Source organism: Aquitalea sp. (assembly GCF_030150775.1).
GTDB lineage: Bacteria > Pseudomonadota > Gammaproteobacteria > Burkholderiales > Chromobacteriaceae > Aquitalea > Aquitalea denitrificans.
This window is the reverse complement of record NZ_JASLFG010000027.1, coordinates 1-42,725: the sequence shown is the minus strand read 5'-3', so window position 1 is coordinate 42,725 and position 42,725 is coordinate 1. Positions and strand designations below refer to the sequence as shown.

General features: G+C 58.0%; 55 protein-coding genes and 2 tRNA genes. 15 read left to right on the top strand and 42 right to left on the bottom strand.

Annotated features, from left to right (window positions below):
• The 4 genes from QVF59_RS09165 to QVF59_RS09150 form a co-directional block, all read right to left on the bottom strand.
• Positions 1 to 393 (bottom strand): NAD(P)-binding domain-containing protein (locus QVF59_RS09165; protein WP_287879110.1); only part of this gene is annotated, 393 nt, incomplete at its 3' end.
• A gap of 189 nt (positions 394 to 582) precedes the next feature.
• Entirely contained in the window at positions 583 to 1,398 is an 816-nt protein-coding gene (locus tag QVF59_RS09160) for a polyamine aminopropyltransferase (RefSeq protein ID WP_287879109.1), read from the bottom strand.
• Entirely contained in the window at positions 1,373 to 2,356 is a 984-nt protein-coding gene (gene ttcA / locus QVF59_RS09155) for a tRNA 2-thiocytidine(32) synthetase TtcA (protein WP_287879107.1), read from the bottom strand. Before ttcA ends, QVF59_RS09160 begins: the two co-directional genes overlap by 26 nt.
• An 89-nt stretch (positions 2,357 to 2,445) precedes the next feature.
• Positions 2,446 to 3,219 carry a pteridine reductase gene (locus QVF59_RS09150; protein ID WP_240902532.1) on the bottom strand — a complete coding sequence of 258 codons (774 nt, stop codon included), beginning with the start codon at positions 3,217 to 3,219 and terminating at the stop codon, positions 2,446 to 2,448.
• Between the two features lie 134 nt (positions 3,220 to 3,353).
• Between QVF59_RS09150 and QVF59_RS09145 the strand changes: the two genes are divergently transcribed.
• The 6 genes from QVF59_RS09145 (at position 3,354) to QVF59_RS09120 (ending at position 9,006) form a co-directional block, all read left to right on the top strand.
• Positions 3,354 to 4,505: a class I SAM-dependent methyltransferase gene (locus QVF59_RS09145; RefSeq protein ID WP_287879106.1), complete on the top strand. Its 1,152-nt coding sequence runs from the start codon at positions 3,354 to 3,356 to the stop codon at positions 4,503 to 4,505.
• 95 nt (positions 4,506 to 4,600) lie between these two features.
• A tRNA-Met gene (locus QVF59_RS09140) sits at positions 4,601 to 4,677 on the top strand.
• A 32-nt stretch (positions 4,678 to 4,709) separates the two neighbouring features.
• A tRNA-Met gene (locus tag QVF59_RS09135) sits at positions 4,710 to 4,786 on the top strand.
• A 403-nt stretch (positions 4,787 to 5,189) separates the two neighbouring features.
• On the top strand, positions 5,190 to 6,800 hold the full coding sequence (locus tag QVF59_RS09130) for a methyl-accepting chemotaxis protein (protein WP_287879104.1): 1,611 nt from the start codon (positions 5,190 to 5,192) through the stop codon (positions 6,798 to 6,800).
• Between the two features lie 139 nt (positions 6,801 to 6,939).
• A complete protein-coding gene (locus QVF59_RS09125) occupies positions 6,940 to 8,217 on the top strand; it encodes an HD-GYP domain-containing protein (protein WP_287879103.1) in 1,278 nt (425 codons plus the stop codon).
• An 87-nt stretch (positions 8,218 to 8,304) separates the two neighbouring features.
• A complete protein-coding gene (locus QVF59_RS09120) occupies positions 8,305 to 9,006 on the top strand; it encodes a S4 domain-containing protein (RefSeq protein ID WP_287879102.1) in 702 nt (233 codons plus the stop codon).
• Here QVF59_RS09120 and QVF59_RS09115 read toward each other — a convergent pair.
• The 8 genes from QVF59_RS09115 to rbsK form a co-directional block, all read right to left on the bottom strand.
• Positions 9,003 to 9,662, bottom strand: a complete 660-nt coding sequence (locus QVF59_RS09115) for a HugZ family pyridoxamine 5'-phosphate oxidase (RefSeq protein WP_287879100.1) — start codon at positions 9,660 to 9,662, stop codon at positions 9,003 to 9,005. The two genes, QVF59_RS09120 and QVF59_RS09115, sit on opposite strands and share 4 nt — an antisense overlap.
• A gap of 102 nt (positions 9,663 to 9,764) precedes the next feature.
• Positions 9,765 to 12,707: a bifunctional diguanylate cyclase/phosphodiesterase gene (locus QVF59_RS09110; protein ID WP_287879097.1), complete on the bottom strand. Its 2,943-nt coding sequence runs from the start codon at positions 12,705 to 12,707 to the stop codon at positions 9,765 to 9,767.
• Between the two features lie 186 nt (positions 12,708 to 12,893).
• The gene (locus QVF59_RS09105; RefSeq protein WP_287879094.1) at positions 12,894 to 13,898 is read right to left on the bottom strand and encodes a substrate-binding domain-containing protein; all 1,005 of its coding nucleotides are present in this window, start codon (positions 13,896 to 13,898) and stop codon (positions 12,894 to 12,896) included.
• A 318-nt stretch (positions 13,899 to 14,216) separates the two neighbouring features.
• Positions 14,217 to 15,158, bottom strand: a complete 942-nt coding sequence (gene rbsB, locus QVF59_RS09100) for a ribose ABC transporter substrate-binding protein RbsB (protein ID WP_159879862.1) — start codon at positions 15,156 to 15,158, stop codon at positions 14,217 to 14,219.
• Positions 15,159 to 15,233: 75 nt separating this feature from the next.
• Entirely contained in the window at positions 15,234 to 16,172 is a 939-nt protein-coding gene (locus tag QVF59_RS09095) for an ABC transporter permease (protein ID WP_159879864.1), read from the bottom strand.
• Between the two features lie 21 nt (positions 16,173 to 16,193).
• Positions 16,194 to 17,684 (bottom strand): sugar ABC transporter ATP-binding protein, encoded by a 1,491-nt coding sequence (locus QVF59_RS09090; RefSeq protein WP_287879090.1) that lies wholly within the window; start codon positions 17,682 to 17,684, stop codon positions 16,194 to 16,196.
• A gap of 10 nt (positions 17,685 to 17,694) precedes the next feature.
• The gene (gene rbsD, locus QVF59_RS09085) at positions 17,695 to 18,093 is read right to left on the bottom strand and encodes a D-ribose pyranase (protein ID WP_287879087.1); all 399 of its coding nucleotides are present in this window, start codon (positions 18,091 to 18,093) and stop codon (positions 17,695 to 17,697) included.
• A complete protein-coding gene (gene rbsK / locus QVF59_RS09080; protein ID WP_287879086.1) occupies positions 18,090 to 18,977 on the bottom strand; it encodes a ribokinase in 888 nt (295 codons plus the stop codon). The genes rbsD and rbsK overlap by 4 nt, the downstream gene beginning before the upstream one ends.
• Positions 18,978 to 19,464: 487 nt before the next feature.
• Between rbsK and QVF59_RS09075 the strand changes: the two genes are divergently transcribed.
• The 8 genes from QVF59_RS09075 to lnt are packed head-to-tail and all read left to right on the top strand — an operon-like array spanning position 19,465 to position 25,658.
• Positions 19,465 to 19,785, top strand: a complete 321-nt coding sequence (locus QVF59_RS09075; RefSeq protein WP_159879872.1) for a hypothetical protein — start codon at positions 19,465 to 19,467, stop codon at positions 19,783 to 19,785.
• Between the two features lie 39 nt (positions 19,786 to 19,824).
• A complete protein-coding gene (gene miaB, locus QVF59_RS09070; RefSeq protein WP_287879083.1) occupies positions 19,825 to 21,159 on the top strand; it encodes a tRNA (N6-isopentenyl adenosine(37)-C2)-methylthiotransferase MiaB in 1,335 nt (444 codons plus the stop codon).
• Positions 21,160 to 21,180: 21 nt separating this feature from the next.
• A complete protein-coding gene (locus tag QVF59_RS09065) occupies positions 21,181 to 21,477 on the top strand; it encodes a YciI family protein (protein WP_287879082.1) in 297 nt (98 codons plus the stop codon).
• Positions 21,474 to 21,815 (top strand): hypothetical protein, encoded by a 342-nt coding sequence (locus QVF59_RS09060; protein ID WP_287879080.1) that lies wholly within the window; start codon positions 21,474 to 21,476, stop codon positions 21,813 to 21,815. Before QVF59_RS09065 ends, QVF59_RS09060 begins: the two co-directional genes overlap by 4 nt.
• Before the next feature lie 15 nt (positions 21,816 to 21,830).
• Positions 21,831 to 22,793: a PhoH family protein gene (locus QVF59_RS09055; protein WP_287879079.1), complete on the top strand. Its 963-nt coding sequence runs from the start codon at positions 21,831 to 21,833 to the stop codon at positions 22,791 to 22,793.
• A complete protein-coding gene (gene ybeY, locus QVF59_RS09050) occupies positions 22,771 to 23,277 on the top strand; it encodes an rRNA maturation RNase YbeY (protein WP_287879077.1) in 507 nt (168 codons plus the stop codon). The genes QVF59_RS09055 and ybeY overlap by 23 nt, the downstream gene beginning before the upstream one ends.
• Positions 23,278 to 23,281: 4 nt before the next feature.
• On the top strand, positions 23,282 to 24,136 hold the full coding sequence (locus tag QVF59_RS09045; RefSeq protein WP_159879893.1) for a CorC family transporter: 855 nt from the start codon (positions 23,282 to 23,284) through the stop codon (positions 24,134 to 24,136).
• A 1-nt stretch (position 24,137) separates the two neighbouring features.
• Positions 24,138 to 25,658 carry an apolipoprotein N-acyltransferase gene (gene lnt / locus QVF59_RS09040; RefSeq protein ID WP_287879075.1) on the top strand — a complete coding sequence of 507 codons (1,521 nt, stop codon included), beginning with the start codon at positions 24,138 to 24,140 and terminating at the stop codon, positions 25,656 to 25,658.
• A gap of 55 nt (positions 25,659 to 25,713) precedes the next feature.
• On the opposite strand, the gene QVF59_RS09035 is transcribed toward lnt, so the two are convergent.
• A complete protein-coding gene (locus QVF59_RS09035) occupies positions 25,714 to 27,354 on the bottom strand; it encodes a methyl-accepting chemotaxis protein (RefSeq protein WP_287879073.1) in 1,641 nt (546 codons plus the stop codon).
• 360 nt (positions 27,355 to 27,714) lie between these two features.
• On the opposite strand from QVF59_RS09035, the gene QVF59_RS09030 reads away from it, so the two are divergent.
• Positions 27,715 to 28,512, top strand: coding sequence for an MOSC domain-containing protein (locus QVF59_RS09030; protein WP_287879071.1), 798 nt, complete (start codon positions 27,715 to 27,717; stop codon positions 28,510 to 28,512).
• A gap of 88 nt (positions 28,513 to 28,600) precedes the next feature.
• Here the strand turns inward: QVF59_RS09030 and rplQ are convergent, their stop codons facing one another.
• The 29 genes from rplQ to QVF59_RS08885 all read right to left on the bottom strand — a co-directional run.
• The gene (gene rplQ, locus QVF59_RS09025; protein ID WP_045846886.1) at positions 28,601 to 28,996 is read right to left on the bottom strand and encodes a 50S ribosomal protein L17; all 396 of its coding nucleotides are present in this window, start codon (positions 28,994 to 28,996) and stop codon (positions 28,601 to 28,603) included.
• A 24-nt stretch (positions 28,997 to 29,020) separates the two neighbouring features.
• Positions 29,021 to 30,004, bottom strand: coding sequence for a DNA-directed RNA polymerase subunit alpha (locus QVF59_RS09020; protein ID WP_159879901.1), 984 nt, complete (start codon positions 30,002 to 30,004; stop codon positions 29,021 to 29,023).
• Positions 30,005 to 30,027: 23 nt separating this feature from the next.
• The gene (rpsD, locus tag QVF59_RS09015) at positions 30,028 to 30,648 is read right to left on the bottom strand and encodes a 30S ribosomal protein S4 (RefSeq protein ID WP_287879069.1); all 621 of its coding nucleotides are present in this window, start codon (positions 30,646 to 30,648) and stop codon (positions 30,028 to 30,030) included.
• An 18-nt stretch (positions 30,649 to 30,666) separates the two neighbouring features.
• The gene (gene rpsK, locus QVF59_RS09010) at positions 30,667 to 31,062 is read right to left on the bottom strand and encodes a 30S ribosomal protein S11 (protein ID WP_008955659.1); all 396 of its coding nucleotides are present in this window, start codon (positions 31,060 to 31,062) and stop codon (positions 30,667 to 30,669) included.
• A gap of 16 nt (positions 31,063 to 31,078) precedes the next feature.
• Complete coding sequence (gene rpsM / locus QVF59_RS09005) at positions 31,079 to 31,441, bottom strand: 30S ribosomal protein S13 (protein WP_089083689.1); 363 nt, start codon at positions 31,439 to 31,441, stop codon at positions 31,079 to 31,081.
• A gap of 70 nt (positions 31,442 to 31,511) precedes the next feature.
• Complete coding sequence (gene rpmJ, locus QVF59_RS09000) at positions 31,512 to 31,625, bottom strand: 50S ribosomal protein L36 (RefSeq protein WP_011137711.1); 114 nt, start codon at positions 31,623 to 31,625, stop codon at positions 31,512 to 31,514.
• Positions 31,626 to 31,895: 270 nt separating this feature from the next.
• Complete coding sequence (gene secY / locus QVF59_RS08995) at positions 31,896 to 33,215, bottom strand: preprotein translocase subunit SecY (protein ID WP_159879903.1); 1,320 nt, start codon at positions 33,213 to 33,215, stop codon at positions 31,896 to 31,898.
• 11 nt (positions 33,216 to 33,226) lie between these two features.
• The gene (gene rplO / locus QVF59_RS08990; protein WP_159879905.1) at positions 33,227 to 33,658 is read right to left on the bottom strand and encodes a 50S ribosomal protein L15; all 432 of its coding nucleotides are present in this window, start codon (positions 33,656 to 33,658) and stop codon (positions 33,227 to 33,229) included.
• A gap of 3 nt (positions 33,659 to 33,661) precedes the next feature.
• Positions 33,662 to 33,847: a 50S ribosomal protein L30 gene (gene rpmD, locus QVF59_RS08985; protein WP_059284787.1), complete on the bottom strand. Its 186-nt coding sequence runs from the start codon at positions 33,845 to 33,847 to the stop codon at positions 33,662 to 33,664.
• Positions 33,840 to 34,358 carry a 30S ribosomal protein S5 gene (gene rpsE / locus QVF59_RS08980; protein ID WP_159879908.1) on the bottom strand — a complete coding sequence of 173 codons (519 nt, stop codon included), beginning with the start codon at positions 34,356 to 34,358 and terminating at the stop codon, positions 33,840 to 33,842. The genes rpmD and rpsE overlap by 8 nt, the downstream gene beginning before the upstream one ends.
• 13 nt (positions 34,359 to 34,371) lie before the next feature.
• Positions 34,372 to 34,725, bottom strand: a complete 354-nt coding sequence (rplR, locus tag QVF59_RS08975) for a 50S ribosomal protein L18 (RefSeq protein WP_045846878.1) — start codon at positions 34,723 to 34,725, stop codon at positions 34,372 to 34,374.
• 13 nt (positions 34,726 to 34,738) lie between these two features.
• A complete protein-coding gene (rplF, locus tag QVF59_RS08970) occupies positions 34,739 to 35,272 on the bottom strand; it encodes a 50S ribosomal protein L6 (RefSeq protein ID WP_045846877.1) in 534 nt (177 codons plus the stop codon).
• A 9-nt stretch (positions 35,273 to 35,281) separates the two neighbouring features.
• Complete coding sequence (rpsH, locus tag QVF59_RS08965) at positions 35,282 to 35,677, bottom strand: 30S ribosomal protein S8 (protein ID WP_045846876.1); 396 nt, start codon at positions 35,675 to 35,677, stop codon at positions 35,282 to 35,284.
• A 14-nt stretch (positions 35,678 to 35,691) separates the two neighbouring features.
• The gene (gene rpsN / locus QVF59_RS08960; protein ID WP_045846875.1) at positions 35,692 to 35,997 is read right to left on the bottom strand and encodes a 30S ribosomal protein S14; all 306 of its coding nucleotides are present in this window, start codon (positions 35,995 to 35,997) and stop codon (positions 35,692 to 35,694) included.
• Positions 35,998 to 36,001: 4 nt separating this feature from the next.
• On the bottom strand, positions 36,002 to 36,541 hold the full coding sequence (gene rplE / locus QVF59_RS08955; RefSeq protein ID WP_045846874.1) for a 50S ribosomal protein L5: 540 nt from the start codon (positions 36,539 to 36,541) through the stop codon (positions 36,002 to 36,004).
• Positions 36,542 to 36,553: 12 nt separating this feature from the next.
• A complete protein-coding gene (rplX, locus tag QVF59_RS08950; RefSeq protein ID WP_045846873.1) occupies positions 36,554 to 36,868 on the bottom strand; it encodes a 50S ribosomal protein L24 in 315 nt (104 codons plus the stop codon).
• Between the two features lie 9 nt (positions 36,869 to 36,877).
• A complete protein-coding gene (gene rplN / locus QVF59_RS08945) occupies positions 36,878 to 37,246 on the bottom strand; it encodes a 50S ribosomal protein L14 (RefSeq protein ID WP_043579386.1) in 369 nt (122 codons plus the stop codon).
• Positions 37,247 to 37,451: 205 nt separating this feature from the next.
• Positions 37,452 to 37,715: a 30S ribosomal protein S17 gene (gene rpsQ, locus QVF59_RS08940; RefSeq protein WP_045846872.1), complete on the bottom strand. Its 264-nt coding sequence runs from the start codon at positions 37,713 to 37,715 to the stop codon at positions 37,452 to 37,454.
• A 1-nt stretch (position 37,716) separates the two neighbouring features.
• Positions 37,717 to 37,905, bottom strand: a complete 189-nt coding sequence (gene rpmC / locus QVF59_RS08935; protein ID WP_021478360.1) for a 50S ribosomal protein L29 — start codon at positions 37,903 to 37,905, stop codon at positions 37,717 to 37,719.
• Positions 37,905 to 38,321 carry a 50S ribosomal protein L16 gene (rplP, locus tag QVF59_RS08930; protein WP_045846871.1) on the bottom strand — a complete coding sequence of 139 codons (417 nt, stop codon included), beginning with the start codon at positions 38,319 to 38,321 and terminating at the stop codon, positions 37,905 to 37,907. Before rplP ends, rpmC begins: the two co-directional genes overlap by 1 nt.
• Positions 38,305 to 39,006, bottom strand: a complete 702-nt coding sequence (gene rpsC, locus QVF59_RS08925; RefSeq protein WP_045846870.1) for a 30S ribosomal protein S3 — start codon at positions 39,004 to 39,006, stop codon at positions 38,305 to 38,307. The genes rplP and rpsC overlap by 17 nt, the downstream gene beginning before the upstream one ends.
• 10 nt (positions 39,007 to 39,016) lie before the next feature.
• Positions 39,017 to 39,346: a 50S ribosomal protein L22 gene (gene rplV, locus QVF59_RS08920; protein ID WP_045846869.1), complete on the bottom strand. Its 330-nt coding sequence runs from the start codon at positions 39,344 to 39,346 to the stop codon at positions 39,017 to 39,019.
• A gap of 9 nt (positions 39,347 to 39,355) precedes the next feature.
• A complete protein-coding gene (rpsS, locus tag QVF59_RS08915; protein ID WP_024301222.1) occupies positions 39,356 to 39,634 on the bottom strand; it encodes a 30S ribosomal protein S19 in 279 nt (92 codons plus the stop codon).
• A 6-nt stretch (positions 39,635 to 39,640) separates the two neighbouring features.
• A complete protein-coding gene (gene rplB, locus QVF59_RS08910) occupies positions 39,641 to 40,474 on the bottom strand; it encodes a 50S ribosomal protein L2 (protein ID WP_045846868.1) in 834 nt (277 codons plus the stop codon).
• An 11-nt stretch (positions 40,475 to 40,485) separates the two neighbouring features.
• Entirely contained in the window at positions 40,486 to 40,800 is a 315-nt protein-coding gene (gene rplW / locus QVF59_RS08905; protein ID WP_197077176.1) for a 50S ribosomal protein L23, read from the bottom strand.
• Positions 40,791 to 41,411 carry a 50S ribosomal protein L4 gene (gene rplD, locus QVF59_RS08900; RefSeq protein WP_089083687.1) on the bottom strand — a complete coding sequence of 207 codons (621 nt, stop codon included), beginning with the start codon at positions 41,409 to 41,411 and terminating at the stop codon, positions 40,791 to 40,793. The genes rplW and rplD overlap by 10 nt, the downstream gene beginning before the upstream one ends.
• Positions 41,411 to 42,055: a 50S ribosomal protein L3 gene (gene rplC / locus QVF59_RS08895; RefSeq protein ID WP_287878991.1), complete on the bottom strand. Its 645-nt coding sequence runs from the start codon at positions 42,053 to 42,055 to the stop codon at positions 41,411 to 41,413. Before rplC ends, rplD begins: the two co-directional genes overlap by 1 nt.
• Positions 42,056 to 42,199: 144 nt before the next feature.
• Complete coding sequence (gene rpsJ, locus QVF59_RS08890; RefSeq protein WP_017507377.1) at positions 42,200 to 42,511, bottom strand: 30S ribosomal protein S10; 312 nt, start codon at positions 42,509 to 42,511, stop codon at positions 42,200 to 42,202.
• A gap of 15 nt (positions 42,512 to 42,526) precedes the next feature.
• A partial coding sequence (locus QVF59_RS08885; RefSeq protein WP_502866803.1) for an EF-Tu C-terminal domain-related protein occupies positions 42,527 to 42,725 on the bottom strand: 199 nt, incomplete at its 5' end.

Genomic DNA, 42,725 nt, shown 5'->3' with positions numbered 1-42,725 from the left:
ATAAGGCACCAGGCTGTCCATGGTGTCCAGCACGAAGCTCAGGTCCGGTTCGCGGTATTTGTTCAGCGGGGTCGGCACACACAGAATCAGGGTGTCGGCTTCCGGCGCGCGGGCGAAATCGGTGGTGGCTTCAAAGCCGCGTTCCAGCGCGGTGGCAATGCTGTCGGCGCTGATATGCTCGATATAGCTTTTACCAGCAGTCAGGGCATCGACCTTGCTCTGGTCGATGTCAAAGCCCAGTACCTTGTAGCCCACTTCGGCAAAACGCAGCATCAGCGGCAGGCCGACATAGCCCAGGCCGACAATGCCGATAACGGCGGATTTGTCCGCGATACGGTTAAGCAATTGCTGCTTGATCACAATGATAGTCCCAACAAAGTAAAAACCTGCCATGGCTGCATCCGGGCAGCCATGCACTGAATTCGGTAAGGTCTGGCAGTGTGCCGCACCTGGCTGGCGGGCTTGCTGATCTGGCTCAAACCGCACTTGTGCAATACCAAGCGCCGCATTATACGCCTGCTTGGCAAGCCGCTGGCGTTACCAAACGTGACAACACAGCCGACTGCGCCAAGTACCGCCGGCTCAGATCAGCAGATGCCCGGCACTGCCCTGATTGTTCTGTTTCAGCCGATTGACGAATTCGCCAAACTCCAGCCCGAAGCGGCACTCCAGCCGGTCGGCACGCTCTTTCAGCGCCTCCCACTGGGTCAGCGTGGGGCTCTGGCGGAAAGCCATCACCGCCACATTGCCATGACTGGCCGAGGGCAGTTCCAGCACCCGGCCTTCAAACACTGCCAGCAGGCGCTCGACAAAGCTGTGATAACGCTTGTCACCGCTCCACCAGTTGGTGACAAACACGCCATTGGGGCTGAGCGCACGCTTGCAGTCTTCGAAGAAGTCTTCGGTGGTCAGCTCGTCCACAATCTGCAAGCCATCAAAACCGTCCACCAGAATGGCGTCGGTGGAGCCACGGAAAATCTTCACGTAATCCGCACCGTCGGCCTCGATGATTTCAAAGAAATCACCCTCTTCCGGCAACTTGAAGAAAGCACGCGCCACGGCGATGACTTGCGGGTTGATATCCACCGCCACGCTGACGGCTTCCGGCAGGTATTCGTCGATAAAGCGGGCAAAGGAACCACCGCCCAGGCCGATTTGCAGAATATGGCGCGGGTCGTCGTTCCACAGCAGAAAAGCCATCATGGCGCGGCTGTAGGACAGCACCAGCTCGGGCGGATCGTCCATGTCCATCGAGCTCTGGATGGTTTCCGAGCCCAGATGCAGCGAACGGATATTGCCGGCTTCGGAGATTTCCACTTCCGGCATGTCGTCCACTGCCGCACGTACGCGGCGACGGAAAGGATGCAAGGCTCTACGCGCCACAGCCACCCTCCTCATGCGCCGGTTTGCGCGAATCCAGAATGCTGATGGTGCGACGTGCCGGTGCAGTCACGGCTTCTTCACCATCTTCAAGCGGCATTGGCGGATCGCGGAACTCTTCCTTGTCGAAGGCGGTGTCGCCGTTCTCGAAGGGGCTGTCACCGGTTTTCAGACCGGCAAAGTCGAACAGTCCGGTATCGCACAAATGCGAGGGCACCACGTTTTGCAGTGCGCGGAACATGCTTTCCACCCGGCCGGGAAAGCGCTTGTCCCAGTCGTTGACCATTTCCTTCACCACCTGGCGCTGCAGATTGGGCTGCGAGCCGCACAGATTGCACGGAATGATGGGGAACTGGCGCAAGTCGGCGTAGCGGATGATGTCCTTCTCGCGGCAATAGGCCAGCGGGCGGATCACCATGTGCTTGCCGTCGTCCGACACCAGCTTGGGCGGCATGGACTTGAGCTTGCCGCCGTAGAACATGTTCAGGAACAGCGTGTGCAGGATGTCGTCGCGATGGTGGCCCAGCGCAATCTTGGTGGCACCCAGCTCGTCGGCCACGCGGTACAGGATGCCGCGACGCAGGCGCGAGCACAGGCTGCAGGTGGTTTTGCCTTCCGGCACCAGCTTTTTGACGATGGAGTAGGTGTCTTCTTCGATGATGCGGTATTCCACCCCGATGGACGCCAGATAGCCGGGCAGTACGTCTTCCGGGAAGCCCGGCTGTTTCTGGTCCAGGTTGACGGCAACGATGGAGAAATCGATGGGGGCGGATTTTTGCAGACCCAGCAGGATGTCCAGCAGGGTGTAGCTGTCCTTGCCGCCGGACAGACACACCATGACCCGGTCACCCTGCTCGATCATGTTGAAATCATTGATGGCATCACCCACGTGGTGACGCAGGCGCTTGGCCAGTTTGTTGCCCTCGAACACGGCCTTTTTGGCCTTGTCGTCGAGCACGGTGTTCTGTTCGGACATGGGGTACGGCTAAGAAATTGAAAAACAGGCGATTTTACTGTTTTTCCCTGCAACAATCCATGTTCTTGCCCGGCAAGCCGTCACAAGTACTACAACACGATGCCACGTCCGCCATCCACCGCCAGGATCTGACCGGTGACATAGCTGGCATCCAGCAGCAAAAAGGCCACTGCACGGGCAATGTCATCCGGCTGGCCGGTGCGCTGCAAGGGAATGCTGGCTTCGATGGCGGCGCGCTCGGCTGCATCGAAAGACGCCTCGCCTTCCGGCCACAGGTTCACCCCCGGTGCCACACCATTCACCCGTACATCCGGTGCCAGCTCCAGCGCCAGGCTGCGAATCAGCTGGGCATGCCCGGCCTTGGCCAGGTTGTACACCACGTGGCGCTTCATTGGCCGGTCCACGTGGATATCGGAAATGCCGACAATGGCACCGCCAGTACGGCGCAAGGCCGGGGCCACCGCCTGGCTGAGAAACAGCGGTGCCTTGAGGTTGCTGCCCATCAGGTCATGCCAGGCCGACTCGTCGATCTGGCCGATTTCGGTAGGGAAAAAACTGGAGGCATTGTTGACCAGACCATCCAGCCGCCCGAACGCGGCAATGGCCTGTGCCGCCAGCTGACGCACCGCCTGCATGTCCAGCAAATCGGCCTGCAGCAGTGCAACCGATTGCGCTCGCTGTGCATTCAGCTCGGCAGCCAATGCTTCGGCATCCGCTTGCGAACCGCGATAATGCAACACCAGCCGCACACCGCGCGCATGCAGTCGCCGGGCAATACCGGCCCCTACCCGGCGCGCACCGCCGGTAATCAGTACCACACGCTGTTCATTCACTTGCATCAAGCTGTCTTGCTGTTGCTTCATGTCCTGTTCAGCCTTTCTTGCCTGCCTTGCAGTGCTGTGTTTGCGGACTGCGCCGACAACAAAATGCGCAGTGCCTCTTCACCCCTGCGCCGCTTTCGCCCACAATCGCCGCACATTGTAGCAGGATGCACGTCATGACCACCCTACCCGCCCCCAGCGCCGACGCGCTGGCCATCAGCCAGGCGCTGTGCGCCCACATTCGCCAGACCATCCGGCAAGCCGGTAGCTGGATACCCTTTTCCCGTTACATGGAACTGGCGCTGTATGCGCCGGGCATGGGCTATTACTCGGCTGGCAGCCATAAACTGGGCAGTGCCGGCGACTTTACCACCGCGCCGGAAATGTCGGCCTATTTTGGCTGCACCCTGGCCCGGCAGATTGCCGAACTGCTGCCGCAAACCGCTGGCACGGTGTACGAATTCGGTGCCGGCACCGGCAAGCTGGCCATTGATATCCTGACCGAACTGGAAAAGCTGGACTGCCTGCCGCAGCGCTATATCATCATCGACCTGTCGGCCGACCTGATTGCCCGCCAGCAGGATGCCATCCGCCGTACGCTGCCGCAGTTGGCGGAGCGGGTGGAATGGCTCAGCCAGTTGCCGGCAGAAATGGACGGCGTGGTGATCGGCAATGAAGTGCTGGATGCCATGCCCTGCGAGCTGCTGCACTGGACACCGGAACCACTGCAGCGCGGCGTGGCGCTGGATGGCGACAACTTTGTCTGGCAGGACCGCCCCATCCAGGACCCGGCCTTGCAACAGCAGGCTGCGGCGCTGAACATTCACCAAGCCGGCTATATCAGCGAGCTGAGCCTGAGCAACACCGCCTTCATCCACACCCTGGCGCGCCATCTGGTGCGCGGTGCCATCCTGCTGGTGGACTATGGCTATCCGGCGAGTGAGTTCTACCACCCGCAGCGCCATATGGGGACCTTGATTGGCCATTACCGTCACCACACGGTGGATGATCCCTTCTTCCTGCCCGGCCTGATGGACCTTACCTGCCACGTGGACTTCACCGCCATTGCCCAGTCCGGCATCGACGCCGGGCTGGATCTGATCGGCTACACCACCCAGGCGCAATTCCTGATCAATGCCGGCATCACCCAGCTATTGGGCGAACTGGACGCCGACGACAGCGCCAGCTACCTGCCGGTGGTGGCCATGGTGCAAAAGCTGCTGTCCATGCAGGAGATGGGCGAACTGTTCAAGGTGATCGGCTTTGGCCATGGCGTCAGCATCGACTGGCAGGGTTTTGCCCAGGGCGACCGCTGCCATACCCTGTAAGCCGGACAGCAGCTTGATTTGTCTGCAAACGGGGTTGACAGCCGAAAAAACGCTGCGTATAGTTCGCGTCTCGGTGCAAGCGCATCGAGAAACGTGGCGAATTAGCTCAGTCGGTTAGAGCGACGGAATCATAATCCGCAGGTCCGGGGTTCGAGTCCCTGATTCGCCACCACAGTTTGCGAAGTTTGACTTGTCAGGCTTCACGGCGAATTAGCTCAGTCGGTTAGAGCGACGGAATCATAATCCGCAGGTCCGGGGTTCGAGTCCCTGATTCGCCACCAGTTTCAGCAAAAGGCCAACTCTCACGAGTTGGCCTTTTTGTTTTTCCATCTTGCCAAAACCAAACCAAGCCACTGCATGGCGGCGCGCATCTGCAACAGATCGCAGGGCTTCCGGCAAAAAATCTTGCATATTTGATCAAACATCTGCATTAATACCCTCCAGCCATGCCCATGCACAACATGCCGACATGGACAACGGGTACACCCAAAGCCGTTCCAGCAGACAAATAACGACAAGAAACAGGGCAATCGAGCGAAAAAATCGCCGTCCCTACACCAAGACAGACTTCCCCCTACAAAAAAAACACAGATCAAATATTATCCGCCATTTTGCAATGCGGGTATCGAGAACGGCTGCCTGGCGCAGCCGGTTGCTAACGAGCATGCAACAGGGAAGTGCATCATGCAGATCAAATCCAGGCTCACCATGCTGGCCATCGTCACCACGACAGGCTTGTGCATGCTGGGAGGCGTCATGGGCTATACCCAGTTCAGTCTGGGAAAATTCATTCAACGCCTGGTGGAGGGGGATCTGCCCAGCGTACAGACCCTGCAGCGTTTCCAGACCGATGCGCTGAAAATGACCGTGGATGCCCTGCTGCTGGGTGCCACCGACAATGCCAATGAATTGCAGCGGCTGCCCAAGCTCATCAGCGACGAAGAGCAGGATGCCCGCGCGGCACTGAAAACCTACCGGACCCAGGCGCTAGGCAGCGAAGACCAGCGACTGCTGGCACAGGACCAGACCCGGCTGGACGACTACGCCCGCGTGCTCAAGCCCTATCTGGAAGCCACCGAAAACGGCGACATCGTGGCAGCCAAGTCAGCCCTGCGCCAGCTGGTTCCTACGGCCCGGGCAGTGCTGGGAGCGGGTGATGCCCACTTGCATTACAACTACCAGCTGACCCAGCAGGAGGCCGGCCATGCCACCGGCCTGTTGCAGTTTGTGCAATTACTGAGCCTGGCCACAGTCCTGCTCTGTCTGGCCGTGGTGGGCAGCATGAGCTGGTCGCTGACCCGCTCGGTGTCCCGTGCCATCAGCGGCCTGCAGCAAGCCATTACCGGTATTGCCGACTCACTGGACTTTACCCGTCGTGCCCCGCAGGACAGCGACGACGAACTGGGGGCCACCGCCACCTCATTCAATAGCCTGATTGCGCGGCTGCAATTGAGCCTGGGCGAGCTCACCGGCAATATCCGCCAGTTGACGGCAGCCTCGGCTGCTGTTGTCCGTGCCTCGGGCGAGGTGGCCGGCAGCGCCGCCAGGCAGAGCGACATTTCCGCCAGCGTGGCCAGCACCGTGCAGCAACTGACCGTCAGCATCAATCATGTGGGTAGCCAGGCGGCCACCACCAACGAGCAGGCACTGAGTGCCGGCGAGCTGGCCGGCAGCGGTGGCAAGGTAGTCAGCGCCACCGTCAACGACATCCGCGACATTGCCGGTACCGTCAGCACGGCCTCCGACAGCGTACGCCTCCTGGGAGAACAGGCGCGTTCCATCGTGTCGGCGGTGTCTGTCATCAAGGACGTGGCCGATCAGACCAATCTGCTGGCGCTGAACGCCGCCATCGAGGCCGCCCGCGCCGGCGAGCAGGGACGCGGCTTCGCCGTGGTGGCCGACGAGGTGCGCAAGCTGGCCGAGCGCACCAGCAGCATGACCAGCGAAATCAACCGCGTGATCACCGCCATCGCCAATAGCAACGAAGAAACCGGCAAGGCCATGGCCGCCACCGTGGCACGGGTGGAAACCGGCATGCAAAGAGCCGATGTCGCGCAGGATGCCATCGAGCGCATTGGCGATACCACCCGCGACCTGGTGGGACTGGTGGGCAATATCGCCGTCTCCATCCGCCAGCAGGCCAGTGCCAGTACCGATATTGCCCTGCAGGTCGACCATATTGCCCGCATGGCGCAAAACGCCAATGACGATGCATCCACGGCCTCGGCTGCCGCCCGAGCACTGGATGACTCAGCCCGTCGCATGCAGGATATCGTGGCGGCCTACCAGCTTTAAACTGCCTGGCAGACTGTCATGTGGTCTGCCTTGGCGCAAATGATGTTGTCCTTGGGCTTTCGGCAAAACGGGGCATGCATTAGATTGAAAGAACAGTCTCTGCTACAGACTGCCTTACCATCTGATGCGAAAGACCACCATGCCTGTCGCTCCCGCTACACCTGCCACCGCTGCTGATGGCAGCATCCGCGTCGACCTGCGCGAAGTCATCCAGGCACTGTCCGATGCGCTGGACCTGGTCGGAATCGACGACGTTGCCCACGGCAAGCGCGTCGGCATCATGGCCTGCCACTGCGCACGCACGCTGGGGCAGGATCGCCAGCAGGCGGGCTTCATGTTTGATCTGGGCCTGCTGCATGATATCGGCGTGTCTTCCACCCGCACCCATCAGCACCTGGTCAACGAATTCGACTGGGCAGGTTCGCAACAGCACTGCATCACCGGAGCCAGGCTGCTGGCCAGTTTTTCACCGCTGGCCGCCATGGCGGAACCGGTGCGCTACCACCATACGCAATGGGAAATACTGCATGCCATGCCTGCAGTCCCCACGCATATCGCCGAGCAGGCCAATCTGATCTATCTGGTAGACCGGGTGGATGCCCTGGCCGCACCCTACTATCAGGGCGGGGAAATACTGGTACATGCCGCTGCCATCCGCCAGCAAATTGAGCAACGCCGGGGTGGGCATTTTGCCCCGCATCTGGTTGACGCGTTTTTGCGTGCCTCGCAAGCAGAGGCATTCTGGCTGCAACTGGAAGCACGCGGCATTGCCGGCGTGCTGCAAGACATGCGCGAGTTGCACCAACCCTGCACCGCCAGCACTACCCAGCTCAAACAGCTGGCCACACTGTTTTCCTGCATTGTCGATGCCAAAAGCCCGTTTACCGCCCACCACTCGCTGGGTGTAGCCGGCTTGTCGCGCTGGCTGGCCGAGAAAATGGGCCTGCCCGCTCCGCGCTGTGAGCAACTTGAAATTGCCGCCCTGCTGCACGACCTTGGCAAGCTGCGGGTACCGGATGAAATCCTGGAAAAACCGGCCGGACTGGATGCACGGGAACGCAGCCTGATCAATGCGCACAGCTTCGAAACCTACCAGATCCTGCGCCACATCCACGGTTTCGAGGAGATTGCCTGCTGGGCTGCCTATCACCATGAGGAGCCGGATGGCCACGGCTATCCCTTCCATCTGGGGACTGCCAGCCTGAGCGTGGAAGCACGCATCTTGCGTGTGGCCGACATTTTCCAGGCACTGGCGCAGGACCGTCCGTATCGCACCGGTCTCAGTGCGGCCGAAGTTCTGGCCACCCTGCAACGCTTTGCCGAGCAACAACGCATAGACCCTGCCATTCTTGCTCTGGCGGCAGACGATATGGATGGTGCCATGGCAGCAGCCCTGCCAGCGGCTTGCCTGGCTTGAGTCCATTGCCGCGATTGCCAGCGCCGGGACAGGGGCGGATAATCGCCGACCCCGACCATGCGTCGCCCCGACCGGAGAATCAGCAAGATGAGTGAACAGGAAATGCGTCTGTCCAAGCGCATGGTGGAGCTGGGTTTATGCTCGCGCCGCGAGGCCGATGCCTTCATCGAGCAGGGCCGGGTACGGGTGGATGGCCAGGTGGTGCAGCAACTGGGCAGCCGCGTCAGCGCAGACCAGCGCATCGAGCTGGAGGCCCCGCGCATGGTACTGGGTGAACTGAGCATCAGTCTGCTGCTCAACCGTAGCGCAGACAGCCAGCTGCCGTTGGCCAGCCTGATCAGCCCCGCACAGCGATTTGCGCGCGACGGCAGCGAAGTGAACTTCAACCCGCGCCATCTGAAGGCCTTACAACAGGCAGGTGCACTGGATGCGGGCAGTCACGGCCTGCTGGCACTGACGCTGGACAAAAAACTGGCACGCAAACTGGCGGATGCCGAACAGGAATATCTGGTGCAGCTGGACAGCGCTCCCACGGCTGACGCGCTCAAACAGCAGCTGCAGCAGCTGACATGGCCGGGCAAGCCGCCACGTGGCCTGAAAATCAGCCGCCAGAGCGACCGCCAGCTGCGCATGGTGTTATCCGCCGTACTGCCCGGCCAGCCGCTGGCCATCTGCCAGGCACTGGGTCTGCAGCCACTGGGTCTGCGCTGCATCCGCATCGGCAAACTGGGTATCGGCGAGCTTCCTGTCGGGCAGTGGCGCTATCTGTTGCCGATGGAATCGTTCTAGGCCAGATCGCTTCCCAGGCCGGCCAGCAGCGCCTGCCGCACCGCTCCCAGCTCAGCCTCCAGCCTCAAGCCATCCGGCCAGGGCTGGCGGCGATGTCCCACCTCATCATCCAGGCGGTAATCCACACCGCCAGCATCCATGCCCAGCAAGCAGACGCCATCCGGTACGTGTGCCTGAGCCAGCCAGTCGGCCTCCTGCTGCAGTGACAGGCAGACTCCTGCCAGCTCTGCCGCCTCCAGCCAGCCCATGCGCCCCACCCCACCGATATAGCGCAGGCGGATGGGCTGCAGCCGGAAGAACATGAAATCCAGTTGCAGCAGTTGTTCAGCCGCTGGCTGATAGCGCAAAAACCGCTGGCGCAAGAGTGCATCCGGCTCGAAACGCGCAGCATCCGCCAGCAAGGTCAACCTTGCCGCAGCCTGCACGTCACTGGCACCGGCCTCCAGCACTGACAGGCTGCAACGCCCGTCAGCCAGCAGATTGCGGGTGTGTTCGGCCAGGGCGCTGATCAGCAGCAGCGGACGCTGCTGTTCATCCAGCACATAGGGCAATACCGTGGCATAGGGGTAACCGGGCAACTGCTGCGAATGGGTGGCCAGCGTGGCGTGATGCTGGGCATGCAAGAGTTGCAGGGCGGCGGCAGGGGCGATTTTCACAGGCAAGACTCCCATCGGGGCGGATCGATCCAGCCGCTGATTTTACCCCCGGCATCCGATGCGGGGCCAAGCACGGCAACCATGGTTTGCGCTGGCGCAAGCTCAGTCGGGATCGACCGGCTGACGGACACCGCTGACAAAGGCGCGTAGCTGATCTGCCGGCATGGGCCGGGCAAACCAGTAGCCCTGCATGATGCGGCAGCCCATTTGCTGCAGACAATCACTCTGCGCCTGGGTTTCCACGCCTTCGGCCACGACGTCCATGCCCATGTCGCGCGCCATGGACAGGGTGGCACGCACCACGGCTTCATCGTCGGTATTACCAGGCAGTGTGCGGACAAAGCCACGGTCTATCTTAAGGCGGCTGATCGGGAAACGCCGCAAGCGCGACAGGGATGAGTAACCGGTACCAAAATCATCCAGCGCAAAACGGCAGCCCAGTGCCACCAGCCCGTTAAAGGCCTGCAGGTGGTGATCGTCTTCCTTCATCAGCGCACCTTCGGTCAGCTCCAGTTCCAGCGCACCCTTCATCAGGCCATGGCGCTGCAGCAGCCCTTTCACGTAAGGCTGCAGATCACTACGCTCCAGCTGGATGGGCGACAGATTCACCGATACCGGCAGCTGCATGCCAGCATCACTCCAGCGTGCCTGCTCGGCGCAGGCTTCAGCCAGCACCCAGCGCCCCAGCTCGACAATCAGTCCGCTGCGCTCGGCCAGCGGGATGAACTCGCCCGGCAACATCAGGCCACGCTGCGGATGCTGCCAGCGCACCAGTGCCTCGCAGCCTACGCATGTGCCGCTGGCGGCATCAACCTGTGGCTGGTAGTGCAGCACCAGTTGAGCTGGATCGTCCTGCAAGGCGCGCCGCAGATCACGCTCCAGCGTCAGGCGCTCCATTGCCAGCACATTCATTTCCGGCGAGTAGTAGCGCAGGGTATCGCGCCCGGCCTCCTTGGCGGCATACATGGCCATGTCGGCATGGCGCAGCAAGGTGTCCGGGTCCTGTCCGTCCTGCGGGAACAGCGCCACCCCGATGCTGACGGTACAGCGTAGTTCATGCGCTTCCACCAGTACGCCCTGATCAAACAGGGCCTGCAATTGCTCGCCCAGACTATCTAGCTGGTGCTGCTGGGTATAGGGCAACAGAATCACGAATTCATCACCGCCCAGCCGTGCCAGGGTGGCATCCGGCGGCAGCGGTTGCTGCAAACGACGGGCAATGCTGACCAGCAGCTGATCCCCCACCGGATGTCCCAGACTGTCATTGACGGTCTTGAATTCATCCATATCCAGAAACAGAACCGCCAGTTGCTGCTGTTGCCCGGTAGCACCAGCCATGGCATTACGCGCCATGTTCAGCCAGCAAGGCCGGTTGGGCAGGCCGGTCAAGCTGTCGTGCAAGGCCAGATAAGTCACATTGGCCTCGGCCTTGCGCGTTGCATCCAGCTGAGTTTGCAGTTGCTGGTTGGCATCGGCCAGCTCGGCGGTACGCTGTTGCACCTCGCCTTCCATGCGCCGGGTATAGCCGGTGACAATCAAGAGGAAACCGCCAAACAAGCCGGTCAGGGCCAAACCGATCACAAAGGCTACCCACTCCAGCCAGCTGCGCAGACCATCCAGATAGTCGTCACTGGCACGCAGGCGCAGGGCCCAGTTTCGTCCGGCAAAAGCAAACAGGCTTTCGATATGCGGGCGCTGGCCGAACCAGCCGCTCTTGCCGCAGTTTTGCGGGCCGGACAGCCGGTGGAAACCCGGCAGGCCATCACGGTCGATCAGGCAGACTTCGATATCGTGGCGCACACCGTGTTGCAAGGTGACATTGACGATGTCATCCATGCGGAACAGGCTGGAAATCACCCCACGCAGCACTTGGTGCTGTTGCGTATCACTTGGCCCGTACACTGCCTGATAAAGGGCGATGGCCTTTTGCTGGCCAACTTCCTGTACCAGACGGATGGCCGGGCTGGCTTCGGATTGCCCGCTTTGCATGCTGCGGCGTATGGTGCCAGCCAGCACGGGGGAAGACAGGATATCCAGCCCCAGCGCTCGCTGATTGGGCTGCACCGGCTCGTTGAAGCGAATGGGCAGATAGGACGGGTGTTGTGGCGATGGCTGCGTATGGCCGTCGCCATCGCGCGCCTTGACCGGGCTGCCACCCAGCACTTCGCGCTCGAAGCCGGCACGGTCTGCATCGCTGACCAGCGGACTCCAGCCCAGGCTTTGTGTTCCCGGCAGGCGGGCCAGCCAGGAGCCGGTCAGTTCGCGCCATTGATCTGCAGATGTCGCCGGGCTACGCGACTGCAACTGCTGCAGGGCCAGCATCACATCCAGCTGCATGTCCAGCCGCTTGCGCAGCGCCTGTTCGATCTGGTTGGCATCGCGATTGAACTGGCTCTGCACACGCAGGGCTTCCCAGTGGTGAATCAGTACGCTCAGGCTGCCCATGGTCAGCGCGGTCATCAGCATCGGCCACAGCAGCGCCCGGCTGCGCGCGCGCCACTCGCTGCGCGGACGGCCAAACCAGGCCAGCATCAACGGCAACATGATGAGGCAGCCAAAGGTATCGCCCAGCCACCAGTTCCATACATTGAACAGAGTGTCGCTCTGTGTCAGCACACCCAGGGCCACCAGCAGCGGTACGCTGAGACCGCTACTCACCAGGCAGGACAGCGGGATCAACAGCAGCATCAGCCGGATAACGCTGTATGGACTATCCAGCCGGTTGGGCCAGCCTATCCAGCGGGTAACCAGCCAGCGTCCGGTGAGGGCCTGCAAGGTAGCGGCGGAGGGAACCACCAGCAAGGCAAGAAAACCCGTGCCCTGCACGCCGGATTGCCAGCTGGCTACCAGTTGCACCAGCAAGGATCCAAGCAGGACACCGGGCCATAGACGCCGGCCCCACAACAGCAAGGACATCAGGGCAATACCGGCTGCCGGAAACACCGGTGCGGTATAGCCAGGCGGAATGGCACTGTAGAGCGACGGAATGCCGATCAGGGCATACGCCACAGCCAGCCGCATGATGACGGGAAGTCGAACGGACACTAGACACCTTGCAGTAATAAATGACAGCTTGCTGACATTATCATGATGTGCCGGGAGCGTCACTCACCATGCTCAACATCTTGATGCAGCGTATGACAATTGGGAAACAGGCGAGGTAAGGAACGGTAAAATCCTGCTACTCCGCCAGCCGGTAGCCGTGCATCCTGGCTGGCAGAAGGCGGCATGCTAACGACGGGTAATGCCTGCCGGAATGGCCAGATCAGCCGGGCTTGGCTGCGGACTGTGCAGCAAGGAAAAAATCTGCTGCAGGCACTGCTCCGCCATGCGCTGGCCATCCTGCACAATGGCGTCGATCGGGATGGGCAGACAGTCGAGCAAAGGGTGATCGTCAAAAGTCATCAGACAGGATGGTGCCTCGCGCAGGTGGTGAGTCTGGCTCATGAAAGACAGCACCCCCTCCAGCAGGGTAATCGAAGCGGTAAACAACGCCTGCGGATAACGCCCTTCGCGCGCATGCCACTGCTGCATCATGGCAAAGCCGGAGGCTCGCTGGAAATCACGTTCAGCTATCCATTCCTTGCGCGGCGTGATGCCGTACTGCAGCAGGGCCTGCCGATAGCCCGCCAGCCGGTCGCGACTGGGCGACAGCGTGGGCTGGCCGCCAAAGTACACCACTTCGCGCACGCCCTGCTCCAGCTTGCTGCCGATCAGCCTGGCCACGGTGTCGGTGGCATCGGTCACCACCGAAGGAATGCCACTGCCATCAATGCGGCGATCGACAAACACCAGCGGCAGACGGCTGGTCCACTGCTGGTACAGTGTGGCATCACTGCTGCATGGCACCACGGCCATGCCATCCACCTGCCGCGCCACCAGATGCGCCATGCCTTCGGCCTCGCGCTGCGGGTCTTCATCGCTGGTTACCAGCACCAGCTGGTAATCCCGCTCGCGGCACAGGTTTTCCATCGCTTGCGCCAGCGCGGCATGGGCGGAGTTGGTCAGGTCGGGAATCACCAGCCCTATGCTGTTGCTGCGTTTGCTGCGCAGCGAACGTGCCGACTGGGAAGGATTGAAATGATGCTCGCGCGCCACCTTTTCCACCCGTTCCACCGTGGCTGGCGAAATGCGATAACGCTCGGCATGGCCATTGAGCACCATGCTGGCCGTGGTACGGGATACGCCGGCCAGGCTGGCAATGTCATCGATGGTGAGGCGCTTGTAGGCAGTCACGCAAGACTTTCTGTAAGGGATTAATCACAGACAGCAACAACCCCCGGGGCCTTGTCAGCAGCGGGGGTTGGCTGGCTTGTAGCGATTGTATTACAAGCCGGCGGCTAGCAATAACATTGGTGCGATTGCACAGGACCCGGCAAAGCCAGGCCTCTCCATTCACAGATTGATTCCGCAGCCTTCCTGTCTATTCCCAATCCCCCCGCCCTTGCCTTGCTGATTTAAGAAGGGAGCCTCGCTTTCCCGAAGGAAAGCGAGATGGGTTTTCAACAATCCGTGGTCAGAGGAAAAAAACCTTTGCCAGCCATGGCTTCCCGCTTATTGCTTGATCAGGTTCAGCGGTACCGGAATGAACTTGTCCACGCTCTGGCCCGCTGCCAGTTTCTTGGCGGTCTGGATGCCGTACTGGCCGATCAGCTCAGGCTGTTGCTGCACGGTGGCGGCCAGGGTACCGGCCTTCACCGCGGCAACCGCGTCGGCGGTGGCATCAAAGCCCACTACCACCACGTTTTTCAGGCCGGCAGCCTGAATGGCCTTGAGCGCGCCCAGCGCCATTTCGTCGTTGTGGGCAAACACGCCCTGGATGTCCTTGTTGCCCTGGATGATGTTTTCCATCACCGACAGGCCCTTGGCGCGGTCAAAATCAGCCGGTTGCTTGGCCAGTAGTTTCACTTCGGCCTTGCCATCCACCACCTTGTGGAAGCCTTCGCCACGCTCACGCGCAGCAGAAGAACCGGCAATGCCTTCCAGCTCGACCACGCGGCCCTTGCCACCCAGCTTTTCCAGCAGGAACTCACCGGCCATCTTGCCGCCCGCCACGTTGTCCGAGGCAATGTGGGCGCTAACTTCGGCACCGTTCACGCTACGATCCAGCGACACCACCTTGATGCCCTTGCCGGTAGCTTCCTTCACCACATTGGCCACGGCGGAGGAGTCGGTCGGGTTGATTAGGATAACGCTGACCTTCTTCTGGATCAGGTCTTCCACACTGGCCTGCTGCTTGGCCGGGTCGTCCTGGGCATCCACGGTAATCAGCGTGACGCCGTCTTTCTTGGCTTCGTCTTCTGCGCCCTTGCGCAGCGACACGAAGAAGGGGTTGTTCAGGGTGGATACCGCCAGACCGACGGTCAGCTTGCCATCGGCGGCAGCGGCAGGCGCACTGGCAGCTGCCGGCGCGGCGCTGTCCGGACCTTGCTTGGAGCAGGCGGCAATGCCGAACACCAACATGCTGGCCAGCAGCGGATGAAGAATGCGATTCATGGTGAGTCTCCCTGATATTGACTACGTTGCGTTAAACAGCCCTGGACAGGACTTTTGTTGATTGAAAACCCGGCTTTACTTTTTGCCGCTGCGGTCAATCAGCACCGCCAGCAAGATGACCACACCCTTGATCACCTGCTGGTAGAAGGACGATACGCCCAACAGGTTAAGGCCATTGTTCAGCACGCCAATCAGCAGCGCGCCCATCAGCGTGCCGAAAATCCAGCCGCGGCCGCCGGTCAGGCTGGTACCACCCAGCACCACGGCGGCGATGGCATCCAGCTCGTAGCCGCTGCCAGCGGTAGGCTGGGCGGAATTCAAGCGCGAGGTGAGCACCACCCCGGCCATGGCCGACATGGCACCGGAAACGGTATAGACCCACAGCTTGATCTGATCCACCTTCACGCCGGACAGACGGGCGGCTTCCTCATTGCCACCGGTGGCGTACACATGGCGGCCGAACACGGTTTTCTTCAGCAGGAAGGCAAACAGGCCGAACATGATCAGCATCCACACCACCGGAATCGGCACCAGCCCGGCCACATAACCGCCGCCCAGCATGGAGAACAGATCGCTGTTGAAACCGGTGATCGGGCTGCCGCCGGACACTACCAGCGCCAGGCCGCGCAGAATGGTCATCGAGGCCAAGGTGGCGATGAACGGTGCCACCTTGCCCTTGCTCACCACCAGGCCATTGAACAAACCCATCAGCCCGCCGCCGATCACCCCCAGCAGGGTGGCCAGCAAGGGCGACACCCCAGCCTGGATCAGCGTGGCAATGCCTACCGAGGACAGCGCTAGGATGGAACCCACCGACAGGTCGATGCCGCCCAGCAGGATCACCAGCGTCATGCCAAAGGCAATCAGCGCATTGATGGACACCTGCCGCATCACGTTCAGCAGGTTGGCCACGGTCAGAAAGTCCGGGCTGAGTACGGCCAGCCCCACCGACACCAGCACCAGGGCGATGAAGGGCCCCAGCTTCTGCAGGGTGGCTTTTTGTTTTGGAGTCATTATTTGTTCCCTTGCTCTTGTTCAGGCGGCATGCGCCGTACCGGTGGCCGCAGCCATGATGCATTCCTGGGTGGACTCGGCGGCCTCGAACAGGCCCGTCTGGCGGCCCTCGTGTATCACCAGGATGCGGTTGCTCATGGCCATGACTTCCGGCAATTCCGACGACACCATCACGATGGCCACACCCGCGGCGGCCAGTTGGTTGATGATGTGATAAATCTCGGCCTTGCCACCCACGTCCACCCCGCGGGTGGGTTCGTCCAGCAGCAATACCTTGGGCGGCTGGGCCAGCCATTTGGCAAACACCACTTTTTGCTGATTGCCACCGGACAGCGATTTCACTTCCAGCTCGGCGTCGCGGGTGCGAATGCGCAATTGCTCGATCAAACCGGCCACCGCCTGTTGCTCGGCCGCATCCGACACCACACCCAGCCGGGCGTACTGCGGCAGATGCACCAGAGTGGCGTTTTCCCGCAACGACATGCCCAGCACCAGGCCCTGGCTCTTGCGGTCTTCCGTTACAAAGGCGAGGCCAGCAGCAATGGCCGCGCCCGGGCTGTGCAGGCTGACCGCCTCGCCATCCAGCAACACAGTGCCCGCCGTGCGGCGGTTCAGGCCAAACAGGGTCTTGAGGATTTCACTGCGCCCGGCGCCCATCAGCCCGGCCACGCCCAGCACTTCACCAGCCCGTACGGCAAAGCTGATGTCGCGTACATGATGCTCGTCAGCCAGTCCGTCCACCTGCAGGCGTACAGCCCCCGGCTGCACCGTGCGCTTGGGGAAGCGGTCGCCGATTTCGCGGCCCACCATCATGTGTACCACTTCATCGAAATCAGTGCTGGCAATCACCCGCTCACCGACAAAGCGGCCATCGCGCAGCACGCTGATCTTGTCGCAGATGCGGAAGATTTCTTCCATGCGGTGCGAGACATAAACGATGGCGACGCCACGCGCTTTCAGCGCCTGCATCAGGCCGAACAGGGTGTCGATCTCGCGTTCGGTCAGCGCGGCGGTGGGTTCGTCCATGATCAGCAGGCGCGCATCCATGGCCAGTGCCTTGGCAATTTCCACCATCTGCTGCTGACCGATGGACAGGCTGCCAGCCTCGGCTTCCGGGTCTATGCCACTGGCACCCAGCGCCGCCAGCTGGGCCTTGGCCTCGCGCCGCATGCGGGCGCTGTCGATCACGCCAAAGCGCGACGGCTCGCGGCCGAGAAACAGGTTTTCCATCACCGACAGTTGCGGAATCAGGTTCAACTCCTGATGGATGATGGCAATGCCGCAAGCTTCGGCCTGACGGGTGGAGCGGATGTCCACCGCCTTGCCGTCTATCACGATGCTGCCGGCATCGCTGCGATATACCCCGCTGAGGATTTTCATCAGCGTGGACTTGCCGGCACCGTTTTCCCCCATCAGCGCATGGATTTCCCCACCGGCAATGGCAAAGTCGACTTCTTCCAGCACCCGCACCGGGCCGAATGCCTTGCTGATGCCCTGCATGACAACATTCATGGTCAGGTCCTCAGAAAATCACGCCGGAATGCAGGATCACATTGGCGTACGGTGTGCACTCGCCGGTACGGATGATCACCTTGGCCTCTTGGCAGCGCTGCTTGAATTGTTCATGGCTGACAAAATCCAGCGCCACGCCTTGCTGTGCCAGCCCTGCCGCCAGTTCAACCACGGCTGGATTATGACTGCGACACTCATCGGCAAATACCGCGCGCTCACATTGGAAATCAGCCAGCACGGTTTCCAGCACGCGGGCAAAGCCGGGTTCGCCCAGCGCCAGCGCCAGGTCGATGCACTCAATTCCGGGCGGAATCGGCAGGCCGCAGTCGGCAATCACCAGACTGTCGGTATGGCCCATGCCGGCCAATACGCGGGCGATGTCGCGGTTCAGATGTCCCAGTTTTTTCATGCTTGTTGTTCCAGAAATTGTTGCAGGGCTGCCAGCGTGGGCATGCCGCTTTGTGCGCCCTGCCTGGTTACCGACAGTGCGGCGGCGGCATTGGCGCAGCGCACGGCCTCGGCCAGGCCCAGCGGCCAGAACGTAGCCAGCGCACCATTGAAGGTATCACCGGCACCGGTGCTATCTACGGTCTCAACCGGAAAGCCGGCCACCTGCTGCAACTGGCCTTGGGCATCTACATAGCTGGCACCCTGGCTACCCTGGGTCATCACGATGCCTGCCGGACGGCTGGCCAGCAGTTGTTGCCATGGCTGCTGGCTATCCAGCGCCACGGCCAGCTCGTATTCATTCGGTGTCAACAGGGAAACCTGCTGCAGCAAGCCTGCTGGCAAGGCCTGGGCCGGGGCCGGATTCAGAATGAAAGGCTTGCCGTGACGGGCAGCCAGCATGGCGGCATGCTCAACGGTAGCCAGTGGTACTTCCAGCTGTGCCAGCACCACATCCACCTCGGCAAAGGCGGCTTCGGCTGCATCCAGCTGGGCTGGTGACACGGCATTGTTGGCACCCGGTACCACCATGATGGCATTGTCACCGCCGGCCAGCGTGATGCTGGCCATGCCGGTAGCCTCTTCCACCTGCTGCACCCAGCGGGTATCCACGCCTTCGGCCTGCAAGCCGGCCAGCAGCTCAGCACCAAAGGCATCCTTGCCGACACAGGCAATCAGGCTGACCTCTGCGCCCAACCGGGCAGCAGCCACCGCCTGATTGGCACCCTTGCCGCCCGGATAGGTGGCAAAGCGGCGACCAAACAGGGTTTCACCCTGACGCGGGAAGCTGTCAGCCTCCACCACCAGATCCATATTGATGCTACCGATCAGCAAAACTCGGCTCATGTCCTGTCTTTCTTCAGGCAGCCTGCCGCACTGGCACCGTTCCCGGCAGGAGATCCGTGCCACGGCAGACTGCTGTTGATCAAACGCTAAAACGTACTCAGCAATGCGGTGAACTTATAGCAGAGCCTACAGTCAGGTGGAAGCGCAAAACGCAAAAATTGTAAGTTTTCAACTACATGGCAGCAAAAAAAAACCACACCCTGGTGCAGGATGAGGCTGATTTCCCGGTAATTGCCACCAGCAAGGCACCAGCCCGGTGCCACGACAGCCCAGCTTGTAGTTGCAACGCACAAATTCGCTCAGCCAGGCCAGGCAATGTTTCAGCTGATTTGGCTGGCGCAGCGCAACACAATCGCCGCGACCGCAAACGGGATGACAAGTCCCCTGCGTCGGCGCGTCGGCTGTGCTAAACTCCAGCCAACACATTCATTTGATTATGAAAACACTCATTACCGCCCTCCTGCTCTGTCTGCTTTCGCTGCCAGCCATGGCCGTGAACAGACTGCTGCCTGCCAATATCATGGCCGGTACGCTGTCCAGCGTAGATAACAATGTCGTCACCTTCGTGAAAAGCGAAAGCTCCCTGCTTTCTTCGCTGCTTGCCACGGTGCTTCCCACCGGGCAAAGCTATACCACCGCGCCGGGGCTGCGCATCTACGATGCCAACAATCTGTTCCTGCTAACCGGCCAGCTATCCACGCTGGTGGGCAAACCGGTAGGCATCACGCTGGACCTGCAAGGCAACATCAACCGTATCTGGGTGCTGAGTGACGATGAAATTGCGCTGCTGCAGCAGCGCCAGCAGTAAGGCCTCCCACCCGATGAACCCGCTGGAATCCCTGTTGCAATGAAGAAGGTATACATCAAGACCTTCGGCTGCCAGATGAACGAATACGACTCCGACAAGATGGTCGACGTTCTGGGCGATGCCGAAGGCATGATCAAGACAGACAATCCGGAAGAAGCCGACGTCATCCTGTTCAACACCTGTAGCGTGCGCGAAAAGGCGCAGGAAAAAGTGTTTTCCGACCTGGGCCGCATTCGCCCGCTAAAAGAAGCCCGCCCCGACCTGATCATCGGCGTTGGCGGCTGTGTGGCCAGTCAGGAAGGCGACACCATCGTCAAGCGCGCGCCCTATGTGGATGTGGTGTTTGGCCCGCAAACCCTGCACCGCCTGCCGGAGATGATCCGCGCCCGCCAGCACAGCGGCGCGGCACAGGTGGATATTTCCTTCCCGGAAATCGAAAAATTCGACCACATTCCGCCAGCCAAGGTGGATGGGGCTGCCGCCTTCGTGTCCATCATGGAAGGCTGCTCCAAGTACTGCTCCTTCTGCGTGGTGCCCTATACCCGTGGCGAGGAAGTTTCCCGCCCGTTTGAAGACGTGCTGACCGAAATTGCCGGGCTCACCCAGCAAGGGGTGAAGGAAATCACCCTGCTGGGGCAAAACGTCAACGCCTACCGTGGCTTGATGGCCGATGGCGAAATTGCCGACTTTGCCCTGCTGCTGGAATACGTGCACGAAATCCCCGGCGTGGAGCGCCTGCGCTTCACCACCAGCCACCCGCGCGAGTTCACCCAGCGCATCATCGATTGCTACGGCAAGCTGCCCAAGCTGGTATCGCACCTGCACCTGCCGGTGCAAAGCGGTGCTGATCGTATTCTCACGGCGATGAAGCGCGGTTATACCGCGCTGGAATACAAGTCCATCATCCGCAAGCTGCGCGCGCTGCGACCGGACCTGTGCCTGTCGTCCGACTTCATCGTCGGCTTCCCCGGCGAAACCGACGCGGACTTCGCGCAAACGCTGAAGCTGGTGCAGGATCTGGCATTCGACTTCAGCTATGTGTTCATCTACAGCGCACGCCCCGGCACACCAGCAGCCAACCTCACCGACGACACCCCGCATACGGAAAAAGTGCGCCGGCTGGAAGCGCTGAACGAAGTCATCGAGGCGCGCGGCTTTGCCATCAACCAAAGCATGGTTGGCAGCGTGCAGCGCGTACTGGTGGAAAACATCTCCAAGAAAGACCCGAACATGCTGGCGGCCCGTACCGCCAACAACCGGGTGGTGAATTTTGTCGGCCACCCGCGCCTGCTCAAGCAGATGGTGGATGTAGTCATTACCGAAGCGCGTCCGCATTCGCTGGCAGGGGAAATCCTGCTGCACGAAACCCTGTAAGCCACCAAGGACAGATCCGTCATGTTCATCGTTTCACTCAGTTATATCGCCCCGCTGGAAGAGATAGACGCCCAGCTGGAACACCATGTGCTGTGGCTGAAGCAATGCTATGCCGACGGGCTGTTTCTGGCTTCAGGCCGCAAGGAGCCACGCACCGGCGGCATCATCCTGGCCACCGGCGAACGCCACATGCTGCAGCAACGGCTGGCGCAGGACCCGTTTGCACTGGCGGGACTGGCTCGTTACGACATCACCGAATTTCATCCCAGCATGACAGCGGCCGGCCTGGAAGCGCTGCAGGACAGCCCGACAGCATGAGCGATAGCGCCGTTACGCCAGCCCCCCGTCCGCTTGGCCGCCATGCCCGCAAGGTGGCACTGTTCAGCCTGATCGCCCTGCCTGTGCTGTTGCTGCTCAGCCTGCTGGTCGGCCAGCCCGGCAGTAATGGCAACTGGGGTAGCCGCTCACTCTTGCTGCTGACCGGCCCGGCGGCGCTGATTCCCACCGCCCTGATTTATGCCGGCCTGCTGTGGCTGCTGGACAAACTGCCCTCTGCCGGCTTGCGCAACGGGCTGTTCATGCTGCTGACACTGCTGGCCTGCGTCTTGCTTGTACTGGAAGCCAGCTTCTGGTTTGCCCTGCTGTTCAGCCACTGACATCTTGCCCTGACAATGAATACCACTCCTCTCAGTTTCAATCCGGTCGATAACGAACGGCTGGCCCGCCTGTGCGGCCCGCTGGATGAAAACCTCAAGCAGATCGAAACCGGTCTGGATGTACTGATCCAGCGCCGTGGCGAGCACTTCAAGTGCAGCGGCGAACAGGCCGATCTGGCGGTCTACAGCCTGACCCGCCTCTACCTGCTGGCGGAAAAGCAGGACATCTCTATCGACGATGTACAGCTGGAACTGGTGGAGGCCCGCCAGCACAATCAGCAAGCAGATGCCGACGCCCCGGTGCTGCTGACCCGTCGTGGCGACCTGCGTGGCCGCACCCCGCGCCAGAGTGGCTATATCAAGGCCATCAGCCAGCACGACATCACCTTCGGCATCGGCCCGGCGGGTACCGGTAAAACTTATCTGGCCGTAGCCTGTGCGGTGGATGCCATGGAGCGCGATGCCATCAAGCGCATCGTGCTGGTGCGCCCGGCGGTGGAGGCCGGTGAAAAGCTGGGCTTCTTGCCCGGCGATCTGGCACAAAAGGTCGACCCCTACCTGCGTCCGCTCTACGACGCCCTGTACGACCTGATGGGTTTTGACCGCGTCACCCGCCTGTTCGAAAAAAACCTGATTGAAATTGCACCGCTGGCCTATATGCGTGGCCGTACACTGAACAACGCCTTCATCATTCTGGACGAAGCGCAAAACACCACGCCGGAACAAATGAAGATGTTCCTCACCCGCATCGGCTTTGGCTCACGTGCGGTGATTACCGGCGACGTAACGCAGATCGACCTGCAACGCCATCAGAAAAGCGGACTGGTGGAAGTGGAAAAGATTCTGGGCCATGTACGTGGCATTCACTTCCACCATTTCCAGAGCGAAGACGTGGTGCGCCACCCGCTGGTGCAGAAAATTGTTGATGCCTACGACCACTATCAATTGAAGAACGATGAAACAAGCCAAGCGAAATAACCCGCTGCCGCGCCTTGCCGCCCGTCTGCAGCTGACACTGGAAGACCGCAGCCAGGCGCAGCTGCTGCCTGAAGCCAAACTGATTCGCCGTTGCTGCCAGGCCGCCTTGCAGGCCGATGTGAAGCAGGCCCAGGTCAGCATCCTGCTGGTAGGTAGCGAAGAAGGCCGCAGCCTTAACCACAGCTACCGCGGCAAGGACTACGCCACCAATGTGCTGTCTTTCGCACTGAACGAAGGCGAAAACATTGCCGATCTGCCTTTGTTTGGCGACCTGGTGCTGTGCACCGAGGTGGTGGAAAAGGAAGCCGCCGAGCAAGGCAAAGACCTGATGGCCCACTATGCCCACTTGCTGGTACACGGCATGCTGCACCTGCAAGGCTTCGACCACGAAGATGACGAAGAGGCCGAAATCATGGAAACGCTTGAAACCGTCATTATGGCGAAGTTAGGATATCCCGATCCCTATCTAGAGGAAAAACGCTAACCCCATGGAAGACCCCAGTAAACACAAGCCCAGCCTGTTGGAACGCTTGTCCGCCATGCTCCTGCGCGAACCGGAAGACCGCGAGGAGCTGATCACCCTGCTGCACTCCGCCTTTGAACGTAATCTGCTGGATGCCGAAGCGCTATCCATGATTGAAGGCGTGCTGGAAGTCAGCGACCTGACCGCCCGCGACGTGATGATTCCGCGCAGCCAGATGGATGTGATCCGCATCGACGACCCGATCGAGCGCCTGCTGCCGGACGTGCTGCGCACCGGCCACTCGCGCTTTCCGGTGATTGGCGACAACAAGGACGACGTGCTGGGCATTCTGCTGGCCAAGGACTTGCTGCATTACTTCCATGCGCCCAAGAGTTTTGACCTGCGCGCCACCCTGCGTGCCAGCGTGTTCGTGCCGGAATCCAAACCGCTGGACGTGTTGCTGCGCGAATTCCGCTCCAACCGCAATCACATGGCCATCGTGGTGGACGAATATGGCGGCGTGTCCGGCCTGGTCACCATCGAGGATGTGATCGAGCAGATTGTCGGCGACATCGAAGACGAATACGACTTCGAAGAGGATGACAACAATATCGTGCCGGTACGCGACCAGCGCTACCGCGTCAATGCTCTTACCGAAGTGGCCGACTTCAACGAATACTTTGCCACCAGCTATGAAGACGATGACGTGGATACCGTAGGCGGACTGGTACTTTCGCTAATCGGCCATCTGCCCAAGCGTGGTGAAACCGTTGAATCCGGCTCGCTGCGCTTCACCGTATTGCGCGCCGATAGCCGTCGCCTGCAAACCCTGCTGGTGGAGCGCCTGCACAGCAACACCGCCGAAAGCAGCACTGACTGACATGCGTACCCTGCTTGTGCTGATCGCCGCCGCCTTTGCCGGCGCACTGACCCTGTACGGTTTTGCCCCTTACCGCCTGTACGGCCTGCTGCCACTGTCACTGGCGGCATTGGCACAACTGGTGCAGCGCAATCCCCGGCTTGCCTTCCGTATCGGCTACGTCTGGGGGGTGGCAGCCTATGCCAGCAACTTCAACTGGATCTACAACAGCCTGCACGACATCGCCGGCCTGCCCGCCATGCTGGCTGCACCCTTGGTCCTGCTGCTGCCGGCCTACCTGGCCATCTGGCCCGGTCTGGCCTGCTGGCTGACCAGCCGTATCGACAGCCGCCTCTGGGTCCGCTGGCTGCTGGCCTTTCCGGCGCTGTGGGAGCTGGGTGAATGGCTGCGCAGCTGGGTAATGACCGGTTTCCCCTGGGGTGCAGTCGGCTATTCACAGGTAACGGAAAGCCCGCTGGCCGGTTTCATTCCCATTGGCGGGGTACATCTGGTCAGCTGGCTGGTAGCACTCAGCGCCGGGGCATTGGTATTACTGGCCAACGGTCAACGCCTGCAACGCATGGCCACCCTTATCGGATTGCTTGTCTTGTGGAGTGGCGGCTACTGGCTACAAACCGTCAGCTGGACCGAACCCGCCGGCAAAGCATATCGCGTAGCACTGGCACAGGGAGATATTCCCCAGGCGATGAAATGGGATCCGGCAACCTTTGAATCTACCCTGACAACCTATTACCAGCAGGTTGCCAGTACCCGTGCCGATCTGATGATCCTGCCGGAAACCGCCCTGCCGGTATTCCTGGACGATTTGCCATCCGGCTACCTCACCATGATGGCCGGGGATGCCCAGCGCAAGAACATGGCGCTAGCAACCGGCATTCCACGCCGCACCGCAGATGGCCGCGGCTATCTGAATGCCGTAGTCGTTCTTACCGACCCGGCACTGCCCTCCTATGCCAAGGACCATCTGGTGCCATTTGGTGAATTCATTCCGCTTCCGGGCCTGATCGGCTGGATTTATCAGTACATGAACATGCCATTGTCCGGCTTTTCCCGTGGCGGTGAAAACCAGCATCCATTGACGCTTGCCGGTCACAAGGTGGCATTCAATATCTGCTATGAGGACAGCTTTGGCGAGGAGCTGATCGGCCCTGCGGCCCAGGCCGGGATTCTGGCCAATGTCAGCAATCTGGCCTGGTTCGGCAAGAGTGTGGCCATGAGCCAGCATCTGCAGCTGTCCCAGGCCCGTGCTCTGGAAACAGGCCGTTTCATGTTGCGTGCCACCAATACCGGCATGACTGCCATCGTGCGCCCCAACGGCGACATCGCCAGCGTGGCCGCACCATTCACCCAGCAAGTACTGGAAGGCATGGTGCAGGATTATCAGGGCCGAACACCGTATATGCAGTATGGCAACCAACCGGTAATCATCGGCTGCATCAGCCTACTGACACTGGCAATGGCCCTGGGAGCCTGGCAACGGCGCCAGCAGCGTCCACCGCCTACACCAAATCAGGCAGCGTAGCAGACAACAAAAAAGCCCTCCGTGTGGAGGGCTTTTGCTTGATCAGACAGCTGCTTCAGACATGAAAGCGTGAAACCAGTTGCCGCAGATCATCCGCCAGCGTGTGCATGGCCTGCACTTCCTTCGAGGTACCAGCCGACTCGTCAGCATTACTACTGGCACTGCTGGCAATCAACTCCACCTGCTGGGCAATCTCGGTACTGGCACTACCCTGCTCTTTCAAGGCATGCGAGATTTCATTGACTACATCGACCACACCAGTGGCACTGTCGCGAATATGCGAGATAGCCTCCCCACCTTGCACCGCCAGCTGAAGACCGGTTTTAACCCGACCGACCGCTTCTTCCATGCAAGCGCGTGACTGATCGGAGCTGGTCTGGATTTCCTGAATCATGCCCGCAATTTCCTGCGTCGCCTGACCGGTACGCTCAGACAGTTTGCGCACTTCATCTGCCACCACGGCAAAACCACGCCCCATCTCGCCCGCACGCGCAGCCTCGATTGCTGCATTAAGTGCCAGCAAATTGGTCTGGTCGGCAATATCCTTGATCACCTGCATGATGCTGGAAATGGTCTGGGTCTTGGTTGCCAGGTCCGCAATCGTCGTGGCCGCCTGGTCTACCGACTCATTAATTCGATGCATCTCACTGACTGCACTGGAAATTACCTCGCCACCTTCGCGTGACAGGCGACCGGATTCCTGCGACAGATTGCGAGCATCCTGCGCATGACTGGAAATATGGTTGATACTCACCGTCAACTGTTCGATAGACGCAGCCATGGCTGCAGCAGCTTCGCTTTGTTGATCAGAACCGCGCACAACGGCATCTGATCTGCGCGCCACATCCGAACTCATCTGAGACAGGCGTACAGCCTCATCAGCAATTTCGCGCACCAACTGCTTCAGGTGTTTCTGCATCTGGTCCACAGCCGCCATCACGCTGTGACTATCCCCGGCACTGACAGGCACATGGGTATCTAGATAACCATCTGCAATGCGGCGTACCACCCGCATGGTTTCGCCCGGGTCCGCCCCCAACTGGCCAAGAATGCTGCGCATCAGGAATAGCCCGGCCACCAGCAACAAGGCCAGAATGATGCCGACCTCACCCAGTGTCAGCCACAGCTGGCTCATGAAGGCGGCCTGCACATCATCCAGATAAATGCCGGTACCGATAATCCAATGCCAACGGCTGCTGGTCATCAGGTAGGAAATCTTGGGCTGCGGCTGATCAAAACCCGGCTTGTCCCATACATAGGCAGCGAAACCCTGACCATTACCCTTGGCTACCGTTTCCTGGAACAACTGGCCAAGATCGACACCGGTCGGTGTCTTCAGTCCCAACACACTCTTTCCCAGCATGGCCGCCTTGGCACCATGGATGACATAGTTCCAGTTCTGGTCATATCCAAAGAAATATTCTTTGCCATCGTAATGACTGCTCATCAAGGCAGCAGCAGCCATCTGCTTGGCTTGAGGCTCACTCAGCTTGCCACTGGCTTCCAGTGCTTCGTAGCTGCTGATGATCCCCATCGCAGATTCAACAAGGTTTCGTGTTTTATCCTGCCGGTCCTGCAGCAGGCTGTTACGTTGATTATACAAAGCCAAACCACTGAGACAGCAGATCAGCAATGCAACCAGCAGCAGCCAGGCAATCAGGCGGCCGCGCAATGTCATACCGGCAGTTGTGTTCATGTTTTCTCTGTTCCCGTTGGCAGCGTTTCTATCAAGCAACTGCTCTAATTGTCATCACCGCGTCATTCTACAACTTTATAGACAAAGTAAAACAGGGGTTTACCCAAGTTCTTCTATCAAATTAGTTGAGGTTTTTATCAAATACACCAATGAACTGCGCAACAGGGTCATACAGGATAATAAAATTACATTTAGCAGTAGGTATTCAGGGCCAGCGTGTGATGGGAACACACACGATGAAACCGGCCAAGAGCATGGACGACATACAAGGACACAAAGACATCGGGAGATAAGTTGCAGCACACAGACAACTGGAGTGCTAGGATCGCCATTTGGCTTTGCCATCAAACAGGAGACAACATGCAACTCACTCACATGTTCGTGCACCCAATGAAGTCAGCACGAGGCATCGCTTATAGCCGTGCATATGCCAGCCTGCAGGGACTACTGCATGACAGAGAGTGGCTGCTGGTGACACCTGTGGGGCAATTTCTCACCGCGCGTGATTATCCACGCATGTTGTTGATCGAGATGGACCTGATCCCCGGTGGCATGCTGCTCAAGGCGGATGGACAGTCCCCCATCCTGGCGATGACACAGGTTTACCAGCAATCAGTCGCCACAGCTGTCTGGAAAGATGCCTTCACTGCCCTTCATGGTGATCCGCAAGTCGATGCCTGGTTTACCCGCTTCATGGGCATTGAATGCAAGCTGCTATGGCTTGGCATGAAATCCACTCGCACGCTGAAAAATACTGCCAAACCGATGTCCTTTGCTGACGGCTATCCCTATTTACTGGTCAATCAATCCTCACTGGATGCACTGAACCAGGAGCTGCCACAGGCGGTTAGTCTGCGTCATTTCAGGCCTAATCTGGTCGTTGCAGGTGCTATGCCCTATGAGGAAGACGACTGGAGTGTCCTACGTATCGGCGAAATTGTGTTTGATGTAGCCAAGCCCTGCACCCGCTGCCAGATGACGACAGTAGATCCGGACACCGGCAAATTCTCAGACACAAACGAACCGATGAAAACCCTCATCCGTACCAGACAGTTGCCTGAAGGCATTTGCTTCGGTATCAATCTGGTAGCGAGAAATGAAGGACTACTGGACCTGGGTGCCAACGTAGAGGTTGTAGAGTCACGCTATAGCTTCTAACTGAGCGGCACGACGGATAATTGCTGTTTGCGCCGCAAAAATGAAAAAAGCCAGCTTTCGCTGGCTTTTTTCTCAACTTCACCGAATATTATTCAGCGGAGTCATCTACAACGGCAACGGCATCTTCAGCACGGTCTACCAGCTCAACCAGAGCCAGCGGGGCGTTGTCGCCCTTACGGAAACCGTACTTCAGAATACGCACATAACCACCATTGCGGGCGGAGAAGCGCGGACCGAGAACGTCGAAGAGTTTAACCACGATATCGCGGTCACGAGTGCGGTCAAACGCCAGACGACGGTTGGCGAGAGACGGCTTTTTGCCGAGCGTAATCAGCGGCTCGGCCACACGACGCAGTTCCTTGGCTTTCGGCAGCGTGGTCACGATAACTTCGTGCTTCAGCAGCGAATTCGCCATGTTGCGCAGCATCGCCAGACGATGGCTGGTCGTGCGGTTCAGTTTACGATTACTGTAACGATGACGCATTGTTAATGTCCTTTAGTCTCAAACTTACGGCTTTTCCAGACCAGCCGGAGGCCAATTCTCAAGCTTCATGCCGAGAGTCAGGCCCTTGGAAGCGAGAACTTCTTTGATCTCGTTCAGCGATTTGCGACCGAGGTTCGGAGTCTTCAGAAGCTCGGTTTCAGTACGCTGGATCAGATCGCCGATGTAATAAATGTTCTCAGCCTTCAGGCAGTTGGCCGAACGAACCGTCAGTTCAAGATCGTCTACCGGACGCAGCAAGATCGGATCGATCGGCGGCGCCTTTTCAACGACTTCTTCAACCGCTGTGCCTTGGAGGTCAGCAAAGATCGACAGCTGATCCATCAGAATACGTGCAGCATTACGCACGGCCTGTTCCGGTTCGATGACGCCATTGGTCTCAATATCGAGAACCAGACGGTCGAGGTCAGTACGTTGTTCAACACGGGCGCTTTCCACAGCAAAGCTCACACGGCGAACCGGCGAGAAGGAAGCATCCAGTTGAATGGTACCGATGGAACGGTTTTCTTCATGAATGGAACGAACAGACACGGGCTGATAGCCACGGCCTTTTTCGACCTTGATCTCCATGTCGATTTTGCCACCAACGGAGAGATGAGCAATCACGTGTTCCGGATTGATCACTTCAACATCATGCGGCAACTCGATATCGCCAGCCAAGACAGCGCCTTCGCCTTCCTTTTTCAGGGTCAGCACAACACTGTCACGACCATGCAGCTTAAGCACTACGCCCTTGAGGTTGAGGAGGATGTCTACGACATCCTCACGCACGCCATCAAGAGCGGAATACTCATGCAAAACGCCAGCGATAGTCACTTCGGTAGGAGCAAAGCCCGGCATCGACGACAGCAGAATGCGGCGCAACGAGTTTCCCAGAGTGTGGGCGTAGCCACGCTCGAACGGCTCCATCGACACGCGTGCATGGGTCGCGGAGACCGGCTGCACGTCAATCAGACGAGGTTTCAAAAATTCCGAAGCGCTGTTTTGCATAGTCATTCCCTAAGAGCTAGCGATTACTTGGAGTAGAATTCCACAACGAGTTGTTCGTTGATATCGCTAGACAGTTCGGAACGTTCCGGAGCAGATTTGAAGACGCCTTCCATCTTCTTGGAGTCAACAGACACCCAGGAAGGGAAACCACCTTGCTCAGCCAGAGCCAGACCTTCAGCGATACGGGCCTGTTTCTTGGCCTTTTCGCGGACAGACACAACGTCACCAGCTTTAACCTGGAAAGACGGAATGTTAACTACCTGGCCGTTCACAACGATAGCCTTGTGGCTTACCAGCTGACGTGCTTCTGCACGAGTGGAGCCAAAGCCCATGCGATATACAACGTTATCCAGACGTGCTTCAAGCAGCTTCAGCAGGTTTTCACCTGTGGAGCCCTTGCGACGAACTGCTTCCGCAAAGTAATTGCGGAACTGACGCTCGAGTACGCCATAGATACGGCGGATTTTCTGCTTTTCACGCAGCTGAACACCGTAGTCAGACAGACGACCCTTGCGGGCGCCATGCTGACCAGGCGGAGTGTCCAGTTTGCACTTGGAATCCAGTGCACGACGCGCGCTCTTCAGGAAAAGGTCGGTGCCTTCACGACGAGCGAGCTTACATTTCGGGCCGATATAACGTGCCATGTTCTCACACTCTCCGAATTAAATACGACGTTTTTTGGGCGGACGGCAACCGTTGTGCGGTACCGGCGTCACGTCGGAGATGCTGGTGATCTTGAAACCCAGCGCGTTGAGTGCGCGAACAGCGGATTCACGACCCGGACCCGGGCCCTTGATACGAACTTCGAGGTTCTTCACACCGTATTCTTGGGCAACTTTACCAGCGTGCTCTGCTGCTACCTGAGCAGCAAAGGGTGTACTTTTGCGCGAGCCCTTAAAACCAGCGCCGCCAGAGGTAGCCCAAGACAGTGCATTGCCTTGACGGTCGGTGATAGTGATGATGGTGTTGTTAAACGAAGCGTGCACGTGCACGATACCTTCGCTAACAGACTTGCGCACTTTTTTACGTACACGGACAGCTGTGTTTGCTTTAGCCATTTCTGTGTTCCTTTAGTTACTTCTTGCCGGCGATCGCCTTACGCGGTCCCTTGCGGGTACGAGCGTTAGTGCGAGTGCGCTGACCGCGACACGGCAGGCCACGACGATGACGCATGCCGCGGTAGCAGCCCATGTCCATCAGACGTTTGATGCTCATAGTGATTTCGCGACGCAGGTCACCTTCAACGGTGAACTTAGCCACTTCTTCACGCAGAGTTTCCATCTCAGCCTCAGTCAGATCCTTCACCTTGGTGGAGGGATTCACGCTGGCAGCAACACAAATTTGCTGGGCGCGAGTCTGACCGATGCCGAAAATTGCCTGCAGGCCGATAACGGCATGCGCATGATTGGGGATATTTACCCCTGCAATACGGGCCATACTCTTTCCTTAAGCCTTAAGACCTTGAAAAGTTTGCGATTGTAACACGCAAAGTCAGGTCTAACAAATGTTAGCCTTGCTTTTGCTTGTGACGCGGGTCCGTGCAGATCACGCGAACTACGCGATTGCGACGGATGATTTTGCAGTTACGGCAAATCTTCTTTACCGAAGGCTGTACTCGCATGTCAGTTCCTTTCGTTACTCTAAAAGAGCGAGTGCGTTATTTCGCACGGAACACGATACGGGCAGCGGTCTGTCCAGGCGGGATATTATCCACCCTGACCTTGCAAACATGCTGCTCACCAAGATCTGGCAAACAGACTGCTTACGCCCAAGTACGACGTGTCCATTCTCAAGTTTGATCCAGCAGTAGGGCAGCAGCTCTACTGCCAAATCTCACCCTGCATCTGGAAGGTTTCTTACCTAGCCATATAACCCAGCGAGAACACGTATGTCACCGGCCGAGGGCATTACCCTTGAAGTTAGCCTTCTTAAGCAAACTCTCGTACTGATGCGACAGAACGTAGGACTGTACCTGAGCCATGAAATCCATGGTGACCACTACGATGATCAGCAGTGATGTGCCACCGAAGTAGAACGGTACATTCCACTTCAGGATGAGGAATTCCGGCAACAGACAAACCAGCGTAATGTAAATTGCACCGATCAGTGTCAGCCGCAGAATGATCTTCTCGATATAACGTGAAGTCTGCTCACCTGGACGGATACCTGGGATGAACGCACCACTCTTCTTCAGGTTATCAGCCGTCTCTTTCGGATTGAAAACGAGCGCGGTGTAGAAGTAACAGAAGAAGATGATGGCCGTTGCATACAGCAGCACATAGATCGGCTGACCTGGATGTAGCTTGTCAGCCACGCCCTTGAGCCAACCCAGGCTTTCATTGTTACCAAGCCACCCAAGAATGGTTGCCGGGAACAGGATGATGCTGGATGCAAAAATCGGCGGGATCACCCCTGCCATGTTGAGCTTGAGCGGCATGTGCGTGCTCTGGCCCTGCATGACACGATTACCAACCTGACGCTTGGCATAGTTGACCAGTACCTTGCGCTGACCGCGTTCTGCGAACACGACAACGTAGGTCATCAGGGCAACACCGACAAACAGCACGATGGTAAACAGGATGGGCAGCGAGCCTTGACTTGTCAGTGTGAGCGTCTTGCCAATGGCAGCCGGAACACCCGATGCAATACCTGCACAGATGATCAGCGAAATACCGTTACCGATACCGCGCTCGGTAATCTGCTCGCCCAGCCACATGAGGAACATGGTGCCAGTCACGAGAGAAACCACGGTTGTCAGGTAGAACTCCCACTGGGCAGTCACCACCAGGTTAGGCTGCTTAAACAGCATCACCGCAATGCTGAAGCTCTGAAAAGAGGCCAGCAGAACAGTTGCATAACGTGTGTACTGAGTTACCTTACGACGTCCAGCGTCGCCTTCCTTCTTCAGCTGCTTGAGACTCGGAAGAACCTCGGATGCAAGCTGAAGAATGATGGAAGCAGAGATATACGGCATGATGCCCAGGGCAAAAACCGTAAATCTCGAGAGGGCACCGCCCGAAAACATGTTGAACATGTCGAGCAGGCCCGTCTGCGACGTGTGGAACAACTTCGCTAGTTCGGCAGGATTGATACCTGGCACCGGAATATGCGCACCAATGCGGTAAACAATCAAAGCTCCGATCAAGAACATGATACGGCGCTTCAAATCACCAAATTTATTGGTATTTCCAACTAGAGAAGTATTCGACACGTAAGTGCGCCTTATTCAATACTGCCGCCGGCAGCTTCGATAGCGGCGCGAGCGCCAGCAGTCGCAGCAATTCCACGCAGCTTAACGGCACGTTCGATCTTGCCGGACAGGACAACCTTGGCTACCAGAGCCTGAGCATTGACCAGACCAGCTTGCTTCAGTGCCAACAGATCGATTTCGTCAACCGGCAGCAGGTTCAGTTCAGACAGACGTACCTCTGCATTGAAGCGTGCGGTCAGCGACTTGAAGCCACGTTTCGGCAAGCGACGTTGCAGCGGCATTTGACCGCCTTCAAAACCAACCTTGTGGAAACCACCTGCACGGCTCTTTTGACCCTTGTGGCCACGACCGGAAGTCTTGCCCAGGCCGCTACCAATGCCGCGACCTACACGACGCTTGGCATGCTTGGAGCCGGCACCGGGTTGAATGGTGTTCAGCAGCATCTCTTAGCCCTCGAATTTCAACAGGTAGCTGATCTTGTTGATCATGCCACGGTTTTCAGGGGTATCGAGCACTTCCACAGTCTGGCGGATCTTTTTCAGACCCAGGCCACGGGCGCAAGCCTTGTGGGATTCCAGACGACCGATCAGGCTCTTTACCAGAGTTACCTTAACAGTGTTGGCGTTACTCATGATCAACCCCCAGGATCTCATCAACGGTCAGACCGCGCTTGGCGGCAACCTGAGAAGCGGTGCAGATCTTGTTCAGACCGTCCAGAGTTGCACGAACCACGTTGTACGGGTTGGTGGAACCATGGATCTTGGCCGAAACATTGTGTACACCCATTGCATCGAAGATAGCGCGCATCGGGCCACCGGCCTTAACGCCAGTACCTTCCTTGGCCGGCTGGATGAACACGGTGGTAGCACCATGCTTGCCGGTTACGGTGTGATGCAGCGTACCATTACGCAGCGGGATCTTTACCAGATTGCGGCGGGCCTGTTCCATTGCCTTTTGTACGGCAACCGGAACTTCCTTGGAACGACCTTTGCCCATACCGATGCCGCCATCGCCATCACCAACGACGGTCAAGGCGGAGAAAGCCATAATACGGCCGCCCTTAACCACTTTGGTGACGCGGTTAACGCTGATCATCTTCTCGACCAGACCGTCGCCACGATCTTCCATTTCGTGCTTAGCCATTCTTCACTCCGAATTAGAATACGAGACCGTGTTCACGGGCTGCGTCTGCCACAGCCTTCATACGGCCATGGTATTTGAAACCGGAACGGTCAAATGCCACGGTCGAAATACCGGCTGCCTTGGCTTTTTCAGCGATGCGCTTACCGACTACGGCTGCAGCGGCCACATTGCCACCATTGGAAACGTCAGCGCGTACTTCGGCTTCCAGTGTGGAAGCGCTTGCCAGTACCTTGCTGCCAGTTTCATCAATGATCTGGGCATAAATGTGGCTGTTGGTGCGGTAAACAGTGAGACGCACCATCTTGAGCTCCGCAATCCGAGCACGGGTTTTACGTGCACGGCGGAGTCGAGCTTGTTTCTTGTCCATGTCAGTGCCTCAGTTACTTCTTCTTGGTTTCTTTCAGAACCACAACCTCATCAGCGTAACGAACGCCCTTGCCCTTGTAGGGTTCCGGGGAACGGTAAGCGCGGATTTCGGCAGCGATCTGGCCAACGAGTTGCTTGTCAGCACCCTTGATCAGGATCTCGGTCTGAGTCGGAGTCTCAGCCTTGATGCCAGCAGGCATCTGGTGAGCTACCGGATGGGAGAAACCCAGAGACAGGTTCAGGGTATCGCCTTGAGCCTGGGCGCGATAACCCACACCCACCAGCTGCAGCTTCTTCTCGAAGCCCTTGGATACACCAATCACCATATTGTTCAGCAGGGCGCGCAGAGTGCCGGACATGGCACGTGCGAACTTGCTGTCGTTTTTAGCCGCAAAAGTCAGTTCGTTGTTGTCGAACTTGATTTCAACGTCATTGCACAGAGCGGCGCTCAGGGAGCCCAGGGCACCCTTTACGGTCACTTCTGCAGCGCCGAATTTAACTTCGACGCCAGCCGGAATGGCTACGGGATTCTTAGCTACGCGAGACATTTGACCCCCTTATGCCACTACGCACAGCAGCTCACCGCCGATACCGGCAGCACGTGCTTTGCGATCGGTCATGATGCCCTTGGAAGTAGACAGGATAGCTACGCCCAGACCATTCATTACCTTCGGGATTTCGGTGGAGCCCTTGTACACGCGCAGGCCAGGACGGGAAACGCGGTCAATGCGTTCGATCACCGGACGGCCAGCGTAGTACTTGAGCTGGATATCAAGAACAGGCTTCTTGGCTTCGCCGGCAACGGCGAAATCTTCGATGTAGCCTTCTTCTTTCAGCACCTGTGCCAGCGCAACCTTCAGCTTGGAAGACGGCATTGCAACAGCCACCTTGGAAGCCATTTGGCCGTTACGGATGCGGGTCAACATATCGGAAATAGGATCGTGCATGCTCATTTATGGTTCTCCTATTACCAGCTGGCCTTAACAACACCCGGAATTTCGCCCTTCATGGCGATTTCACGGAGTTTGTTACGACCCAGACCGAATTTACGGAACACGCCACGCGGACGACCGGTAATGGCGCAGCGACGACGCTGACGTACCGGGGAAGCATTGCGCGGCAGCTGCTGCAGTTGCAGGCGAGCGGCGAAGCGTTCTTCTTCCGAGAGGCTTTGATTGTTGATGGTAGCGATGAGGGCTTCGCGCTTAGCGGCAAATTTTTCAGCCACCTTAACGCGCTTTTCTTCACGCTTGATCAGTGCAAGTTTTGCCATGTGCTTAACCCTTGAACGGGAACTTGAACGCAGCCAGCAGAGCGCGGGCCTCTTCGTCAGTCTTCGCCGTAGTGGTAACAGTAATGTTCATACCACGCAGAGCATCGATCTTGTCGTACTCGATTTCCGGGAAGATGATCTGTTCCTTGACACCCATGTTGTAGTTGCCGCGGCCGTCAAAAGACTTGGCGGAAACACCACGGAAGTCACGAACACGCGGCAACGCGATGGTTACCAGACGGTCCAGGAATTCGTACATGCGTTCACGGCGCAGGGTAACCTTGCAACCAACCGGATAGTCATCACGGATCTTGAAGCCGGCGATGGATTTGCGAGCGGTGGTAACTACCGGCTTCTGGCCAGCAATCTTTTCCATATCGCCCACGGCGAATTCCATTACCTTTTTATCGGCAACAGCTTCACCAACACCCATGTTAACGGTGATCTTCTCGATGCGCGGAACTTCCATGATCGACTTGTAGCCGAACTGTTTCATCAGTTCCGGCACTACGCTGTCTTTGTAGAAATCGTAGAAACGTGCCATGTTTGCTTTTCCTTACGCGCCGATAACTTCGCCACTGGACTTGAACACGCGTACCTTGCGGCCGTCTTCAAGAGTCTTGAAGCCTACGCGGTCAGCCTTTTGGCTAGCCGGGTTGAAAATAGCAACGTTGGAAGCGTCAACAGGCATAACCTTTTCAACGATACCACCAGCAACGCCACGTACCGGATTCGGTTTCTGGTGTTTTTTGGCAACATTCACGCCTTCAACAACCAGCTTTTCGTCCAGAACGCGCAGTACGGTGCCGCGTTTACCCTTGTCTTTACCGGTGATTACTACGACTTCATCACCTTTACGAATTTTGCGCATGCGACCTCCTTACAGCACTTCAGGAGCAAGCGACACGATCTTCATGAACCGCTCGGTACGCAGTTCACGCGTCACGGGTCCGAAGATACGAGTGCCAATCGGCTCAAGCTTGTTGTTGAGCAGAACGGCAGCATTGCTATCAAACTTGATCAACGAGCCGTCCGGACGACGCACGCCTTTGGCGGTGCGTACTACTACTGCGTTGTACACGTCGCCTTTTTTGACGCGACCGCGCGGAGCAGCATCCTTGATGCTCACCTTGATGATGTCGCCAACGCTTGCATAGCGACGCTTGGAACCGCCCAATACCTTGATGCACATAACGTGACGCGCACCGGTATTGTCAGCGACCTCAAGCATGGTCTGCATTTGGATCATTTGATGATTACCTTTCTAATCCAACTTTATCCGTCACTTTCACCTGCCGGTTTCTCGCATAAGAGCAAGACCAAACAGACGAAACGCCACAGATCGAGCTGTGGCGTATCAAACGGCCAGTTTTGGACCCCGTAAGGGCGGAATTCCTATCCGACACGAATAGGAAGATGGCCATTATACAAGGGACTTTCGTCCCTTGCAAGTCTTATACCTGGCGAGATTTCTCTACCAGGGCAGTCACCACCCACGACTTGGTCTTCGAGAGGGGACGGGACTCGCTGATTACTACGATGTCGCCGGCCTTGAACTCGTTGTTCTCGTCGTGTGCGTGGAACTTCTTGGAACGACGGATAATCTTGCCGTAGATCGGGTGCTTAACCTTGCGCTCGACCAGAACGGTTACAGTCTTATCCATCTTGTCGCTGACAACGGTGCCGGTCAGCGTACGTACAACTTTGGTTTCGCTCATCTTAAACTGCCTTTTCTTTCAGAACGGTACGTACACGAGCGATATCGCGACGTACTTTCTTCAGTTCAGAGGTCTTGGCGAGTTGCTGAGTAGCGTGCTGCATGCGCAGGGCAAACTGGGCCTTCAGGAGGCTCAGCAGTTCCACTTTCAGCTCGTCAACAGTTTTGGCTTTCAGTTCGGACGCTTTCATTACTGACCTACCTGTCTAGTTACAAACACAGTGGCGATCGGCAACTTGGCTGCGGCCAGACGGAAAGCTTCACGAGCGAGTTCCTCGTTAACACCGTCCATTTCGTACAGCATCTTGCCAGGCTGGATTTCGGCCACGTAGTATTCCGGAGAACCCTTACCCCCACCCATACGAACTTCAGCAGGCTTGGAGGTGATCGGCTTGTCCGGGAAAATACGGATCCAGATACGACCGCCACGCTTGATGTGACGAGTCATGGCACGACGGGCCGCTTCGATCTGACGCGCGGTCAGACGACCACGACCAACAGCCTTCAGACCGAAATCACCAAAGCTCACCTTGTTGCCACGGGTAGCGATACCAGTGTTGCGGCCTTTATGCTGTTTACGGTACTTGAGTCTAGTTGGCTGCAGCATTGCGCGGGCCCTTTCTCGTTTTCTTCTCGGTCGCAACCGGAGCCGGCGCTACTTGACCCGGCTTCAGCTCACCTTTGTAAACCCATACCTTGATGCCGATGATACCGTAGGTGGTCTTGGCTTCAGAGGTAGCGTAGTCAACATCGGCACGCAGGGTATGCAGCGGCACACGGCCTTCGCGATACCATTCGCTACGAGCGATATCGATGCCGTTCAGACGACCGGAGGACATGATCTTGATGCCCTGGGCGCCCATGCGCATGGCGTTCTGCATGGAACGCTTCATGGCACGGCGGAACATTACGCGCTTTTCCAGCTGGGAGGCGATGCCATCAGCAATGATTTGCGCATCCAGTTCCGGCTTGCGAACTTCTTCGATATTCACGTGAACCGGCACACCCAGACGGGCTTGCAGTTCGCGCTTCAGAACTTCGATGTCCTCACCTTTTTTACCGATCACAACACCCGGACGGGCACTGTGAATGGTAATGCGTGCGGACTTGGCCGGACGCTCGATGGTGACACGACCAACAGCCGCATGACCCAGGCGCTTCTTCAGGTATTCGCGAACTTCCAGGTCTTGCATCAGCATTTCCGGGAAATTCTTCGAGTTGGCGAACCACTTGGAAGACCAGTTTTTGTTAACGGCAAGACGGAATCCCGTCGGATGAATCTTCTGACCCATTTCTTACCCCTTAATTGCCAACGGTCAACGAGATGTGGCAGGTCTGCTTTTCGATGCGATTGCCACGACCCTTAGCACGGGCAGTGAAACGCTTCAGACTAGCGCCTTTGTCAACAAAGATGCTGGTGACACGCAGGGTGTCGATGTCAGCGCCTTCGTTGTGCTCGGCGTTAGCGATGGCAGATTCCAGCACTTTCTTCACAATAACCGCGCCCTTCTTCGGGGAGAAGGCCAGGATATTCAGAGCCTGACCAACGGATTGACCGCGGATCAGATCGGCCACCAGGCGGCACTTTTGTGCCGACAGGCGGACGCTTTTCAGATTTGCAGATACTCTCATCGCTTCACCTTATCTCTTCTTCGCCTTCTTATCGGCCGCGTGGCCTTTGAAGGTACGAGTCAGCGAGAATTCGCCCAGTTTATGACCGACCATGTTTTCGGAAACATAAACAGGCACATGGGTGCGACCGTTGTGTACCGCGATGGTCAAACCAATGAAGTCCGGCAGGACGGTCGAACGACGCGACCAGGTCTTGATCGGACGCTTGTCATTGGTTGCACGCGCCGCGTCGACCTTCTTCAGAAGGTGCAGATCAACGAACGGGCCTTTTTTCTGCGAACGTGCCATTGTCAATTACCCTTTAGTAGAATAGCGGCGGCGTACGATCATATTGTCGGTACGCTTGTTGCGACGGGTACGGAAGCCCTTAGTCGGAGTGCCCCATGGGCTAACCGGCACACGGCCTTCACCAGTACGGCCTTCACCACCACCATGCGGGTGATCAATCGGGTTCATCGCAGTACCGCGAACGGTCGGACGAATACCACGCCAGCGGCTAGCACCAGCCTTACCCAGCTTGCGCAGGGAATGCTCTTCGTTGCTCACTTCGCCAACAGTAGCGCGGCAGTCAACATGCACCAGACGAATTTCGCCGGAACGCAGACGCAGCTGAGCATAGACACCTTCACGGGCCAGCAGCATGGCGGAACCGCCAGCAGAACGGACCATTTGAGCGCCTTTGCCAGGTTGCAGTTCCACGCAGTGGATAGTAGTACCCACCGGGATGTTGCGGATCGGCAAAGCGTTACCAGCCTTGATCGGAGCCTCGGCACCGGACAGCAGAACTGCACCAGCTTTTACACCGCGCGGAGCGATGATGTAGCGGCGTTCGCCATCGGCGTAGCACAACAGGGCGATGTGGGCAGTGCGGTTCGGATCGTATTCGATGCGTTCCACTTTTGCCGGGATGCCATCCTTGTTGCGACGGAAGTCGATCAGACGGTAGTGCTTCTTATGACCACCACCCATATGACGGGTAGTAATGTGGCCATTGTTGTTACGGCCAGCAGTGGCAGATTTTTTCTCTACCAGAGCGGCGTGCGGAGCGCCTTTGTGCAGATCAGGGTGAACCACCTTGACAACAGCACGACGACCCGCGGAAGTCGGTTTTACTTTAACGATAGGCATGCTCTATCTCCTTACTCCGCAGCGGCCGGGGTGGCGGTCAGATCGATTTCCTGACCCTGAACCAGGCTAACGTAGGCCTTTTTCCAGTCTTTACGACGGCCAAAGGTACGGCCAAAGCGCTTAACTTTGCCCTTTACGTTAACAGTGGATACGCCTTCAACTTTTACGTTGAACAGCATTTCTACTGCAGCCTTGATCTCCGGCTTGGTAGCATCGGTAGCAACACGGAATACAACTTGCTGATGCTTCTCAGCAACCATGGTGCTCTTTTCGGAAACAACCGGGGCCAGAATTACTTGCAACAGACGTTCTTGATTCATGCCCACTGCTCCTCCAGATGCTGCACCGCCTCACGAGTGATGACGATCTTCTTGAAACGCAGCAGGCTGTACGGGTCAGCTTGTTGTGCTTCGATCACCAGCACGTTCGGCAGATTGCGCGAAGACAGATAGAGGTTTTCGTCCAGTTCACGGGTAATGAACAGAGCCTGTTCCAGACCCATGGACTTAACCACACCTACGAATTCCTTGGTTTTCGGCGATTCAACCGACAGCGAATCAACCACGATCAGACGTTCGTCGCGAACCAGCTGGGACAGAATAGCTGCCATACCAGCGCGGAACATCTTGCGGTTAACCTTCTGAGAGAAATTCTCATCCGGGCTATTCGGGAAAGCACGACCACCACCACGACGGTTCGGAGTAGAAGTCATACCGGCACGTGCGTTACCAGTACCCTTCTGCTTGAACGGCTTTTTGGTGGAGTGGTGTACTTCGGCACGAGTCAGCTGAGCACGGTTACCGCTGCGAGCATTCGCCAGGAATGCAGTCACAACCTGGTGAACCAGGGCTTCATTGTATTCGCGACCGAACAGAGTCTCGGAGGCCTGCAGGCTGCCAGCAGCCTGACCTTGGCTATTGATTACTTTCAATTCCATCACGCACCTGCCTTCACGCTAGGACGAACGACTACGTCGCCGTTCTTGGCGCCAGGAACGGCACCCTTAACCAGAAGCAGCTGACGCTCGGCATCAACACGAACAACTTCCAGGCACTGAACAGTGCTCTTGACGTTGCCGTACTGACCAGCCATGCGCTTACCCGGGAAAATACGACCCGGATCCTGAGCCTGACCAATGGAACCCGGCGTGTTATGCGAACGGGAGTTACCATGGGAAGCACGGTTGGAAGAGAAGTTGTGACGCTTGATCACACCGGAGAAACCCTTACCCTTGGAGGTACCGGTTACATCAACCAGTTGGCCTACGGCGAAGATTTCAACGGACAGTGCATCACCCGGCTTCAGAGTGGAGAGGGCTTCTGCGGACAGAACGAATTCGTTCAGACCCAGACCTGCTTCAACGCCAGCCTTGGCAAAGTGACCGGCAGCCGCCTTATTAACGCGGTTTGCCTTACGGGTGCCGAAGGTTACTTGAACGGCGGAGTAGCCATCAACTTCAGCGGTTTTGATTTGCGTGACGCGATTAGCAGACATGTCCAGCACAGTTACCGGGATGGAAGCACCATCTTCGGCAAAAATGCGGGTCATGCCGACTTTGCGACCGACAAGACCTAAACTCATGTTTATATCCTTTTGCAGGCGCCGATTACGATTGACCGGCATACAAAAACAAAAGCGGACTCGCAAAATTGCGAGTCCGCTAATGTATCACAGGAAATTCAGCAATCGCAAGCACTTAGCTAACGATTGCCTGGTTTCATGCAATTACTGCAGCTTGATTTCCACATCCACACCGGCCGGCAGGTCGAGCTTCATCAGAGCGTCAACGGTCTTGTCGGTCGGATCTACGATGTCCATCAGACGCAGGTGGGTACGGATTTCCAGCTGATCGCGGGAAGTCTTGTTCACGTGCGGGGAACGCAGTACGTTGAAACGCTCGATTTTGGTCGGCAGCGGAACCGGGCCTTTAACAACAGCGCCGGTACGCTTGGCAGTTTCAACGATTTCCTGAGCGGAACGATCGATCAGGTTGTAATCGAAGGCCTTCAGGCGGATGCGGATTTTCTGGCTTTGCATAATATCAGCTCCGAATTAGGCGAGAATCTTGGCAACAACACCGGCGCCAACAGTACGGCCGCCTTCACGGATCGCGAAACGCAGACCTTCTTCCATAGCGATCGGAGCGATCAGTTCTACGGTGATTTCCACGTTGTCACCCGGCATTACCATTTCCACGCCTTCGGCCAGGGTAACTGCGCCAGTTACGTCGGTCGTACGGAAGTAGAACTGC

Bases quoted from the DNA above. Each gene is read 5' to 3' on its own strand.
- QVF59_RS09160 (WP_287879109.1), bottom strand. From the start codon at position 1,398: ATGAGGAGGGTGGCTGTGGCGCGTAGAGCCTTGCATCCTTTCCGTCGC.
- ttcA (WP_287879107.1), bottom strand. From the start codon at position 2,356: ATGTCCGAACAGAACACCGTGCTCGACGACAAGGCCAAAAAGGCCGTG.
- QVF59_RS09150 (WP_240902532.1), bottom strand. From the start codon at position 3,219: ATGAAGCAACAGCAAGACAGCTTGATGCAAGTGAATGAACAGCGTGTG.
- QVF59_RS09145 (WP_287879106.1), top strand. From the start codon at position 3,354: ATGACCACCCTACCCGCCCCCAGCGCCGACGCGCTGGCCATCAGCCAG.
- QVF59_RS09130 (WP_287879104.1), top strand. From the start codon at position 5,190: ATGCAGATCAAATCCAGGCTCACCATGCTGGCCATCGTCACCACGACA.
- QVF59_RS09125 (WP_287879103.1), top strand. From the start codon at position 6,940: ATGCCTGTCGCTCCCGCTACACCTGCCACCGCTGCTGATGGCAGCATC.
- QVF59_RS09120 (WP_287879102.1), top strand. From the start codon at position 8,305: ATGAGTGAACAGGAAATGCGTCTGTCCAAGCGCATGGTGGAGCTGGGT.
- rbsB (WP_159879862.1), bottom strand. From the start codon at position 15,158: ATGAATCGCATTCTTCATCCGCTGCTGGCCAGCATGTTGGTGTTCGGC.
- QVF59_RS09095 (WP_159879864.1), bottom strand. From the start codon at position 16,172: ATGACTCCAAAACAAAAAGCCACCCTGCAGAAGCTGGGGCCCTTCATC.
- QVF59_RS09090 (WP_287879090.1), bottom strand. From the start codon at position 17,684: ATGAATGTTGTCATGCAGGGCATCAGCAAGGCATTCGGCCCGGTGCGG.
- rbsD (WP_287879087.1), bottom strand. From the start codon at position 18,093: ATGAAAAAACTGGGACATCTGAACCGCGACATCGCCCGCGTATTGGCC.
- rbsK (WP_287879086.1), bottom strand. From the start codon at position 18,977: ATGAGCCGAGTTTTGCTGATCGGTAGCATCAATATGGATCTGGTGGTG.
- QVF59_RS09075 (WP_159879872.1), top strand. From the start codon at position 19,465: ATGGCCGTGAACAGACTGCTGCCTGCCAATATCATGGCCGGTACGCTG.
- miaB (WP_287879083.1), top strand. From the start codon at position 19,825: ATGAAGAAGGTATACATCAAGACCTTCGGCTGCCAGATGAACGAATAC.
- QVF59_RS09065 (WP_287879082.1), top strand. From the start codon at position 21,181: ATGTTCATCGTTTCACTCAGTTATATCGCCCCGCTGGAAGAGATAGAC.
- QVF59_RS09060 (WP_287879080.1), top strand. From the start codon at position 21,474: ATGAGCGATAGCGCCGTTACGCCAGCCCCCCGTCCGCTTGGCCGCCAT.
- QVF59_RS09055 (WP_287879079.1), top strand. From the start codon at position 21,831: ATGAATACCACTCCTCTCAGTTTCAATCCGGTCGATAACGAACGGCTG.
- ybeY (WP_287879077.1), top strand. From the start codon at position 22,771: ATGAAACAAGCCAAGCGAAATAACCCGCTGCCGCGCCTTGCCGCCCGT.
- QVF59_RS09045 (WP_159879893.1), top strand. From the start codon at position 23,282: ATGGAAGACCCCAGTAAACACAAGCCCAGCCTGTTGGAACGCTTGTCC.
- lnt (WP_287879075.1), top strand. From the start codon at position 24,138: ATGCGTACCCTGCTTGTGCTGATCGCCGCCGCCTTTGCCGGCGCACTG.
- QVF59_RS09035 (WP_287879073.1), bottom strand. From the start codon at position 27,354: ATGAACACAACTGCCGGTATGACATTGCGCGGCCGCCTGATTGCCTGG.
- QVF59_RS09030 (WP_287879071.1), top strand. From the start codon at position 27,715: ATGCAACTCACTCACATGTTCGTGCACCCAATGAAGTCAGCACGAGGC.
- rplQ (WP_045846886.1), bottom strand. From the start codon at position 28,996: ATGCGTCATCGTTACAGTAATCGTAAACTGAACCGCACGACCAGCCAT.
- QVF59_RS09020 (WP_159879901.1), bottom strand. From the start codon at position 30,004: ATGCAAAACAGCGCTTCGGAATTTTTGAAACCTCGTCTGATTGACGTG.
- rpsD (WP_287879069.1), bottom strand. From the start codon at position 30,648: ATGGCACGTTATATCGGCCCGAAATGTAAGCTCGCTCGTCGTGAAGGC.
- rpsK (WP_008955659.1), bottom strand. From the start codon at position 31,062: ATGGCTAAAGCAAACACAGCTGTCCGTGTACGTAAAAAAGTGCGCAAG.
- rpsM (WP_089083689.1), bottom strand. From the start codon at position 31,441: ATGGCCCGTATTGCAGGGGTAAATATCCCCAATCATGCGCATGCCGTT.
- rpmJ (WP_011137711.1), bottom strand. From the start codon at position 31,625: ATGCGAGTACAGCCTTCGGTAAAGAAGATTTGCCGTAACTGCAAAATC.
- rplO (WP_159879905.1), bottom strand. From the start codon at position 33,658: ATGCTGCTGAACACCATTCAACCCGGTGCCGGCTCCAAGCATGCCAAG.
- rpmD (WP_059284787.1), bottom strand. From the start codon at position 33,847: ATGAGTAACGCCAACACTGTTAAGGTAACTCTGGTAAAGAGCCTGATC.
- rpsE (WP_159879908.1), bottom strand. From the start codon at position 34,358: ATGGCTAAGCACGAAATGGAAGATCGTGGCGACGGTCTGGTCGAGAAG.
- rplR (WP_045846878.1), bottom strand. From the start codon at position 34,725: ATGGACAAGAAACAAGCTCGACTCCGCCGTGCACGTAAAACCCGTGCT.
- rplF (WP_045846877.1), bottom strand. From the start codon at position 35,272: ATGTCTCGCGTAGCTAAGAATCCCGTAGCCATTCCGGCTGGCGTCGAA.
- rpsH (WP_045846876.1), bottom strand. From the start codon at position 35,677: ATGAGCATGCACGATCCTATTTCCGATATGTTGACCCGCATCCGTAAC.
- rpsN (WP_045846875.1), bottom strand. From the start codon at position 35,997: ATGGCAAAACTTGCACTGATCAAGCGTGAAGAAAAGCGCGTTAAGGTG.
- rplE (WP_045846874.1), bottom strand. From the start codon at position 36,541: ATGGCACGTTTCTACGATTTCTACAAAGACAGCGTAGTGCCGGAACTG.
- rplX (WP_045846873.1), bottom strand. From the start codon at position 36,868: ATGCGCAAAATTCGTAAAGGTGATGAAGTCGTAGTAATCACCGGTAAA.
- rplN (WP_043579386.1), bottom strand. From the start codon at position 37,246: ATGATCCAAATGCAGACCATGCTTGAGGTCGCTGACAATACCGGTGCG.
- rpsQ (WP_045846872.1), bottom strand. From the start codon at position 37,715: ATGAGCGAAACCAAAGTTGTACGTACGCTGACCGGCACCGTTGTCAGC.
- rpmC (WP_021478360.1), bottom strand. From the start codon at position 37,905: ATGAAAGCGTCCGAACTGAAAGCCAAAACTGTTGACGAGCTGAAAGTG.
- rplP (WP_045846871.1), bottom strand. From the start codon at position 38,321: ATGCTGCAGCCAACTAGACTCAAGTACCGTAAACAGCATAAAGGCCGC.
- rpsC (WP_045846870.1), bottom strand. From the start codon at position 39,006: ATGGGTCAGAAGATTCATCCGACGGGATTCCGTCTTGCCGTTAACAAA.
- rplV (WP_045846869.1), bottom strand. From the start codon at position 39,346: ATGAGAGTATCTGCAAATCTGAAAAGCGTCCGCCTGTCGGCACAAAAG.
- rpsS (WP_024301222.1), bottom strand. From the start codon at position 39,634: ATGGCACGTTCGCAGAAAAAAGGCCCGTTCGTTGATCTGCACCTTCTG.
- rplB (WP_045846868.1), bottom strand. From the start codon at position 40,474: ATGCCTATCGTTAAAGTAAAACCGACTTCCGCGGGTCGTCGTGCTGTT.
- rplD (WP_089083687.1), bottom strand. From the start codon at position 41,411: ATGGAATTGAAAGTAATCAATAGCCAAGGTCAGGCTGCTGGCAGCCTG.
- rplC (WP_287878991.1), bottom strand. From the start codon at position 42,055: ATGAGTTTAGGTCTTGTCGGTCGCAAAGTCGGCATGACCCGCATTTTT.
- rpsJ (WP_017507377.1), bottom strand. From the start codon at position 42,511: ATGCAAAGCCAGAAAATCCGCATCCGCCTGAAGGCCTTCGATTACAAC.